The sequence below is a fragment of the Cellvibrio sp. 25HG11W-0 genome (assembly GCF_057815475.1).
Genome location: NZ_CM174230.1, coordinates 2191516 through 2249186, shown reverse-complemented (window position 1 = coordinate 2249186; position 57671 = coordinate 2191516). Strand labels below are relative to the sequence as shown.

General features: G+C 45.6%; 56 protein-coding genes (2 of these 56 only partly in view). 15 read left to right on the top strand and 41 right to left on the bottom strand.

Annotation, left to right across the window (positions count from 1 at the left end; genetic code table 11):
* Positions 1–255, bottom strand: partial view of a BolA family protein gene (locus AC0KUT_RS09395; RefSeq protein ID WP_488835385.1) — the 5' portion only. The gene continues 72 nt to the left of window position 1, outside the view; 255 of the gene's 327 nt are visible here — the first part of the coding sequence; its start codon is at positions 253–255; its stop codon lies off the left edge, out of view.
* A gap of 194 nt (positions 256–449) precedes the next feature.
* Here AC0KUT_RS09395 and AC0KUT_RS09390 point away from each other — a divergent pair, with 194 nt between their 5' ends.
* A complete protein-coding gene (locus tag AC0KUT_RS09390) occupies positions 450–647 on the top strand; it encodes a hypothetical protein (protein ID WP_488835383.1) in 198 nt (65 codons plus the stop codon).
* Positions 648–722: 75 nt separating this feature from the next.
* On the opposite strand, the gene AC0KUT_RS09385 is transcribed toward AC0KUT_RS09390, so the two are convergent.
* A complete protein-coding gene (locus AC0KUT_RS09385) occupies positions 723–1100 on the bottom strand; it encodes a diacylglycerol kinase (protein ID WP_488835382.1) in 378 nt (125 codons plus the stop codon).
* Positions 1101–1238: 138 nt separating this feature from the next.
* Here AC0KUT_RS09385 and AC0KUT_RS09380 point away from each other — a divergent pair, with 138 nt between their 5' ends.
* Complete coding sequence (locus AC0KUT_RS09380; RefSeq protein WP_488835381.1) at positions 1239–1778, top strand: phosphatase PAP2 family protein; 540 nt, start codon at positions 1239–1241, stop codon at positions 1776–1778.
* Between the two features lie 29 nt (positions 1779–1807).
* Entirely contained in the window at positions 1808–2881 is a 1074-nt protein-coding gene (locus AC0KUT_RS09375) for an MJ1255/VC2487 family glycosyltransferase (protein ID WP_488835380.1), read from the top strand.
* Positions 2882–2889: 8 nt separating this feature from the next.
* Here AC0KUT_RS09375 and arfB read toward each other — a convergent pair whose 3' ends face one another.
* The 5 genes from arfB to rpoE all read right to left on the bottom strand — a co-directional run bounded on the left by arfB (position 2890) and on the right by rpoE (position 6529).
* A complete protein-coding gene (arfB, locus tag AC0KUT_RS09370) occupies positions 2890–3306 on the bottom strand; it encodes an alternative ribosome rescue aminoacyl-tRNA hydrolase ArfB (protein ID WP_488835378.1) in 417 nt (138 codons plus the stop codon).
* Position 3307: 1 nt separating this feature from the next.
* Entirely contained in the window at positions 3308–3781 is a 474-nt protein-coding gene (locus AC0KUT_RS09365) for a SoxR reducing system RseC family protein (protein ID WP_488835376.1), read from the bottom strand.
* Between the two features lie 21 nt (positions 3782–3802).
* Positions 3803–4795 carry a MucB/RseB C-terminal domain-containing protein gene (locus tag AC0KUT_RS09360; RefSeq protein WP_488835375.1) on the bottom strand — a complete coding sequence of 331 codons (993 nt, stop codon included), beginning with the start codon at positions 4793–4795 and terminating at the stop codon, positions 3803–3805.
* Between the two features lie 170 nt (positions 4796–4965).
* Positions 4966–5667: a sigma-E factor negative regulatory protein gene (locus tag AC0KUT_RS09355; RefSeq protein ID WP_488835373.1), complete on the bottom strand. Its 702-nt coding sequence runs from the start codon at positions 5665–5667 to the stop codon at positions 4966–4968.
* 271 nt (positions 5668–5938) lie between these two features.
* The gene (gene rpoE, locus AC0KUT_RS09350) at positions 5939–6529 is read right to left on the bottom strand and encodes an RNA polymerase sigma factor RpoE (RefSeq protein WP_488835371.1); all 591 of its coding nucleotides are present in this window, start codon (positions 6527–6529) and stop codon (positions 5939–5941) included.
* 351 nt (positions 6530–6880) lie between these two features.
* Here rpoE and nadB point away from each other — a divergent pair, with 351 nt between their 5' ends.
* Positions 6881–8515: an L-aspartate oxidase gene (gene nadB, locus AC0KUT_RS09345; RefSeq protein WP_488835370.1), complete on the top strand. Its 1635-nt coding sequence runs from the start codon at positions 6881–6883 to the stop codon at positions 8513–8515.
* Between the two features lie 53 nt (positions 8516–8568).
* Here nadB and AC0KUT_RS09340 read toward each other — a convergent pair whose 3' ends face one another.
* Together AC0KUT_RS09340 and AC0KUT_RS09335 are read right to left on the bottom strand one after the other, a co-directional pair.
* Positions 8569–9165, bottom strand: a complete 597-nt coding sequence (locus tag AC0KUT_RS09340; protein ID WP_488835369.1) for a hypothetical protein — start codon at positions 9163–9165, stop codon at positions 8569–8571.
* Positions 9071–9337, bottom strand: coding sequence for an FAD assembly factor SdhE (locus tag AC0KUT_RS09335; protein WP_488835367.1), 267 nt, complete (start codon positions 9335–9337; stop codon positions 9071–9073). Before AC0KUT_RS09335 ends, AC0KUT_RS09340 begins: the two co-directional genes overlap by 95 nt.
* A gap of 323 nt (positions 9338–9660) precedes the next feature.
* On the opposite strand from AC0KUT_RS09335, the gene ygfZ reads away from it, so the two are divergent.
* Together ygfZ and AC0KUT_RS09325 are read left to right on the top strand one after the other, a co-directional pair.
* Positions 9661–10635, top strand: a complete 975-nt coding sequence (ygfZ, locus tag AC0KUT_RS09330) for a CAF17-like 4Fe-4S cluster assembly/insertion protein YgfZ (RefSeq protein WP_488835365.1) — start codon at positions 9661–9663, stop codon at positions 10633–10635.
* Between the two features lie 18 nt (positions 10636–10653).
* The gene (locus tag AC0KUT_RS09325) at positions 10654–11490 is read left to right on the top strand and encodes an HDOD domain-containing protein (protein ID WP_488835363.1); all 837 of its coding nucleotides are present in this window, start codon (positions 10654–10656) and stop codon (positions 11488–11490) included.
* Positions 11491–11573: 83 nt separating this feature from the next.
* Here the strand turns inward: AC0KUT_RS09325 and rpoS are convergent, their stop codons facing one another.
* The 26 genes from rpoS to sdhC form a co-directional block, all read right to left on the bottom strand.
* Positions 11574–12578, bottom strand: a complete 1005-nt coding sequence (gene rpoS, locus AC0KUT_RS09320; protein WP_488835361.1) for an RNA polymerase sigma factor RpoS — start codon at positions 12576–12578, stop codon at positions 11574–11576.
* A gap of 149 nt (positions 12579–12727) precedes the next feature.
* A complete protein-coding gene (locus AC0KUT_RS09315; protein WP_488835359.1) occupies positions 12728–13441 on the bottom strand; it encodes a peptidoglycan DD-metalloendopeptidase family protein in 714 nt (237 codons plus the stop codon).
* A gap of 338 nt (positions 13442–13779) precedes the next feature.
* The gene (locus tag AC0KUT_RS09310) at positions 13780–14454 is read right to left on the bottom strand and encodes a protein-L-isoaspartate(D-aspartate) O-methyltransferase (RefSeq protein WP_488835357.1); all 675 of its coding nucleotides are present in this window, start codon (positions 14452–14454) and stop codon (positions 13780–13782) included.
* A gap of 135 nt (positions 14455–14589) precedes the next feature.
* Complete coding sequence (gene truD, locus AC0KUT_RS09305) at positions 14590–15567, bottom strand: tRNA pseudouridine(13) synthase TruD (RefSeq protein WP_488835355.1); 978 nt, start codon at positions 15565–15567, stop codon at positions 14590–14592.
* A gap of 184 nt (positions 15568–15751) precedes the next feature.
* Positions 15752–16231, bottom strand: a complete 480-nt coding sequence (gene ispF / locus AC0KUT_RS09300) for a 2-C-methyl-D-erythritol 2,4-cyclodiphosphate synthase (RefSeq protein ID WP_488835353.1) — start codon at positions 16229–16231, stop codon at positions 15752–15754.
* The gene (gene ispD, locus AC0KUT_RS09295; protein WP_488835351.1) at positions 16232–16984 is read right to left on the bottom strand and encodes a 2-C-methyl-D-erythritol 4-phosphate cytidylyltransferase; all 753 of its coding nucleotides are present in this window, start codon (positions 16982–16984) and stop codon (positions 16232–16234) included.
* A gap of 58 nt (positions 16985–17042) precedes the next feature.
* A complete protein-coding gene (locus tag AC0KUT_RS09290) occupies positions 17043–17318 on the bottom strand; it encodes a septum formation initiator family protein (protein ID WP_488835349.1) in 276 nt (91 codons plus the stop codon).
* A 70-nt stretch (positions 17319–17388) separates the two neighbouring features.
* Positions 17389–18678 (bottom strand): phosphopyruvate hydratase, encoded by a 1290-nt coding sequence (eno, locus tag AC0KUT_RS09285; RefSeq protein ID WP_488835347.1) that lies wholly within the window; start codon positions 18676–18678, stop codon positions 17389–17391.
* Positions 18679–18805: 127 nt separating this feature from the next.
* On the bottom strand, positions 18806–19657 hold the full coding sequence (gene kdsA, locus AC0KUT_RS09280; RefSeq protein ID WP_488835345.1) for a 3-deoxy-8-phosphooctulonate synthase: 852 nt from the start codon (positions 19655–19657) through the stop codon (positions 18806–18808).
* A gap of 54 nt (positions 19658–19711) precedes the next feature.
* Positions 19712–21331: a CTP synthase gene (gene pyrG, locus AC0KUT_RS09275; protein WP_488835343.1), complete on the bottom strand. Its 1620-nt coding sequence runs from the start codon at positions 21329–21331 to the stop codon at positions 19712–19714.
* A 375-nt stretch (positions 21332–21706) separates the two neighbouring features.
* Positions 21707–22171: a regulatory protein RecX gene (locus AC0KUT_RS09270; RefSeq protein WP_488835341.1), complete on the bottom strand. Its 465-nt coding sequence runs from the start codon at positions 22169–22171 to the stop codon at positions 21707–21709.
* Between the two features lie 106 nt (positions 22172–22277).
* A complete protein-coding gene (locus AC0KUT_RS09265) occupies positions 22278–22826 on the bottom strand; it encodes a DUF4136 domain-containing protein (protein ID WP_488835339.1) in 549 nt (182 codons plus the stop codon).
* A 236-nt stretch (positions 22827–23062) separates the two neighbouring features.
* Positions 23063–24112, bottom strand: coding sequence for a recombinase RecA (recA, locus tag AC0KUT_RS09260; RefSeq protein WP_488835338.1), 1050 nt, complete (start codon positions 24110–24112; stop codon positions 23063–23065).
* 292 nt (positions 24113–24404) lie between these two features.
* Positions 24405–24908 carry an RNA methyltransferase gene (locus AC0KUT_RS09255; RefSeq protein ID WP_488835337.1) on the bottom strand — a complete coding sequence of 168 codons (504 nt, stop codon included), beginning with the start codon at positions 24906–24908 and terminating at the stop codon, positions 24405–24407.
* A 9-nt stretch (positions 24909–24917) separates the two neighbouring features.
* Positions 24918–26132: a carboxynorspermidine decarboxylase gene (nspC, locus tag AC0KUT_RS09250; RefSeq protein ID WP_488835335.1), complete on the bottom strand. Its 1215-nt coding sequence runs from the start codon at positions 26130–26132 to the stop codon at positions 24918–24920.
* A gap of 79 nt (positions 26133–26211) precedes the next feature.
* On the bottom strand, positions 26212–27411 hold the full coding sequence (locus AC0KUT_RS09245; protein WP_488835334.1) for a saccharopine dehydrogenase family protein: 1200 nt from the start codon (positions 27409–27411) through the stop codon (positions 26212–26214).
* A gap of 82 nt (positions 27412–27493) precedes the next feature.
* On the bottom strand, positions 27494–29419 hold the full coding sequence (gene speA, locus AC0KUT_RS09240; RefSeq protein ID WP_488835332.1) for a biosynthetic arginine decarboxylase: 1926 nt from the start codon (positions 29417–29419) through the stop codon (positions 27494–27496).
* 290 nt (positions 29420–29709) lie between these two features.
* A complete protein-coding gene (sucD, locus tag AC0KUT_RS09235; RefSeq protein ID WP_488835330.1) occupies positions 29710–30582 on the bottom strand; it encodes a succinate--CoA ligase subunit alpha in 873 nt (290 codons plus the stop codon).
* A gap of 10 nt (positions 30583–30592) precedes the next feature.
* Positions 30593–31759, bottom strand: a complete 1167-nt coding sequence (gene sucC, locus AC0KUT_RS09230; RefSeq protein ID WP_488835328.1) for an ADP-forming succinate--CoA ligase subunit beta — start codon at positions 31757–31759, stop codon at positions 30593–30595.
* A gap of 120 nt (positions 31760–31879) precedes the next feature.
* Entirely contained in the window at positions 31880–33319 is a 1440-nt protein-coding gene (lpdA, locus tag AC0KUT_RS09225; protein ID WP_488835326.1) for a dihydrolipoyl dehydrogenase, read from the bottom strand.
* 104 nt (positions 33320–33423) lie between these two features.
* The gene (gene odhB, locus AC0KUT_RS09220; RefSeq protein ID WP_488835324.1) at positions 33424–34617 is read right to left on the bottom strand and encodes a 2-oxoglutarate dehydrogenase complex dihydrolipoyllysine-residue succinyltransferase; all 1194 of its coding nucleotides are present in this window, start codon (positions 34615–34617) and stop codon (positions 33424–33426) included.
* 52 nt (positions 34618–34669) lie between these two features.
* Positions 34670–37498 (bottom strand): 2-oxoglutarate dehydrogenase E1 component, encoded by a 2829-nt coding sequence (locus tag AC0KUT_RS09215; RefSeq protein ID WP_488835323.1) that lies wholly within the window; start codon positions 37496–37498, stop codon positions 34670–34672.
* A gap of 240 nt (positions 37499–37738) precedes the next feature.
* Positions 37739–38443 (bottom strand): succinate dehydrogenase iron-sulfur subunit, encoded by a 705-nt coding sequence (locus tag AC0KUT_RS09210; protein WP_488835322.1) that lies wholly within the window; start codon positions 38441–38443, stop codon positions 37739–37741.
* Positions 38444–38460: 17 nt separating this feature from the next.
* Positions 38461–40233 (bottom strand): succinate dehydrogenase flavoprotein subunit, encoded by a 1773-nt coding sequence (gene sdhA, locus AC0KUT_RS09205; RefSeq protein WP_488835321.1) that lies wholly within the window; start codon positions 40231–40233, stop codon positions 38461–38463.
* Positions 40233–40604 carry a succinate dehydrogenase, hydrophobic membrane anchor protein gene (sdhD, locus tag AC0KUT_RS09200; protein WP_488835319.1) on the bottom strand — a complete coding sequence of 124 codons (372 nt, stop codon included), beginning with the start codon at positions 40602–40604 and terminating at the stop codon, positions 40233–40235. Before sdhD ends, sdhA begins: the two co-directional genes overlap by 1 nt.
* On the bottom strand, positions 40598–40972 hold the full coding sequence (sdhC, locus tag AC0KUT_RS09195) for a succinate dehydrogenase, cytochrome b556 subunit (protein ID WP_488835317.1): 375 nt from the start codon (positions 40970–40972) through the stop codon (positions 40598–40600). Before sdhC ends, sdhD begins: the two co-directional genes overlap by 7 nt.
* Positions 40973–41608: 636 nt before the next feature.
* Between sdhC and gltA the strand changes: the two genes are divergently transcribed.
* Positions 41609–42889 (top strand): citrate synthase, encoded by a 1281-nt coding sequence (gltA, locus tag AC0KUT_RS09190; protein ID WP_488835316.1) that lies wholly within the window; start codon positions 41609–41611, stop codon positions 42887–42889.
* Positions 42890–43048: 159 nt separating this feature from the next.
* Here the strand turns inward: gltA and AC0KUT_RS09185 are convergent, their stop codons facing one another.
* On the bottom strand, positions 43049–44257 hold the full coding sequence (locus AC0KUT_RS09185) for an alginate export family protein (protein ID WP_488835314.1): 1209 nt from the start codon (positions 44255–44257) through the stop codon (positions 43049–43051).
* Positions 44258–44948: 691 nt separating this feature from the next.
* On the opposite strand from AC0KUT_RS09185, the gene AC0KUT_RS09180 reads away from it, so the two are divergent.
* Positions 44949–47405 carry a glycoside hydrolase family 94 protein gene (locus AC0KUT_RS09180; protein WP_488835313.1) on the top strand — a complete coding sequence of 819 codons (2457 nt, stop codon included), beginning with the start codon at positions 44949–44951 and terminating at the stop codon, positions 47403–47405.
* A gap of 257 nt (positions 47406–47662) precedes the next feature.
* Positions 47663–48658 (top strand): glucokinase, encoded by a 996-nt coding sequence (gene glk, locus AC0KUT_RS09175; RefSeq protein ID WP_488835311.1) that lies wholly within the window; start codon positions 47663–47665, stop codon positions 48656–48658.
* Positions 48659–48739: 81 nt separating this feature from the next.
* Here glk and AC0KUT_RS09170 read toward each other — a convergent pair whose 3' ends face one another.
* Complete coding sequence (locus AC0KUT_RS09170; protein ID WP_488835309.1) at positions 48740–49762, bottom strand: LacI family DNA-binding transcriptional regulator; 1023 nt, start codon at positions 49760–49762, stop codon at positions 48740–48742.
* Positions 49763–50121: 359 nt separating this feature from the next.
* Between AC0KUT_RS09170 and AC0KUT_RS09165 the strand changes: the two genes are divergently transcribed.
* Positions 50122–51468, top strand: a complete 1347-nt coding sequence (locus AC0KUT_RS09165) for an MFS transporter (protein ID WP_488835307.1) — start codon at positions 50122–50124, stop codon at positions 51466–51468.
* 329 nt (positions 51469–51797) lie between these two features.
* Here the strand turns inward: AC0KUT_RS09165 and rlmF are convergent, their stop codons facing one another.
* Positions 51798–52763, bottom strand: coding sequence for a 23S rRNA (adenine(1618)-N(6))-methyltransferase RlmF (gene rlmF, locus AC0KUT_RS09160; RefSeq protein ID WP_488835304.1), 966 nt, complete (start codon positions 52761–52763; stop codon positions 51798–51800).
* A 372-nt stretch (positions 52764–53135) separates the two neighbouring features.
* Between rlmF and AC0KUT_RS09155 the strand changes: the two genes are divergently transcribed.
* Positions 53136–53504 carry an HPF/RaiA family ribosome-associated protein gene (locus AC0KUT_RS09155; RefSeq protein ID WP_488835303.1) on the top strand — a complete coding sequence of 123 codons (369 nt, stop codon included), beginning with the start codon at positions 53136–53138 and terminating at the stop codon, positions 53502–53504.
* A 352-nt stretch (positions 53505–53856) separates the two neighbouring features.
* Complete coding sequence (locus AC0KUT_RS09150) at positions 53857–54021, top strand: hypothetical protein (protein ID WP_488835301.1); 165 nt, start codon at positions 53857–53859, stop codon at positions 54019–54021.
* A gap of 83 nt (positions 54022–54104) precedes the next feature.
* Here the strand turns inward: AC0KUT_RS09150 and moaE are convergent, their stop codons facing one another.
* The 3 genes from moaE to moaC are packed head-to-tail and all read right to left on the bottom strand — an operon-like array spanning position 54105 to position 55344.
* On the bottom strand, positions 54105–54572 hold the full coding sequence (gene moaE / locus AC0KUT_RS09145; RefSeq protein ID WP_488835300.1) for a molybdopterin synthase catalytic subunit MoaE: 468 nt from the start codon (positions 54570–54572) through the stop codon (positions 54105–54107).
* Positions 54573–54851, bottom strand: coding sequence for a MoaD/ThiS family protein (locus AC0KUT_RS09140; protein WP_488835298.1), 279 nt, complete (start codon positions 54849–54851; stop codon positions 54573–54575).
* Positions 54838–55344 carry a cyclic pyranopterin monophosphate synthase MoaC gene (gene moaC / locus AC0KUT_RS09135; protein WP_488835296.1) on the bottom strand — a complete coding sequence of 169 codons (507 nt, stop codon included), beginning with the start codon at positions 55342–55344 and terminating at the stop codon, positions 54838–54840. The genes AC0KUT_RS09140 and moaC overlap by 14 nt, the downstream gene beginning before the upstream one ends.
* A 145-nt stretch (positions 55345–55489) precedes the next feature.
* Here moaC and dusA point away from each other — a divergent pair, with 145 nt between their 5' ends.
* The 3 genes from dusA to AC0KUT_RS09120 all read left to right on the top strand — a co-directional run.
* Positions 55490–56512 carry a tRNA dihydrouridine(20/20a) synthase DusA gene (dusA, locus tag AC0KUT_RS09130; protein ID WP_488835295.1) on the top strand — a complete coding sequence of 341 codons (1023 nt, stop codon included), beginning with the start codon at positions 55490–55492 and terminating at the stop codon, positions 56510–56512.
* A gap of 156 nt (positions 56513–56668) precedes the next feature.
* On the top strand, positions 56669–57622 hold the full coding sequence (tal, locus tag AC0KUT_RS09125; RefSeq protein ID WP_488835293.1) for a transaldolase: 954 nt from the start codon (positions 56669–56671) through the stop codon (positions 57620–57622).
* Positions 57615–57671, top strand: partial view of a tellurite resistance TerB family protein gene (locus AC0KUT_RS09120; protein ID WP_488835291.1) — the start only. Its footprint extends 402 nt past the window's final position; the window shows 57 of its 459 coding nt (coding positions 1–57); it begins with the start codon at positions 57615–57617; its stop codon lies off the right edge, out of view. The genes tal and AC0KUT_RS09120 overlap by 8 nt, the downstream gene beginning before the upstream one ends.

The window sequence follows — 57671 nt, the reverse complement described above, 5'->3', positions numbered from 1 at the left end:
AGGGCTGAAGGTATGAAGAGCCAAGGCATGAACGCCTTGCTGCAATTCTTGCGCTAGGCAGCCATAAATAGCTTGATGGCGCTGAACTTGACGCTTGCCTTGAAATTGGGAAGACACCAAGGTGACCTTAAAGTGTGATTCGGAGCCTGGGGCAACAGAATGCATATGGCTCTCGTTCTGAACTTCTAAAAATAAGGGCTCAAAATCAATTTCCAACTTAGAAACTATGCGGTCTTTCACGTCATTCATGCTCATACTCAGTTACTTTTGCTATCTATTTGAGTGACCCAGCTGGCCGTAAACTTTTTTACAAAAAAATCAGGGGTATTTTAGCCCTAAAGATCTACACTGTGTTGATCTCGCGCAATCAAGGTGCGTTTTTATAGTATTGCACTCCATAAACACCCTTTAATCATAAAAATAATCTATTTCTTACAGAAGCTAAACCAATGAATGAACATAAGTTCTTTTTTGACCGACGCAAGGGGCAAGACCGTCGCCTTGACCGTGATCCATGCAAAAATATGCCACTGGATATCTATCACCGTAAGCGTCGTAAGTCTGTAGAGCGTCGATCAGTCGGGCGCGCTATAGAAGAAGATTATTTGGCGCAAATGAATCTGGCCCACTCCGATACTCAACATTAAAAGCTGGCAGCGCACCGAACTCTTTAGCGTTTGGTGCGCAGCAGTCTTCCTGCATAACCTCTAAATTGAATAAATCTATAAACCCACAAAACGGTTGTAGGCTACCAACCCCCAAACTACCGCAAGCAGAATCAAGCTCACAAATACCAATGCTGAGCCTATATCCTTAGCTCTTCCCGACAATTCATGCTTCTCGGAACCCGTACGATCCACCACAGCTTCTACCGAAGAGTTAGCTAACTCCGCCATCCACACCCAAAAAATACTTGCCAATAAAAGTATCAACTCAATATGAGTTTGCGCCAACCAAAAAGCTATAGGCATTAAAATCACACCCAACACCACTTCTTGGCGAAAAGCGGCCTCGTATTTCCAAGTGGCATGCAACCCTTTCATCGAATAGCCGAAGGCATCAATCACACGTGTCATGCCGGTCTTACCTGGTTTACTCATTCAAAGCTCCAAAGGTTAAGGCTGTAACCCCACGGTCACAAAGTATTCACAGAAGAGTCACAGTCCCGTGGGAGACTCATTAGGTGATGTTTTAGTTCGTTCAAGACAATTAACTTCATTCACTAAAGGCGGTGAATCATGAACACATTTTTACAAAGAGTCCATCACTTGGACACACTGGCATTCTTGTGGGTGCATGTGACAAAACGTTTTCAATATCGTAAATCGGTCAGATTTATTTCTCACACTGGTGATGGCCTAGTCTATTTATGCCTTGCTCTGATGCTGCTGGCATTCGAGCCTCGCGTTGGCGTAACATTTTTTTGGGCTGGTATTATCGCCTACAGTTTTGATGTCAGCCTCTATTTACTTTTAAAAAATCTCATAAAGCGTGATAGACCAGCCGCAAAATTAGATTGCTATCAAGCGTGGATTACCCCCTCAGATCAATTTAGTTTTCCATCTGGCCACACTGCGGCCGCATTTTTATTTGCCTGTTTAGTTGCAAATTTTTATCCAGCCTTTGCTGTTCCATGCTTTATTTGGGCGAGTGCCATAGGCGCTAGCCGTGTACTGCTTGGCGTGCACTACCCCACCGATTTAGTCGCTGGCGCCATACTTGGCAGCAGCTGCGCATTTCTGGGTGTTTACCTGCACTCGTTACTTGTAGGGCTGTAATAATTCTTCATATATCAGGCGGAAATTGCATGAAAATATTGTACGGAGTTCAAGGCACAGGAAATGGTCACATCACCCGCGCCCGCATTATGGCGAAAGCATTGGCTGATGTTGGTGTAGAAGTTGATTGGGTATTCTCCGGCAGAGAGCGCAAAGATTTTTTTGACATGGAAGCTTTTGGAGACTATCAAGTTTTTCGCGGCCTAACCTTCGCCACACAAAGCGGTAGAATTCTTTATTTGAAAACGGCACTGCAAGCGAATATAGGCCAACTCATTCAAGACACTAAAAAAGTTAACGTTGAAGGTTACGATTTTATTATTAATGATTTTGAACCTGTTTCAGCCTGGGCCGCCAAGCGTGCAGGGAAAAAGGTCATAGGCATCTCCCATCAAAATGCTTTTCTATACAACATACCCAAGAAAGGTGGCAATCCATTTGTCAGCTGGTTTATGCGCAATTTTGCACCTGTCAGCCAACCAATTGGTTTACATTGGCATCACTTCAATCAACCTATATTGCCCCCCTTGGTTGAGCCATCACACTATCCCAATACATCAACGCCAAGGCATTATGTGGTTTATTTACCCTTTGCGGGTCTCGATGACATAGTGCCGCAATTGCGTGCTTTTCCAGATTATGATTTCTATATTTATCAGCCTGTACCCAAAGCCTACGACGAAGGGCACATACATGTTCGCCCCTTTTCAAGAGAGGGGTTTCAACAAGATTTACATCGTTGTGAGGGCGTGATTTGCAGCGCAGGATTTGAATTACCAAGTGAAGCCATTCAATTGGGGAAAAAAATTCTAGTGCAACCTGTAGCGGGGCAAATGGAACAGAAATCCAATGCCCTTGCACTTGACCAATTAGGTTTTGGTTCAGTCGCGAGCGAATTGACAGAGGCAGCCATAGGTCGCTGGCTACCCTTGCGGGCGCCGCAACCACACCAATATCCCGATGTAGCAAAAGCACTTGTTGATTGGTTGCTTCATCATCGCGGTGAAAATATTGAGCACCTACAACGGCAGCTCTGGTCAGATTTAAAGAAAAAAGATATTAATACTGTTTCGGAAGAAGGGGGCTTAGCAAGGCAACCCTAGCGGGGAAGTTAGTCGAAGCTTGTAATCTTACGCCCAGCTTTAATACTACCGCGCTGTGTTTTGGCATTCATGCGCTTTTGTTTTGCAGAGTAGCTTGGCTTAGTCGCATGGCGCGGCTTCTCAATTTTCACGGCACCTAAAATGAGCTGCTGAAGTCGCGCCAAAGCATCATCGCGATTTTTTTCTTGGGTGCGATGACGTTGCGCCTTAATTATTAACACCCCCTGAGAGGATATACGGCTGTCATCTAATGCTAAAAGACGTGCCTTGCAAAAATCACTCAGTGAAGAATTAGGAATATCAAACCGCAAATGTATCGCACTAGACACCTTATTGACGTTTTGCCCACCAGCCCCCTGAGCCCTCATAGCTGTAAGCTCGATATCGCGCATGGGAATTACAATACTAGCATTCACGCGCAGCATATTAATATTGCTCAGCAGCTGTATAAAAATGTAATGGCTTACGCTCATCGACCAACACAGGCTGCAAACGACTATCGAAGCGAATTCGGTGAGAATACCAACGCACTATGAACCCACCTAAAAAAAGCCCTCCAAAAGCACTGAGTGTAGTAATACCTTCACTACCGTAGGCCCATTGTGCGATAGATGTCGCCACCATCATAACTACGAGAGGTAGAATATAAACAAGCATTGAGCCTTTAGCGACAACCTCTTCAGGAATACCAATCTGAATTTCTTCGCCTAATACATAAGACTGCGGGCTTCGCCCTTCGAGTAAAACCCACAGATACGCGGCGCTTCCACCCCATTTAGCCATAAGACTTTGACCGCAACCCTTTTCAGCTTTACAGCTTCCACAGGTAGAACGGCGGATGGTTTCCACCCAAACTCCTTCAGCTTCTATCGATACTATACGACCTGTTTCAATAATCATAAGCTATCTCGTGCTAACAAATTAATTGCCCACCAAATTTTGGGCAATTTTTTGTGCGGTGACTATGGGTATTTCTCCTACAACTGTCACTCTATAATTTTTATCGTGATATCTCAATGCATCCATAACGGCCAATGTGGCTCCGCGCTGCGCAACTCCCTGGGGGCTTGCCCCTTCAGCCTGTTGAATAAATACCGAAAATGTCGTTAAACCATCGGTATACATCAACATATCAATTTCTTGCCTAACGTGGCGCTGAGCTACAAATGCAAAGCCCGGCGGAACCCACTTTAACTGCCAGCCACTCGGCTCTTTAACTTCTGCCGGATTACACTCAGCCAACTGGGGGCTGGCTGCAATACTCAACTTGGCAGGAGGGAGAACTTTAAGCTGGCGCGGATCAGGGTTGAGATTAAGATCGATAAACTGATACCGTTCCAAAGGGCTTGCTGCCTCGTCCACCAACCAAGACTTAAGCACCAATCCAGTTTCATCATCAATACTTAAGAAATAGCTATAGCGAAATTGATCCAGCGGTAGCGCCAACAACACTGTCGCCATACGCCCAGCAATTCGCTCTGGACCACGGATTTCAAATTTATAAAACTTATCTAGCTGCGCTACATTTGCCCCTAGCTTACCCAACTTGCCTTGCAGCAATTCATCGCCCAAGGAGCTACAACCTAGTGCCTTACCCGTACGCAACACCTCGCGATCCAAACCATTAAGGTGCTGCAAGCGTTCGTACTCCACGCCGTTTTCCAGCCAATGAGTAACCTTAAAACTTTGCAAATTGGGGTTATCTTTATGCAGGTAAGTAAACACGCCTTGATAGTTAAAGCTATGCGAAGCCTCAGTCATTTTTTTAAGCAACATAGCTACCCGAATAGATTCTGTTGCATCCATTGCAGAGCCAGAGTCAACTTGTGGAATTTTAGCAGCGCCAGTCTCAGCTCCCACTGGAAGCACAAAAAATACTAAGGCGAAAATTGAAACAATAAAAAAGGTGCGCATGATAGGCTCTGTAATCGAGGGCAAAGAAAGTAGCATAGCAAGCCTACACTTGAGAGTAATCAACTTATGTACACCACTAGAAAAATAACAGGGTTATCGCGAGGAGAGTTACGCTTGAAACAAAAATCGCGCCATAGGGGCGCGACTTTTACTTAAAGAGAATCAACAAATCATTCTTCTTCAGTGAGTATTACCCGCGTATAAGGCAACATACCTTGACCACTATTTAAAGACGCATTATCCGAATGCTCTTCAATAAGCTGGTTTACATAGGCGCTAATATCTTCATTATATACAGGCGCAGTCGTCTGACGCGGCACAAACATTACACGACGATTCTCTTGTGGGCGAGCCTCATAACCACTCTCCATAGCAACAGTACGCGCCGACAGTGCTGGAGCATTCATACCGGAAGGTAAATTTGCTGCTTTATTTTCTGTATATTCTGCTTCAGGTGTAGCTTGCTGGGTATTGACCGCAACATTAGCAACGATTGGAACGCTTTCATATTGCTGCACACCTACAATCATGGCGCCAGCAACTGAAGCCGCGATAGCAACTCGACCTAAATGCTGCCACCAGGGCTGAGCAACAGATGATGTAGAAGAAGATGCGTTAGAATTCACATCACTGTAGGTTTCTTCATTTTCCAAAGCCGCGCTTATACCACCAGCAAAATTACGTGGAGCCAACACAGGCAAGTCGCCGCGCAGTGCCGCACTTGTTATTTGATAGCGAGACCAAGTAGCCTGTAACTCAGAATCATTCACGCTTGCTTTGAGCAAACGCTGCAACTCTAACTCAGACACTTGATTATCCATCAGTGCCGATAAAGACTCGCCAAGCGTGCTAACTGAAGTTTGCTCGGTCATGCGTAAAGTGCCTCTACTTTAAGAAAATTAATATGAATATACTTTGATTTAATCTACATACCAATCTAAACACCAAGCAAAACACCTATAAAACCTAAGTGGCACGGCACCTAAACCAGTCTCTAACTCTACATAGACCATACTTGGCTTATGCTTAAAACAAGAGTGCTTATGGGTTTTATGACTCAATGATTGGCGAATAGTTCAACAACTTAGAAAGAATTGTGCAAGTTTTTACCTCGCTCTGTGTCCTCGCCCCAACAACCAACGCTTAAATTTCACTCAGCAAGGGCTTAATACGTTTATCAATAGCCTCACGTGCTCGAAATATCCGCGAGCGCACGGTGCCTACTGGGCATTCCATAACCTCAGCTATTTCTTCATAACTTAATCCATCAATTTCCCGCAGCGTTACCGCCGTACGTAAATCATCTGGCAAGTCACGAAAGGCCAATTCGATAGTGTCCTGCAACTCATCGCGCAATAAATTGCGCTCTGGAGTGTTCATTTCATGCATAGCATCATTGCCCGCAAAAAACTCAGCATCATCCATATCAACATCACTCGCTGGAGGGCGACGATTGCGGGCAACTATGTGGTTTTTTGCCGTATTAATGGCAATACGATAAATCCAAGTATAAAAAGCACTATCTCCACGAAAGTTAGGCAACGCCCTATAGGCTTTGATAAAAGCCTCTTGAGCAACATCCTGAACTTCCGCATGATCACGGATAAAGCGACTAATCACCGCCATTACCTTGTGTTGGTATTTAATTACCAGCAAATCAAATGCGCGCTTATCGCCTTTTTGAACTCGCTCGACCAATTGTTGGTCAACATCGGGCGCTTGTTGCGCTGTCATTCTAAAACCCCCAAACCCCTCGGTATTTTCATGATCCAAGGTGGATTATTAACATTGGCAATTTGCCCAGACATTATCTTATTAGAACCAATCGCAATTGGATCAAAACACTATTAAAGCAAGCCGGCTTATAGACAGAAGTCGTATGGATAAGTTCAGCACGGCCGATTATACGGACAAATTCAACCAACACGTGGACCTAAATTAGCGCAGCAATCCAACTAAAGACGTAAAACAAACAACTGCTCATCCAAATTGCCTTATAACCGCGTATTTTGCCTCGCCTGATTATACAAGCTTGGTATACTGGCGCGAATTTCGCCTCGCAAGGCGCACACCGGATGTATAGGCATGAATCGACACTATCAATATGATGTTCTGGTCATTGGCTCTGGCGCCGCCGGATTGACCTTGGCATTGAGCTTAGCAGCGAAGGCCAGAATTGCAGTGCTCAGTAAAAATGCCGTCAACCTCGGCTCTACTTGGTTTGCTCAAGGTGGCATAGCTGCTGTTTTAGACGATCAGGATTCTATTGACGCTCATGTGACTGATACACTTATTGCCGGCGCAGGACTCTGCCACGAAGATGCCGTGCGCTTTACTGTAGAAAACAGTAAGTCAGCGATACAGTGGCTTATAGATCAAGGGGTCAACTTCACCAAAGAACCGGCAAACGGCGACTACCACCTCACCCAAGAAGGAGGCCATAGCCACAGGCGCATCATCCATAGCGCCGATGCCACAGGCCAAGCAGTTCACTCCACGCTTATTGATCAACTCCGCAACCAAAAGAACATTGATTTATTTGAGCATCACGTCGCGCTCAACCTCATCACACAGGCAGACTCAGATTCGCGTAAATTACGCTGCAGTGGTGCCTACGTACTCGATCACCACGCCGATGTGGTACAGCTATTCCAAGCTAAAGTGGTAGTGCTGGCAACAGGCGGCGCAAGTAAGGTTTACCTTTACAGCAGCAACCCTGATAGCGCCAGTGGCGATGGTATTGCTATGGCATGGCGCGCAGGCTGTCGTGTTGCCAATATGGAATTCAATCAATTTCATCCCACCTGTCTATTCCACCCCAAAGCGAAGAACTTTTTAATTACCGAAGCCTTACGCGGTGAAGGCGCCTACTTACGCCTACCTAACGGTGAACGTTTTATGCCGCGCTTTGATGAGCGCGCAGAACTCGCACCCAGAGATATAGTCGCACGCGCCATTGACCATGAAATTAAACGCCTAGGTTGCGATTGTGTTTACTTGGATATCACCCACAAATCCGCTGAATTCATTAACGAGCACTTTCCAACCGTAAAAGCCCGCTGCCTTGAATTCGGTATAGACATTACCCGCGAACCCATACCCGTCGTACCTGCCGCTCATTACACTTGCGGAGGCGTTGTGGTCAATAAAAATGGACAAACAGATCTTCAGCACCTCTATGCAATAGGCGAGACAACCTTCACCGGCCTTCATGGCGCCAATCGCATGGCAAGTAACTCTTTATTAGAATGTATTGTTTACGCCCAATCTGCCGCCATGCACATTCAAGCGCAACTGGGCAATATCCACACCCCCGACAAATCGCCAGAGTGGGACGATACGCGCGTTACAGACTCAGATGAAGATGTAGTAATTTCACATAACTGGGATGAGTTGCGTCGTTTTATGTGGGATTACGTTGGCATAGTACGCACACACAAACGGCTTGAGCGCGCAACGCATCGCATAAAACTCTTACAGAAAGAAATTGCGGAGTATTACAGCAACTATAAAGTCAGTAGCGACTTGATCGAACTGCGCAATCTTGCCACTGTCGCCGAACTAATTATTCGTTCAGCCCATGAGCGCAAAGAGAGCCGAGGCTTGCACTTTTCACTCGACTACCCGAAGAAATCCACGGTTGCACGCGACACCATTCTAGTTCCCACTAACTTTGCTGGGCAGGACGTTATTGTCAGCAAAGATAATATTCACGGATAGCATTATTATTAACACAATGTATGGTAAATAGGCCTTAAGCCCTGAATAGCATCTCAGGACTTAGCTTTTAAGCAGAGGCGCAACCAGGTTCGCAAACGCGCAAAATCTTCCGTTGCTATAGCGTCGCAGAAAATGACCAACAGCTCAGTTTTTTGAGTAGACGCATCTTTCATGGTCAAAATCACCACCCACGACCACATCAGGGCCTCGTTCAGGATCATTGCTCGCTCAACACTACTATGACCTAGCCACCAAGTTTGCTTCTGGAAAAATACATAAGATGAGGTATCTCGCACGCCTAAAAAGCGATGCCCAAAAAATAAAGCTAAGCACCAAGCAATCAAAACTAAAGACCACCATGCACTAGCCGCCACAAAAGGTAAGAGCGCCCATCCCCCCAACCCCATCATCAACAGCACCACTACCCACCGAATTCCCATCCACAAGGAAGATGGAACCAAATATATAACAGCTAAATCTGGCAGAGGTTTTTTAGCCAACACGGATGGCGGCTCAAATAGATCTAAAGCACCAAGCGTAGGCTCAACCACACCTTTAGTTGGACTTTTGCTCCGTTTGAGCCTGAATGCCGGTATTAGCACGAATAATCTCCACAATCCGTTGTATTTCAGGCTTTTCTGGCTCATCACGACGCATACACCACGCATATATGTCCTGATCCTGCTCTTCCAGTAAAGCCCAATAATCTTCTTTCGCTGCCTGCGCCAAACCCGGATAAACATTCTCCAGAAACGGCATTAAAATTAAATCTAACTCAAGCATTCCGCGGCGACTGCCCCACCATAACCTTTTTATATCCACAAAACTTACCGCCTATACACACATATTAATCGAAGCTTATTATAACTGAGCCAAGGGGAATCTTCTGCACTGAAACGCCACACCAGAATACAAGCCCGCATCAAATCCTCGTCCCTGCAGGATCACCTGAAAAAATTAACGCTAGCTGTTTAACCTATAACGGCAGATAACGACGTCAAACAATCAGTCGATAAAACTTGATCAAGGAAATACCCTAGTTATGGTGTAATAAATACGCTTATAGTAGCCGCCTGCGTTAGCGTGGAATAAAAGTCGTTAACATTAATCATGCAAACTTAAACTCTACACCTCTGGATATTGTCATGCCGCAGCAATCTATACCTCAGACAGCCCCCCAAATCACCACACAAATCGTCAAATTGCCCAATTACCAGCTTTTGCTCGTCGCAGGCCCTGATGCAGTAAAGTTCTTACAAGGACAAGTAACCTGTGACATCAACGAACTAAACAATCACACCAGTCGCTTAGGTGCACAATGCACACCCAAGGGAAGGGTCATTTTAAGCTTTAGAGCACTGCAAATTAGCCCCGAGCTAATAGCGCTGCGCATTCCACAGAGCATGATGGACTCGGCACTCGCTTCACTTGGGAAATATATTGTTTTTTCAAAAGCCAAATTGGAAATTGGATCAGATTTTCATCTATTTGGCATATCAGGCGCGGATGCCGCCAATGTGGCGCAAACTTTTTTTAAATCCATTCCAGCGCAGATTAATGAGTGGACAGAAGAAAATGGTTGCTACCTAATCAAACTAACGAATAATCGCTTTGAGTGCTGGATACACTCTACAGCCACCAGTTACTTCAACAGCCGCCTTAGTTCACAGCAATCATTAAAAGTAGAAGACCCAAATAAGTGGGCACTATTAGATATTGAAGCAGGCATTAGCGACATACACCCCTTAACTCGCGAATTATTTACACCTCAAGAATTAAATTATCAATTGATAAATGCCGTAAATTTTCGCAAAGGCTGCTACACGGGCCAGGAGATAGTGGCGCGCCTTCATTATCGAGGGAAACTAAAACGCCATTTATTTCGCTTTGAGGCACAAGGTGATGAACTTCCACTACTCGGCACTCCAATTCTTACCTCCAGCGGGCAAACATGTGGGCACATTACGCAAGCCGCTCTTTCTGCACCCAATAAATTTGAATTACTCGCATCCATGCAAGCAGAACATCAAAATGATGCATATTTTTCAACTCCAGGAGAAAAACTGAAACCACTAGGCCTACCCTATGCTATACCTAGTGCAGAAGAGATCTCCGATTAAACAGCATTAGGATTATCAATGACTGACATTGTTGAAAAAGTACGCCAAGACATTATTACTGCCATCAAGAATGATCAATTGGTTCTGCCGACACTTCCAGAAGTGGCTCTCAAAGTAAGAGAGGCGGCTGACAGCCCAGATGCAGACATTCAGACCTTGAGCGATGTAATAGGTAATGATGCGGCGCTGAGTGCGCGTATTATTCGCGTGGCCAATAGTCCATTATTGCGTGCAAGTCGCGCTATCGAAGATCTGCGTACTGCACTTATGCGCCTTGGCATTCAATACACGTGTAATATTGCGACCGGCCTCGCAATGGAGCAGATGTTTCAAGCAACCTCCGACCTAGTCGATATGCGCATGCGCGAAGTATGGAGTCGATCCAGTGAAGTTGCCGGCATTAGCCATGTGCTTTGTAAGCACTACACTAAGCTACGCCCCGATCAGGCCACATTAGCTGGCCTCGTACATAAAATTGGCGTACTACCCATCCTAACCTATGCAGAGGATCACCCTGCCCTACTTAAAGACAGCCTGACATTGGATACTGTTATAGATCAAATTCACGCCCCCATTGGAGACCTGATATTAAAAGCGTGGGGTTTCCCTGCAGAGCTATCCCATATACCGACCCAGTATCTAGATTTTGGGCGACAAATTCCAAAAGCTGATTACGGCGATATAGTCACTGTAGCCGTTCTACAAAGCTATCTTGGCTCAGACTCTCCATTAACTAAAATTGATTTTAGTAAGGTAACTGCTTTTGATCGACTCGGGCTGGATCACGACATGCAAGTGAGTGAGTCTGAAGACCTATCTGCAGATATGGAAGCAGCAATGGCCATGCTTGGATAGCGTATCCTCTTTTTCTCCACCCATTAAAAAAGCAGCCTCAGCTGCTTTTTTAATGGGTCACAAGTAAATCGGAGTAACTCACATCATGCGCCAAACAAAGCCTCACTATTCAGCCCTTGTTTTTCCATAATATCGCGCAAGCGCTTTAATGCTTCTACTTGTATTTGGCGCACTCTTTCACGCGTCAATCCAATCTCATGGCCCACTTCTTCAAGCGTACTCACCTCATAACCACGAAGACCAAAACGGCGCGCCAACACCTCACGCTGCTTCTCGGTTAGCTCTTCCAGCCAATGATCAAGACTTGAGGTCAGATCACTATCCTGCAACAAAGAAGCAGGATCTGACACATGAGTATCTGCAATAGTATCTACTATAGAGCGATCCGAGGATGACCCAATTGGCGCATCAATAGAAGTGACTCGCTCATTGAGCCTGAGCATTTTCTCGACATCTGCAACGGGCTTATCCAGTAAGCGCGCGATTTCTTCAGGTGAGGGCTCATGATCTAGCTTTTGAGAAAGCTCACGTGCAGCGCGCAAGTAAATATTTAATTCTTTCACTACATGTATCGGTAAGCGAATAGTGCGCGTCTGATTCATTATCGCACGCTCTATGGTTTGGCGAATCCACCAAGTCGCGTAAGTCGAAAAACGAAACCCACGCTCTGGGTCAAACTTTTCAACTGCGCGAATTAAACCCAGATTCCCCTCTTCGATCAAATCCAAGAGTGCCAAGCCACGATTAACATAACGGCGCGATATTTTTACCACCAAACGCAAATTACTCTCAATCATTCGCTTGCGAGCGGCCTCTTCACCTTTTAAAGCTTTACGGGCGAAATAAACCTCTTCCTCCGCACTTAATAAGGGTGAAAAACCAATTTCATTGAGATAAATCTGAGTTGCATCCAGAGCCTTATTAAATTTGTCGTCAACAAATCGCTCTCGTCCGCGAGTAACTGCCGCCTTCGGTGCTGGCTCGTCTTCCGCAAGCACCAAATCAGAATCATTATCTTGATCTTGCTCATTAGCCAAAAAGGCTTCATCGCGCTCAAATGTGGTTGAATCACTATTCTGTAAAGTCATGTTAGCTCCTTAATTCAATTCTTATTCACCAGCTGGCTTATTAGTTGTAATTTTTCCAAGCCGTACCAATCTGGAATCTTTTTTATGACACATAAATTCTATTTTCCACTCTAAGGCATCAAACACGTCTACTTCTTTTATCTGACGCCTCAACGACGAGGCAGAAATTTCAAAGGATCCACCGGCATTCCATCGCGACGTATTTCAAAATGCAGCTTAACTCTATCAGCGCCCGTAGAACCTATATCGGCAATGAGTTGCCCGACTTTAACTAAATCACCTTCTTTAACCCGCAAATTATTATTATGAGCATAAGCACTGAGGAACATTTCATTGTGCTTTATAATCAATAACTTCCCATAACCACGCAAACCACTACCAGCATAAACAACTTGTCCAGCTGCTGCCGCCACCACAGGCTCTCCCAATTTTCCGGCAATATCAATACCCTTGCTTAGCCCTCCGCTCCCTTGAAACTGCGATAAAAGTGCACCTTTTGCGGGCCACTGCCATTGAGGCGCACCAAAATAACGAGAATCAGATGTATTGGCATTAAATGTAGGCGTTTGATTTACTTTACGCCCATGAGCGTTTTTTTCTTGATTATTGATTTTTTGGGTGCCTGTAATCCTAGAGGAAGGTGGGGATATTTTAGGTGCATCATGTGAAGATCTATCGCTATTGCCGTTATCATCAACTCCGCGCAAATCAAGCCGAATAATTTGGCCTGGACGTATAATGTAAGGTGCAGATATACCGTTATATCGAGCTAAAACGTCATACTTTAATCCATACCGCCACGAGATTCCAAAAAGCGTATCTCCCGGCACAACAACGTAGCTTGCTGGCCGTTTAAGACTCAATCCATTGCTATCCTTAATGGGGGCAGGCCTGTGACTCGCGCAAGATAGCAGCAAAAAAAACGTGCTCAAAATAAGCAACAGTTTAAATGCATTTAACCGCGATAGAGGCGACACTTCCCGCATGTATTTACTCTAAGAGATTTGAGTTTGAAAGCCTGTGCTTATTCCATTTTGGAGCAAATATTAAAAATTAATGGCAAAACCATCTAATCCATTTATATGAAGTATCAAATTTCAACCAAAACACTGTATCGAACGGTAACTATTCACACAAAAGTAATAATCTTGGCTCCATTATGCAGCAACATTTTTAGCCAAAAAACATGTAAAACGATCGCTCATCGGGCAGTACCAGACAAAAATGGCACAAATTTAACTGGCTCAAGAATTTGCGTAATGAATTTAGCTTCTTCCTGCTCTCGCACAATTAAATGTAATTGCTGCTCTCTGCCACCAATAGGAATAACGAGCACTCCACCAGGCGCTAACTGTTTTAAAAGTTCATCAGGTACAGCTTGGGGCGCGGCTGTACTTAATATTGCATCATAAGGCCCCATTTCAGGCCAACCAAAACCACCATCAGCATGGCGAAAATGCACATTGCGCAACCCCAATTGACGTAGACGCTCACGCGCACGGTCTTGCAAAGGCTTAATTCGCTCAACGCTATAAACCTGTGGTACTAATTGGGCCAGAATTGTCGTTTGATAGCCCGAACCAGTACCAACTTCTAATACTTTTTGGATTTTATCGCCAACTGCACCCAGTAATATTTCAGTCATGCGCGCAACAATATAGGGCTGCGATAACGTTTGGCCGTGACCGATGGGTAAAGCAGTGTCTTCGTAGGCGCGATGCGCCAAAGCTTCATCCAAAAAAATATGACGTGGAGTGTTAAGCATCACGTCCAACACCTTCATATTCGTCACGCCTTGTTCACGCAATCGCTGGATTAGACGCTCACGGGTGCGCAGTGAAGTCATTCCCACACCCTGCAACAACAAATCAGTCATATTCAGCTTTCTCCGCACGTACTGATTAGGGCAACAGACGCTGATTTAGGTCCAGCCAAAAAACTAGCGACTATAACACAGCATCTACGTCCTCGCGCAGCACCTAAAACAGCAGCCACTAGAATCCAAGGTTAATCAAAGTGAACTTTCTGGCACCTTTAATTCAACCAGCTCTGCCAATACCGCTGTCGCGAACTCCCCAGCGCCCAAAGAAAAGCTAAGCTGTAAATCACCGTCCAACCAAAGAAACTTGGCGTCTTCAGGCATCAAACATAAAGGGCGGCGCTCTTGCAGCAAGCCAGCATGTTCCAATCCATTTGCCCAATCAGCAAAAGGAACCAAAGCCTCCTGCTCAATACAGAGCACATCAGATGAAGCCACACTACGCCCTCGCCCCCACAGTGGGCCACTAGGATTCCCCAAAGGCTCCCCTGCCAACATCAACTGCCAATTACTTTGCTTAATTCGCGCAGCCAATACTTGATTAAATAAATAAGAGCGTGCGGCCGAAAGAATTAACCCACGCTTCTGCTTATCTTTATAACGGCGCCCCTCAACCAAAAGCATCTGGGCCTCATGTAAATTATTGCCCTGCCGACCAAAACGTTGCTCACCAAAATAATTTGGGACGCCCACTGCAAACACCTGCTCGATTTTTTCATCGAGCGCTGCGCGCGCATTAGTTTGCAATTCACGCAGACGAATTACAAAATGATTAGCCCTATGCTGACCGCGACGCAGCTTTTGTTGATGGCGTGATACCTGCAGCACTGCAATTGTATCTGAGTTCAACTGAGCCCAATCAAGCCCCCCACCTTCTGGCAACTTAGGAAGATACACACTAAACCATTGCGTTGTAACGGCATGACGATCTTTACGCCCGCTATAACCTACATCATTAATTTTAACCTGCGCCAAGTCCGCAATTTTTCCAGCGACCCATGCTGTATTTTCGCCACGCTTACGCACATGCAAAAAAATATGCTCTCCACTACCAGAAGGCTCAAATCCCAAGTCCTCATCAACTTGAAAGTCCTCTGGTGTAGAGCGAAAGAAACCACTGGCGGTTAGGTCGCCATATGCACGCGGAAAATCTAAAGAAAACTCGAGCAAAATAAAATCCTAATAAAATAATATGTACCAACACTATCGTATTGGCACATCAATGAAATAAAAAGTTAGAAAAAATAACAGAACCACAAAAAGAAAACTCTAAGCCTGTGAGTTTGTGTTATCGCGGTATTTAGACGGAAGGAGATCAGCGCCACTATTACAAACTGAGTTATATATACACAGCTTAAACAGACTCGAGCAGCACCACAGCATAACAAGCTATACCCTCTTCCCGCCCAGCAAAACCCAAGCGCTCTGTAGTAGTAGCTTTAATATTAATAAGGGAAATATCACACTGCAAATCAGCAGCAATAGCGGCCACCATGTGCGGGATATAGTTGGCCATACGCGGTGCTTGAGCCACAATTGTCATATCGGCATTACCTAACTTCCAGCCCAATGTTGTGACTTTAGCCTTGACCATGCGCAAGAGGGCTCGACTATCAATATTGCGATACTGCATGTCAGTATCGGGAAAATGCTTGCCGATATCACCCAATCCTGCAGCCCCAAGAATAGCATCACATAGCGCATGCAACAGAACATCGCCATCTGAATGCGCCACCAATCCATGATGATGAGGAATTACCACGCCACCTATCACAATTTTATCGCCCACCCCAAAGGCATGAACGTCATAACCTTGACCTATACGTATCGTCATTTATTTTTTCTCCTCAACAGAATGAGCCTGCTGTTGCAATATAAAAGTCGCCATAGGCAAATCTTCTGGGCGAGTAATTTTAATATTATCGCTTCTTCCCGCAACCACCATAGGTTGGTGACCAAACATCTCTACTGCAGAAGACTCATCGGTTACAGCCATTTTATTTATCAATGCCTGCTCTAAAGTATTGCGCAATAAACCATAGCGGAACATTTGCGGCGTTTGCGCCTGCCACAACTTGCTGCGATCTGGTGTTGCCTCTATTTTTCCGAATTCGACTGACTTCAAGGTATCACTGACAGGCACAGCCAAAATCCCACCCACCGGATGATCATATAAGCTGTTCATCAACATTTTGATTGATTCTAAAGTCACGCAGGGACGCGCGGCATCATGCACTAACACCCAGTCATTCTTTGCTGCTGGCAAGGCTTTTAATCCATTAAGTACTGAGTCTGCTCGCTCAATACCGCCATCCACTCGCCTAACAGCTGGATGATTCGCTAAAGGTAGGCTTGACCAATACTCATCCGCCTTGTCGAGCACTAAATATAAAGCCTTAAAGCTTGGCAACTGCAAAAGGCGCTCAACACTATGTTCAAGCACAGTTTTACCCGCCAGGTGTAAATACTGCTTAGGGATGTCGGCCCCCATGCGCTTACCTATACCAGCGGCAGGAACAACCAACCAAAAAACAGGCAAGCCAGCATCAGGAGAAGAGGGATTGAAAAATACAGGGGGGGAATCCATAACCTAAACTCAGCTGATCCAATAACACAGGAACCGAGCAATAATTCGAAGGTTCTTATTATTCTTCATTTAATATCATGAAAAAGGTTTCATCTTTTTTGATCAAGCCTATGTCATTGCGTGCACGCTCTTCTATAGTATCCAAGCCAGTTTTTAGCTCTTCCACTTCCACATCGAGAATACGATTACGCTCACGCATGCGGTCATTATCAGCTTGTTGCACATTAATATTCCCTTCCAGCCGATGCGCATGCGCTAAGCTGCCTTCACCAATCCAAAGGCGGTATTGCAAAACCACCAAAAGAATTAAGAGAGTTCCTATCAACCATTTCATGATTTTTTGTCATCGCAAGGACTAAACAAACAACAAGAGCCCACAGGGCTCTTGTTGTCATAGACACCACTTAAGATTTGAACTCAGCACGACCTTTGTAAGGTGCTGCCGCACCCAACTCTGCTTCAATACGCAGTAACCGGTTATATTTAGATACACGGTCCGAACGACACAAAGAACCTGTTTTAATTTGGCCCGCTGAAGTAGCCACCGCCAAATCTGCAATAGTCGTATCTTCAGTTTCACCCGAACGATGAGAAATTACAGCGGTGTAGCCTGCATCTTGTGCCATTTTGATCGCATCAAGTGTTTCTGATAGGGAACCAATTTGGTTAAACTTAATTAAAATTGAGTTGGCAATTTTCTTATCAATACCCTCTTTCAAAATTTTGGTATTGGTTACAAACAAGTCATCGCCAACCAATTGAACCTTGTGACCAATCTTGGTGGTCAAATCAGCCCAACCAGCCCAATCACTTTCATCTTTACCGTCTTCAATAGAAATGATTGGGTATTTAGCTGCAAGATCTGCTAAATAATCTGAGAACTCATTGGTAGTGAATACACGCCCTTCGCCAGCCAAATCATATTTACCGTCTTTGTAAAATTCAGTTGCAGCACAATCCAGCGCGAGAGTGACATTGTCACCTAACTTATAGCCTGCTTTTTCTACCGCTGTAGAAATAACTTTCAAAGCATCTTCATTAGATGGCAAGTTTGGCGCAAAGCCACCCTCATCACCCACCGCAGTATTCAGGCCTTGATCGTGAAGAATTTTTTTCAAGGTATGGAATATTTCAGCTCCCATACGCAATGCTTCAGAAAAAGTTTTAGCGCCTACTGGCTGTACCATAAACTCTTGAATATCAACATTATTGTCTGCGTGCTCACCGCCATTGATAATATTCATCATAGGCACAGGCATAGAGTATTTACCAGGAGTACCATTCAAATCAGCAATATGCGCATAAAGTGGAACTTTTTTCGCTATCGCAGCAGCTTTAGCATTTGCCAAAGACACCGCGAGGATAGCGTTAGCACCCAACACCGCTTTATTTTCAGTGCCGTCAGCCTTGATCATGGCGTCATCTAGTGCGCGCTGATTCAATGAATCCATACCCACCACTAAGCTTTTAATTGTAGTGTTGATGTTGTTTACTGCCTTCAACACCCCCTTACCCAAGTAACGTGACTTATCGCCATCGCGCAACTCCAAAGCTTCACGCGAACCCGTTGAAGCGCCCGATGGAGCACAAGCAGAGCCCACGGCACCAGAATCCAAAATCACTTCTGCCATTACAGTAGGGTTGCCGCGACTATCCAATACTTCAAAGGCTTTAACATCAACAATCTTAGTCATGTGTTTACTCCAGATATTTAAAACAAATGTTTGATTACACGAATTTTTCAATTATGGTTTTGTTAGTGCGCAGCTAGGCACCCTAACAACTTCTTCGAATACTATTACAGGCTGAATGTCAGCAACTCTATTTAATATCTAACAGCGGAAAATTTTTAACCACATCATCAACAGCTTTCATTTGCAGTAAAAAGGGTTCCAGCATATCAAGCGGTAACGCACTAGGACCATCGCACTTAGCATTTTGCGGATCGGGATGCGCCTCTAAAAACAAACCTGCCAATCCTACCGCTATACCCGCGCGCGCCAATTCTGCCACTTGATGACGACGGCCACTCGATGCAGAACCTAACGGATCGCGACACTGTAGCGAATGAGTCACATCGAAAATTACTGGGGCATTACCGCTCACTTCACGCATAGTGCGAAAGCCAAGCATATCCACCACTAAATTGTCGTATCCGAAGTTAGTACCGCGATCACAGAGTATAATTTTTTCATTGCCGCACTCACCAAATTTTTCGACGATATTCTTCATTTGGCCGGGGCTTAAAAATTGCGGTTTTTTAATATTTATTACCGCACCTGTTTTCGCCATTGCCACCACCAAATCCGTTTGACGAGCCAAAAAGGCAGGCAATTGAATTACATCGCAAATTTCTGCGACAGGCTGACACTGAGCGATTTCATGCACATCAGTAATAATAGGCACATTAAAAGTTTGTTTGATTTCTTGAAAAATTTTCAAACCTTCATCCATGCCTGGACCACGATATGAGTGAATAGACGAGCGATTAGCCTTATCAAAAGAGGCTTTAAATACATAGGGAACGCCAAGCTTTTGCGTCACTTCCACATAAGCCTCTGCAACTTGCATCGCCATGTCGCGCGATTCAAGAACATTCATACCACCAAAGAGTACAAACGGTAGGGCGTTGCCCACTTGCAGAGAACCGACTTTTACAATTTCCTGAGACACAATGATTCCTTTAAGAAAATCGAGAGAGAGGTGACTTCACCCTCTCCCTCTCGATTATTTTTTATGGGCGAGAGCTGCGGCCACAAAGCTAGTAAACAGCGGATGACCATCGCGCGGTGTCGACGTAAATTCCGGGTGAAACTGGCAGGCCACAAACCAAGGATGGTCAGGAATTTCAACCATTTCTACTAAGGTATCATCGGCCGACCAGCCCCCGATGCGCAAACCCGCTTTCTGTAATTGATCCACATAATTATTGTTTACTTCATAACGATGGCGGTGACGCTCAACAATTACATCATCGCCGTAGATAGTGCGTGCATTACTTCCAGCGACTAGCCGACATTCCTGCGCGCCTAAGCGCATAGTTCCACCTAAATCTGAGGACTCATCACGCTTTTCCACTGCACCATCTGAGGAGATCCATTCAGTAATTAAACCAATAACGGGGTAGGAAGTATGCTTATCAAACTCAGTTGAGTTAGCACCTTTTAAGCCCAACACATTACGCGCGAACTCAATAACAACAGATTGCATACCCAAACAGATGCCCAAGTAAGGCACCTTGTTTTCACGGGCATACTGCACCGCCATCAACTTGCCTTCCACGCCGCGCTCACCAAACCCGCCAGGCACTAAAATCGCATCAGCATCAAGAAGAATGGCTACACCTTCTTGCTCAACGCGCTCTGCATCAATGTAATTAATTTTAACCTTGGTCTTGGTGTGAATGCCGGCATGACTCAATGCTTCAATTAAAGACTTATAAGCATCCAACAACTCCATGTATTTGCCAACCATGGAAATGGTGATTTCGTGTTCAGGATTTAGCTTACTCTCAACAACCCTGTCCCACTCACTCAAATCTGCCTCAGGGCACTCAAGACCCAGCAACTCAACCACGATTTGATCAAGCTTGTAGCTTTGCAAAAAGCGGGGAATAGAGTAAATGGTTTCAGCATCAGGCAGAGGTACAACGGCGCGCTCTGCTACGTTAGTAAACAAAGATATTTTACGGCGTGAGTCCTCATCGACTATACGCTCAGAACGGCACAACAAAATATCAGGCTGCAGACCTATAGAGCGCAACTCTTTCACAGAGTGCTGTGTAGGCTTAGTTTTGGTTTCACCTGCAGTTGCAATATAAGGAACCAAGGTCAAATGCATCAAAAGTGCACGCGAACCTAGCTCTACCTTCAATTGACGCACAGCTTCTAAAAATGGCTGGGACTCAATATCACCCACAGTGCCGCCAATCTCAACCAAGGCCACATCCACATCGCGACCACCTTCTAAAATTCGACGTTTAATTTCGTCTGTAATATGAGGAATAACTTGTACTGTGCCACCCAAGTAGTCCCCGCGGCGCTCTTTACGCAACACGGTTTCATAAACACGACCTGTCGTAAAATTATTACGGCGGGTCATTTTAGTGCGAATAAACCGCTCATAATGCCCAAGGTCTAAATCTGTCTCAGCGCCATCCTCAGTCACAAAAACTTCACCGTGCTGAAAAGGACTCATAGTGCCGGGATCGACATTAATATAGGGATCGAGCTTCATGATAGTGACTTTCAAGCCACGAGCTTCGAGGATAGCGGCCAAAGAAGCCGAAGCGATGCCTTTGCCTAAAGAGGAAACAACACCACCGGTAACGAAAATATAGCGCGTCATGTAAAACCTGATTAACTGTGAATAAGCGGAGCGGAATAATGAGATAAATGCCAGTAACAGGCGCTCATTGCGAGGCGTGGGATTTATCGTTCAGGACGGGGCGCCAGAGTAACAGAAAGCCCCTGACGGCTCAACGAAAAGCTGCCTCAGGCGACGCCTAAAACGAGGCAAACTACATAATCTATCCCCTTGAGAATACTGATTGAAGCTTCCAACCAATGAACCTACTAAGCAAATAGACAGACAAATACTCAATTTACAACAACTCTATGCCTACCAACTTTGGCTTCTTGACCCACCCACCCCCCTCTTTAGAGCCTAAAAAACATATGAACTATTTAAAATGGCATTAATACTCTATGAACATCAACCAAATCATAGAGCAGCTGAACTAAATAAAGTTTGGATATGAGGCAAAGCAAAACCCCTCCCCTGCAAAAAACGCATCTGCTTCGCCTTACTTTTGATATCCAGAGGAAACTCGCCACCAAAACGCTTAATACGCACCCTGCACGCTAGTTCCACCCAATAATAATCAGACTCATCAATTAAGCTAACTATTACATCTCCAGCCACACCTCTCTCGCTCAGCTCCATCTTAATGAGTGCTGAGCCCTTACCCTGACGTTGGCGCATGGCAATAAAGGCTTCAGCAAAGCGCATATCGCTTTGCAAACCTTGCTCCGTTAAGCGCGCTACAGCTTCTTCTATAAATTCAGACTGCCCGAACTTTTGCCTCAACTTAGTTCGCAACTCCAAGACTGAATGTTCGCGCATGGCAAGCATATTCATAGCAGCATAGCGAACATTGGCAATTGTTATAGTTGACTCAGATGACATACTACTTAAGCTATTATGAAAAAGACCGCAGAGCGGCCTTTTTAATGACTAACTGTTTTGGGGCCAAAAAGTGAATACTCCGACACCAAACCCTAAGACCCCTTAATCACTGCACTGGGGGGAACTGTGCTACGACTTCTGCGACAGCCCTGCTAAGCACTACACGCTGCTGCTGAGGGGACATACCCCGGCTCAAGCGTTTCTCTGACACACCGCGCCAAATTGGCTTATCTGTTTTGACGTCAACAATGTCTATGATCAAACTTCCTTGGCTATAAAGACGTAAACCCGTATTCGGGCCATGAAAAAAAGGCGATGGATAACGACGATAAAGCGGACTATAAAAACCAAATCCATAGAGCGCATCATAGCTCTGCGGATCAATTTTTTCCTCTACCACCACATGATAGCGAACCTCAAAATCGCCCCTATCTCCCTCTGCTCTTTTATACCGCTGCCCTAAATCAGCCTCTAATGCAGCATGAATATGACTGAGAGTAAAAGGTGATATGAGGATATTTTCTTTAATGTCCTGCTTAGCCTCCAACACACTAAATGATGTCAAACCTGCAAAACTATAATTTGCTTGATAGTCTGTCTCCACATAAGGTTCTGTGGTGCAACTGGCTAAGCCTAATAACATTACCAAGTACATGTATAATTTCAGTTTTTGTATTAGCAGCCCCATTGTCGCGCACTCCAAGTGTAAATTTCACTAGACGCGCAGCAGCCCAAAAATCACGCCACTCCAACGCCATATTTGCGAGGCAGCATAGCCAGCGCCTATAAGACTTGCAAGACAATCCATCAAAATGAACACACTAAAGAAATCAAAGTAACCAGACCCCATTAGCAAAAAGCCTCAGTATTATGAGGCTTTTAAAAAACTAATTACGATGACTCTTCTACCTCATCTGGCGCATCTACATCCCCAGGGCTCAGTGATAGGGCTGAAGTTGCCAATAATTCAGTGCGAACTCGCTGTTCAAGTTCTTGGGCAATAACAGGATTTTCCACAAGATACTTCATTACGTTGCTCTTGCCCTGTCCTATTTTATTACCTTGGTAGCTATACCACGCACCCGCTTTATCAACCATTCCTAGCTTCACGCCATAATCAACCACTTCACCCATGCGGTTAATACCGGCGCCATAAAGGATTTGGAATTCAGCCTGTTTGAAGGGAGGAGCAACCTTATTTTTAACAACCTTTACACGCGTTTCAGAGCCAACAACCTCCTCACCCTCCTTCACAGCTCCAATGCGACGAATATCCAAACGTACCGAGGCATAGAATTTAAGTGCATTACCACCTGTTGTAGTTTCAGGGTTACCAAACATAACACCAATTTTCATACGAATTTGGTTAATGAAAATCACCAAGCAATTAGCATTTTTGATATTACCCGTTATTTTACGTAAAGCTTGTGACATAAGGCGGGCCTGCAACCCCACATGATGATCACCCATCTCACCTTCAATTTCAGCGCGCGGCGTCAAAGCTGCAACAGAGTCAATTACCAGCACATCTACAGCCCCAGAACGAACCAACATGTCAGTCACTTCTAAAGCCTGTTCACCCGTATCAGGCTGAGAGATAATCAAGTCCTCAACTTTTACGCCTAACTTGGAGGCATATATAGGATCGAGCGCATGCTCGGCATCAATAAAAGCGCAGGTGCCACCTAAGCGTTGCGCTTCAGCAATAACCTGGAGAGTTAATGTAGTTTTACCCGAAGATTCTGGGCCGTAAATTTCTACAATCCGCCCGCGCGGTAAGCCGCCAATACCCAAGGCCACATCAAGCCCTAATGAACCCGTTGAAATGGCAGGAATCGCCACTTGCTCACGGTCGCCCATGCGCATCACGGTACCCTTACCAAATTGACGTTCGATTTGACTTAACGCCGCTAACAGCGCCTTCTCTTTGTTCGCATCCATTTGACACCTCAATATATTAATAAGTGGGTTGTTCAGCTGTCAGCTTATATGACTGACTTACCTAAGATTTATACCAATAGCTCTATACTCATTTCCGTCTTGCGTCATACCCAGTGAATACAAGTGCCGCAGCGGATAACCGAAGCATACACACATAAACCTGTATGTGCAAACAGTGTAGCTATTTATACAGTAGTTTATGATATTGGACCATCCGACCACCACCCTAAAACACGACCCAATCAAATCGCCAACTAGCAAATCAACTACAAGCCAATCACCTAAGGGGCTCCTATAACCTAGTCTTATTATTGGTATCACGATTTGCCGCTATGGGGCGCGCCGCAATCACCGCTCTATCCTCCTTACTTAGACGATCATATAACACTACATTTACTGTAGCCGCCAAATTCATACAGCCTATAGTGGGGATATAAACGACGTGCGCGCAGTGACTGAGCAACTCCTTTTTAATAGAACCATCCTCTGGGCCAAAAATATAATAGGCATTATCTGGATGAACAAAATCCATTAGCGGCGTTGCGCCCTCAATGAGCTCTATGGCGACCAGAGTTGTACCTTCAGGCCGCGCCGCTAAAAAATCATCCACGGCGACGAGAGGCACGCGTTCATGCGCATTCTTGGTGTCCGTAAAAAATTTACGGGCACGGGTATAACGCTCACCGCTGTAAAACACTTTGGTTGCTTCGTAGCAGCCAGCAGCGCGCAACACCATGCCCACATTCTCAGGACTTTTAGGATTTACGAGGCCGATGTATACGGCGGAGGTTTTCATAACATTTACTCAGGATAATCGTTGTTTAAAATCTTCATAACCAAATTGACGCACAAGTTGCAGCTCATTGTTGCGCGAATCCCAAATAGCGATTGCCGGTAAATTTATCCCGTTGAAGGTTGTGGTTTTTACCATGGTGTAATGCGCCATGTCATCAAATATAAGTCGCTGACCAAGCGCCAGCGGCTCAGCAAAACTATAATCGCCGATAACATCTCCCGCCAAACAGGTCATGCCGCCCAATCGATAAGTGTGCGCTAATTCATTAGGCATGGCGGCATCTAAAACATCAGCGCGGTAAGGCATCTCCAGTACATCAGGCATATGGCACGTTGCGGAGGTATCCAAAATAGCTTGCGCCATAGAATTCCAGGTAATATCCAAAACTTCAGCTATCAACACGCCACTGCGAATCGCAACAGCCTCACCCGGCTCCATATAAACTTGCAGCTTGTGGCGCGCCTGAAAGGCTTTCAATACGCCGATGAGTTCATCCACTTGATAATCATTGCGGCTGATATGGTGACCACCACCAAAGTTAATCCATTCAAGACACTTAAAATAAGTGCCGAATTTTTCCTCTACCGCTTCAAGCGTGCGCAATAGTGGCGGTAAATCCTGCTGGCAAAGCGTATGAAAGTGCAGACCACTTATACCATCTAATAACGCGGGATCGTTTTTTAAAGTTTGTTGAAATACAGCGCAAGGAACGCCCATGCGCGAACAAGGTGCGCAGGGATCATAGAGCGGAACATCACCTTCGGAATGTTCCGGATTAATGCGAATACCGAATTGCAATTCTGGGCGCCGCTGTTTAGCCGTTAAGGCTAAGGCTTTAAATCGTGACCACTGCGAAAATGAATTAAACACCACATGATCGGCCACCTTTAAAATTTCAATTAAATCCGATTCCTTATAGGCAGCCGAATAACAGTGGACTTCTCCTCGACCTCGCGCCCTACTCTCTTCATCAGAAAACTCTTCGCGCCCCAAGCGCGCCTCATGCAGCCCACTCGCACAGGTGCCGCTGAGATACTGCTTAAACAGCGGCGCCAAACTCCAGCAAGAGAATGCCTTAAGGGCACCTAATATTTTCGCCCCGCTCTCGCGCTGCACCCTATGCAAAATTTTTAAATTAGCTTCAACGACTGCGCGATCAATCACAAAGCAGGGTGAGGGTACACGCGAGGTGTCGAATTTCGTAAAGGTATTAAATTGAGGCATAGGCAGATATCATAGATAAAGAAAAAATAATATATCGCACTTTGAATGCAGGCACACTGCGTAAGACTAAAGAGTTAAATTAATCTTGCATAACTGCTGAATCTACCTCAACCACCTGCCAAGGTAGACCGTATTGATTCAAATCGGCCATAAAAGGATCTGGGTCGAACTGCTCCATATTCCAAACACCGGGCACTCTCCATTTCCCTTCCAATATCATCTTGGCACCAATCATGGCAGGTACACCAGTCGTGTAAGAGATAGCCTGGGATTTCACTTCGCGATAACACTCTTGGTGATCGCAGATGTTATAGACAAACATTGTTTTTTGTTGGCCATCTTTTATGCCAGTGACCAAACAGCCAATACAAGTCTTACCCTTGGTAAGAGGTCCTAAGCTGGCAGGGTCAGGTAGTAGCGCCTTTAAAAACTGCAAAGGCACAATTTTTCTCCCTTCAAACATAATAGGGTCAATGCCGGTCATACCCACATTACCCAACACTTCCAAATGCTTTAAATAATTATCGGAAAAGGTCATCCAAAAGCGAGCACGCTTTATTTCAGGAAAATGTTTAACGATAGATTCCAGCTCTTCGTGATACATCATGTAAATATTTTTGGGGCCAATTTCTGCAGGAAAATCAAACGATTGTTTGACGCTAAGAGGCGCTGTTTCTACCCATCCACCATTTTCCCAGTAGCGACCATTGGCCGTCACTTCGCGAATATTAATTTCAGGATTGAAATTAGTCGCAAAGGGCAAACCGTGATCACCAGCATTGCAGTCGATAATATCCAAGGCATGAATCTCATCGAAGTAGTGTTTCTTTAAATAGGCAGTGTACACATTCGTGACACCTGGATCGAAGCCAGAGCCTAACAGTGCCGTCAAGCCCGCCGCTTTAAATTTATCTTGATAAGCCCACTGCCAGGAATATTCAAATTTGGCCGTATCGAGCGGCTCATAGTTTGCCGTATCAAGATAATCCACACCTGCCGCCAGGCAGGCATCCATGATGTGCAAGTCCTGATAGGGTAATGCTACATTCAACACCAAATCGGGTTTTTCTGCGTTAATTAATGCCGTCAATTCGAGTACATTATCCGCATCAACCTGCGCCGTTTTAATGGGCCGGCTCAACTGTGCAGCTATAGCTTTACACTTAGATTCCGTGCGACTGGCCAAGACGATTTCTGTAAAAACATCAGGCAGCTGCGCACACTTATGCACCACCACACCACTCACACCACCCGCGCCAATAATTAAGACTTTTGCCATATTTCAATTCTCACACCCGACATAACTGCCAGCGCATAGCGCAAGCAGCTAAAAATTAAATAACTTGATATCAAAAAAATGGCTACTTCTCAAAATAAGTATACCCACGTAAACCTTCAGAGTAGGCAGTTAACATCTGCTGGCGATCTGCAATTGTAATGACATTATCACGCACTGCCCGCTCCGCCGTTTGCCGAAACTGCTGATATAAAGCAGCTGGATCATACTCCACATAACTTAGTACATCAGCAATACTATCGCCGTGAATTTCATGCACAAAATCGATACTCGCATCAGAATTTATACGCACACTTGCCACATTAGTATCACCGAATAAATTATGTAGATCACCCAGCGTCTCTTGATAAGCGCCCACCAAGAAAACACCCAAATAATACTCCTCGCCCACTTTGATAGGGTGCAAAGGCAAGGTTGTAGTTTCACCTTCAGGCGTAGAAAATTTTTGCAGCTTCCCATCACAATCACAAGTAAGATCAGCAATAATTGCTTGGCGGCCAGGGTGCTCATTTAAGCGATGAACTGGCATAACAGGAAATACTTGGCCAATAGCCCAAGCATCGGGCAAAGACTGAAACACACTAAAGTTGCCGTAATAAATATCAGCAAGCTGCTGTGTTAAGGTTTCCAGCTCAGCAGGAATACGTTTCATTTGTGGCAGCAGGGCTGCAATTTTTTGCAGCCCAGCCAAATACAAATTTTCACCCAAGGCACGATGACGCAAGCTAATATCGCCCGCATGAAAATGATCGCGAATTTTATCGCGATAATAGATCACGTCATTATAAGACTCTTGCAAATCTTTAAGTGTTATAGCATTAAGCGTATGCCATAGATTCTCAATCATCTCATGACTATCCTGCGGTAATTCCGCTGGTAGAGCCGTAGGCTCAAAGTGAGTCACATCAAGAATATTAAACAATAAAATAGAAGTGTGTGCGACCGTAGCGCGACCCGATTCAGTTACAATTGTGGGATGAGGGATCTTATGTGCATCCAGCGACTCCTGTATAGCTTCAACAACATCTGTGCAATATTCCTGTACTGAATAGTTACGACTGTGGCCACTAGTACTGCAAGTACCATCATAATCAATTGCCAAGCCACCACCTAAATCAATATGACCGAGGGGTGCACCTTCACTAACCAACTCTATATAGTAACGACATGCTTCCAAAACCCCAGCGCGAATACTGCGAATATTGGGTATTTGTGAACCGAGATGGAAATGTAACAACTGAAAACAATGTAATAGATTTTCAGTGCGTAAAGTATCAACCAGGGTAACCAACTCATTCGTATTTAACCCGAAGAGACTTCGATCACCGCTATCTTCACTCCAATGCCCCTCTACCTTAGTAGAAAGTTTCAAGCGAACACCTATAAGTGGCTCAACACCCAACTCGCGACTACGCGCGATCACCAGTGGGATTTCTGTTAATGTTTCTAGCACAAAAAAACATTTGAATCCAAGCTTGCGCGCCTGCAAGCCTAAATCAATAAATTCTGCATCTTTATAACCATTGCAAATAATTAAACTTTCGCGATCTTGCAATGTAGCCAAGGCGATCATCAATTCAGCTTTACTACCCGCTTCAAGCCCATGATGATAGCGCTCGCCAAAACGTGCGATTTCAGCTATCACATGGCTCTGCTGATTTACTTTAATAGGGAAAGCGCCACGATAATGACCTTGATAGCCACTCGCTGCTATAGCTTGAGCAAAAGAATCATTGAGTATACTAATGCGGCTATCAACAAGATTTTCTAAGCGTAGTAGAACTGGCATTTGTAAGCCGCGCTGCTGTAAACCGTCGATAATAGATGGAAGCGAAACGGATACATCACCATCAACAGTAGGTGCATTTACGATCACCTGACCCTGATCATTAACACCAAAATAACCATTACTCCACTCATCAATACCATAAAGCTCAGCAGACTGGCGTGAATTCCATGGGGTAATTTTTTCAGTTGTATTCAATACCATATCCTCTCAATCCTCACGAAGCACACATGAGTTTGAATAACCTAAATCTACAGCGAATTTAACTGCAGGAAGAGACATTCCTACCTAAACAGAAAATGAAACCTAATTGTCCACGTTTAGAATGAAAAATAAAGTATCGCGGCCATATCTTTTAAATTTTTATGTATAAATACCTAATAAAATTCAGAAATTAACTTCAGACAACCCAGATGGATTTTTCGTCAAATAATATCAATAAAAAAAGGCGACTCGAAAGCCGCCTTTTTCGAAAACTCACCCGCAGTAATAACTTACCAGCCAGTGATTTCTTTCAATGCTTTACCGATATCGGCCAAGCTTTCAACAGTTTTTACACCTGCGTCTTGCAATGCAGCAAATTTTTCAGCAGCAGTACCTTTGCCGCCAGAAATAATTGCACCAGCGTGACCCATGCGCTTACCAGCAGGTGCAGTTACACCGGCAATGTAAGATACAACAGGCTTAGTCACGTGAGCTTTAATGTAAGCAGCCGCCTCTTCTTCCGCAGAACCACCAATTTCACCAATCATAACGATTGCTTCAGTTTGTGGATCAGCTTGGAACAACTTCAAAATGTCGATGAAGTTAGAACCGGGAATTGGGTCACCACCAATACCTACGCAAGTAGATTGGCCGAACCCGTAATCGGTCGTTTGCTTAACAGCTTCATAAGTCAAAGTACCTGAACGCGATACGATACCCACTTTTCCTGGCTTGTGAATGTGACCAGGCATGATGCCGATTTTACATTCGCCGGGAGTGATAACGCCTGGGCAGTTAGGGCCAATTAACACTACGCCCAACTCATCACACTTCACTTTTGCGTCAAGCATATCGAGAGTTGGGATGCCTTCAGTAATACAAACGATCAACTTGATGCCGCCGTTAGCTGCTTCAAGAATAGAGTCTTTACAAAAAGGAGCTGGAACATAGATTACTGATGCATCTGCACCCGTCGCCGCTACCGCTTCAGCAACAGTGTTAAACACTGGCAGACCAAGATGAGTTTGACCACCCTTGCCCGGTGTTACACCGCCAACCATTTTTGTGCCGTAGGCAATTGCTTGTTCGGAGTGGAAAGTACCCTGCGAACCGGTAAAACCCTGACAAATTACTTTAGTGTCTTTATTAATTAAAACGCTCATGTCTGTCCCCTTATGCGTTTGCAGCGGCTGCAACAACTTTCTGGGCAGCGCCCGTCAAGTCGGTATCAGCGATGATGTTTAGGCCACTTTCAGTCAGTACTTTCGCACCGATTTCAGCGTTGTTGCCTTGCAAACGTACAACTACAGGAACTTTAACGCCGACTTCTTTCACAGCGCCAATTACACCTTCAGCAATCATGTCACAGCGTACAATACCGCCGAAAATGTTGATGAATACCGCTTTAACAGCATCGTCAGACAAAATGATTTTGAATGCTTCAACAACGCGCTCTTTGGTTGCACCACCGCCTACATCGAGGAAGTTGGCGGGTTGGCCGCCATGCAGCTTAACGATGTCCATGGTGCCCATCGCCAAACCAGCGCCGTTAACCATACAACCGATATCGCCACCAAGAGCAACATAATTCAACTCCCAAGCCGCAGCGTGAGCTTCACGCGCATCTTCTTGCGTTGGGTCTTGCATAGCCTTCAATTCTGGATGACGGTACAAAGCATTTCCGTCAATCACAAGCTTGGCATCCAAGCAGTGCAGGTCGCCTGCTGGAGTAATAACCAATGGATTAACTTCCAGCAAAGCCAAATCTTTTTCTTTAAACAGCAGCGCGAGGCCCAAGAAAATTTTCACGAATTGATTGATTTGCTTGCCTTCCAAGCCCAATTTGAAAGCCAAATCGCGACCTTGATAAGGCTGTGCGCCAACCAGTGGATCTACTGCAACTTTCAAGATTTTTTCGGGCGTGTCGTGTGCAACTTTCTCGATCTCAACACCACCTTCGGTAGATGCCATGAACACGATGCGACGGCTTGAACGATCAACTACTGCGCCCAAATAAAGTTCTTGCGCGATATCAGTACAAGGTTCAACCAAAATGCGGCTTACCGGTTGGCCCTTTTCGTCGGTTTGGTAAGTTACCAAGTTTTTGCCCAACCATTTGTCGGCAAAAGCGGCGATTTCTTCTTTGGTTCTAACAAGCTTCACGCCGCCCGCTTTACCGCGGCCACCGGCGTGTACTTGAGCCTTAACGACGAACATATCGCCGCCGATTTGATCAGCAGCGGCAACAGCTTCTTCAACAGTCGCAGCAGCAATGCCTTTAGATACAGGCAAACCATATTGGGCAAACAACTGCTTACCCTGATATTCGTGCAAATTCATTGTGTATATCCATTTGACGAAGTTGGTCACGCTTTTCAGTAGTCATGCCAACTGGGGTTATCGATGGCGACCTGACCTTGTGAGTCAGGCGCCGCCTAAGGTGAGGACTCTGTGGTCTTCTTAGCGCTTCTTCTTATTGGCAATGTGAATGGCGTGGCCATGCACAGCCAAAGCTGCTTCGTGAATTGTTTCAGACAAGGTTGGATGACCGAACACCATCATGCCTAAATCTTCCGCACTGGAACCAAATTCCATTGCGATAGCGACTTGCTGCACTAAGTCTGCAGCACTTGGGCCCACAATATGGCAACCCAAAATACGATCCGTCTCAGCGTGAGCAATGATTTTTACCAAACCTTGCGTTTCATTGGCAGCCATAGCGCGGCCAGATGCAGCAAAGGGGAAGGTACCAATGTTGTAGGGCTCGCCTGACGCTTTAATTTGCTCTTCGGTTTTACCCACAGAAGCCACTTCAGGGTGAGTGTAAATAACGTTGGGAATAATGTCGTAATTCATTTGGGTTTTTTGGCCAGCAATACGCTCAGCAACCATTACACCCTCTTCTGAACCCTTGTGCGCCAACATAGGGCCGCGCACTACGTCGCCGATTGCCCAAACGCCTGGAGCGTTAGTTGCACAATATTCATTAACAAAAATGAAACCGCGCTCATCGAGATTAACACCACTATCAGCAGCCAACAGGCTCTCAGTGTAGGGACGACGGCCAACACAAACGATCAACTTATCAAACGTTTCTTGCTGCTCTTTGCCGTCTTTATCCAAATAAGTCACGGTCACTTCTTTGCCGTTAACTTTAGAGCCAGTTACGCGCGAGCTGGTGCGAATATCTAAGCCTTGCTTAACAAGAATCTTCTGTGTCTCTTTGGCTATTTGTTGATCCATAATTGCCAAGAAGCTATCAAGGGCTTCAAGTACAACCACTTTAGAACCGCAACGATTCCAAACAGAGCCTAATTCCAAACCAATTACACCAGCGCCAATAACACCGAGACGTTTCGGCACTTCAGCGAACTCTAATGCACCAGTCGAATTCACGATAATATCGTTATCAACAGGCGCAGGTGGAATATTAATAGGGCTAGAACCTGAAGCAAGAATGACGTTCTCTGCTTCATATACAGTTACTTTGCCGTCAAAGTCAGTCACTTCAACTTTTTTGCCCGCTAACAATTTACCCGTACCAAACAGGCTGGTAACGCCGTTAGCTTTAAACAAGCCAGCGATACCGCCAGTCAAGTTTTTGATGATTTGGTTTTTACGTCCAATCATCGAAGCAACATTAAGTTCTACGCCCGCAGTAGTAATACCGTGAACGCCCAAATCATCTTTAGCTTCATGGTATTTATAAGAGCTGTCCAAGAGTGCTTTTGATGGAATGCAGCCCACGTTCAAGCAAGTACCGCCGTTAACGCCCTTGCCTTCGTCGTTGCGCCACTTTTCAACACAGGCGGTTTTTAAGCCTAACTGTGCCGCACGAATAGCCGCCACATAACCAGCAGGGCCAGAACCTATGACTACCACATCAAATTTTTCAGACATAACTGAGTTCCCAATTTATTTGCTTTCGGCTACTGCCTTTTGAGCAATAACCCTTTACGTAAAAAAACGCTCTCAGTTTGCTGAGAGCGTTTCAAGTTTAAGCCTTAGAGTTCCAACAATATACGCGCTGGATCTTCCAACATGTCTTTAATCGCAACTAGGAACTGTACAGCGTCTTTACCATCCAACAAACGGTGGTCGTAAGACAATGCCAAATACATCATAGGCAGAATTTCTACCTTGCCATTCACCGCCATTGGACGCTCTTGAATTTTGTGCATACCAAGAATTGCAGCTTGTGGTAGGTTCAAAATCGGCGTTGACAAGAGCGAACCGAAAGTGCCGCCATTGGTGATAGTGAAAGTACCACCCGTCATTTCTTCAATTCCTAACTTACCGTCGCGCGCGCGCGCGCCGAAGTCACGAATGGTATTTTCGATAGTGGCCAGACTCATATTTTCAGCATTGCGCAAAACCGGTACTACCAAGCCTTTTTCAGTAGATACCGCGACACCAATATCCTGATAAGCATGATAGACAATGTCGTTATTGTCGATAGACGAGTTAACCGCTGGGAAACGGCGTAGAGCTTCGGCCGCAGCTTTTACAAAAAAGCTCATAAAGCCCAAGCGTGAACCGCTGTGAGATTTTTCAAATTGATCTTTATACTTTGCACGCAGCGCCATGATAGCTGCCATGTTCACTTCGTTAAAGGTAGTTAGCATTGCTGTGGTGTTAGATGCTTCAAGCAAACGCTCAGCAATACGCTTACGCAAGCGAGTCATGGGAACGCGTTTTTCTACGCGATCACCCGTTGCAGCCAAGGCAGCTACGGGAGCTGGTGCAGATACAGGCGCAGCAGAAGGAACTGCTTTCACATGGTTCGCCACGTCTTCTTTGGTGACACGACCATCTTTGCCAGAGCCCACCAAGTTGGCCGTATTAATATTATTTTCATCAGCCATTTTACGCGCAGCAGGGTTTACTAGTTTTTCTGCTGAAGCTGGCGCGCTAGCAGTTGGGGCAAATGCAGGTGCAGCGGCTGGCGCACTCGTAACGGCACCCTCTACAAAGCGAGCAATTACTTCATTACTCAAAATAGTCTCGCCTTCGCCCTTGATGATTTCAGCAATACTGCCATCGGCTGGCGCAACAACTTCCAAAACAACTTTATCAGTTTCAATATCAACGATTAATTCGTCACGTTTAACCGCTTCGCCCGGCTTCTTGTGCCAAGTCGCAATGGTGCCGTCAGCAACTGATTCGGGGAATGTTGGGGCTTTAATTTCAATACTCATTCTTTCCTTCTCTCTATAATCGCTATGATTCGTTGGATAAGCTCACCGAGCATTAAACACTCAATGCCTGATTAACAAAACGGTTTTGTTCTTCTAAGTGCGCAGACATATAGCCACCAGCAGGAGCTGCTGAGGGATCGCGACCAACATAATCCAAGTACAAATTAGGATAGAGGTCATGCACTATACGGCGCATATGGTGCTGACTGCTATACCAAGCGCCTTGGTTCATAGGCTCTTCTTGGCACCAAAAAATATCATTGATATGACCATAAGGGGCCAATGCTACTTTCAATTCTTCTTCTGGGAAAGGATATAGCTGCTCCACACGAATCAAGGCAACATCATCTTGATTGCGCGCAATGCGCTCCTCTAGCAAGGTGTAATAAACCTTACCGCTGCACAGAATTACGCGCTTAACCTTGGCAGCAGTAACGCTGTCATCAGCAATTACATTTTGGAATTGGCCATTAGCCAACTCTTCCAAAGTAGAAGTGGCTAACTTATGGCGCAACAAGGACTTGGGGCTCATCACAACCAACGGACGACGCAAAGGACGAATTGCCTGACGACGCAACATATGGAACACCTGAGCAGGTGTAGTCGGAACACAGACTTGAATGTTGTGCTCTGCACACAACTGCATAAAACGCTCAAGACGCGCAGATGAGTGCTCAGGCCCCTGCCCTTCATAGCCATGGGGCAACAACATAGTCAAACCGCAGAGGCGTCCCCACTTATGCTCACCGCTGGTAATGAACTGATCTATGACCACCTGAGCACCATTGGCGAAATCACCAAACTGCGCTTCCCAGATTACTATACCGGTTGGTGCCGTGGTGGCATAACCATACTCAAAGGCCAATACCGCCTCTTCAGATAAGTAAGAGTCAAAAAGCTCAAAGGTAGGTTGATCTGGGCTCATATTCGCCAAAGGCACATAAGCCGAACCATCTTTTTGGCTATGAACTACAGCGTGACGATGAGAGAAGGTGCCACGACCCACGTCTTGACCGGTCATACGCACAGGATAACCCTGCTGAATGATGGTAGCGTAGGCCAGCGTTTCTGCCATACCCCAGTTTAACGCCAAAGCGCCGGCAGCCATTTTACGACGATCTTCGTAAATTTTTTCTACTTGCTTCTGAACGACGATGCCATCAGGAATCTCACACATCTTATTTGCAATAACCTGCAAACCTTTTATGTCATAACCAGTATTTCCAGGTGTTTCCCAATCATGGCCGATATAAGGCGTCCAATCTACAAACAAAGACCGATCTGGCTCACTGACTAAACCACTGGCCACATGCTCTCCACGATCTAGCGCAGCACGATAAGTAGTGGTCATCTCATCCGCAGTTGCCTGACTTAGCACACCCTCGGCAACGAGTTGATCTGCATAAAGAGTGCGCGTAGTTTTTAAACTACGAATAACTTGGTACATGAGCGGCTGAGTTGCAGAGGGTTCATCTGTTTCATTGTGACCACGACGACGGTAGCAAACCAAATCAATCACTACATCTTTCTTAAATTCGTAGCGGTAATCTACGGCCAATTGCGCTACAAACAATACTGCTTCAGGGTCATCGCCATTAACATGCAAAATCGGTGTCTCGATCATCTTAGCGACGTCGGTACAGTACTCAGTCGAACGCGCATCTTCACGCTTGTTAGTGGTAAAACCCACTTGGTTATTGATAACGATATGCAGAGTTCCACCAGTACCATAAGCGCGCGTTTGAGACATTTGAAAAGTCTCCATCACTACGCCCTGACCAGCGAAAGCTGCATCGCCATGGACAACTATAGGTACTACCTTACCGCCGGTTTTATCGTTGCGACGATCTTGACGAGCACGCACTGAACCCTCAACCACAGGCGACACAATTTCCAGATGCGAAGGGTTAAACGCCATCGCCATATGTAATTCGCCGCCGGGCGTCATCAGATTTGACGAAAAACCAGAGTGATATTTAACATCGCCAGAAGTATTCAGCGAGCGCTTGCCGTCAAACTCAGCAAACAACTCAGCAGGACTCTTACCAAATACGTTAATCAGTGTATTTAAACGACCGCGATGGGCCATACCCAACACGATTTCTTTCGCGCCATAGGTGCCAGACCGCTTTACCAAGGTATCGACAAGAGGAATAAAGCTCTCGCCACCTTCTAAGCCAAAACGTTTGGTACCAGGATATTTACTATCCAAATGACGCTCAAGGCCTTCCGCAGCTGTCAAGCGTTCAAGCAAAGCCAAACGCTGCTCTTTACTGAACTCAGGGTTAGAGCGCACACTTTCAAGACGCTGCTGTAGCCATTGTTTTTCCGCCAAGGGAGTAATGTGCATAATCTCTGCACCCACATGACCGCAATAGGTTTTTTCCAAGGCTTCAATAATTTCACGCAGACTGGCTGCTTCTTTGCCAATAAACAAATTACCCGTACTAAACACAGTATCTAAATCAGCAGGGGTTAAACCGTGAAAACCGAGTTCTAAATCAGGGACTGGATCGCGCTGCATAATCCCAAGAGGATCAAGCTGCGCTTTTTGATGACCGCGAAAACGGTAGGAGCTGATTAATTGCAATACTTTGATTTGCTTTTGTTCATGCTCACTATTAACACCCGATCCAGCAGCCACGACAGTGCGTACACGGCTTTTACCGAGCTGTTCAAATTGCGCACGAATAACCGAATGAGGGGTATCTTGTGTGACCACACCGTTAACGCGTGGCAGCTGATCAAAATAATTGCGCCACTCTTCAGGAACGGCATTAGGATTATGTAAATACGTGTCGTAGAGCTCTTCGACATAAGCAGCATTTCCGCCAGATATGTGCGATGTGCTCCAAAATTGCTCCATAATGCTTTCTTGCATTCCACTCACCTTAATCATTGAAGATCCCAAAGCGCCGGCTCTGAACCGAGGTCATCACCCAGATTTCTTCTGCTATCACTAGCTATTAGCTACATATAACGTCTCTAACTTGTGGGAAAAGACGCCGCTTTTAAGCCCCCTGCAAGGAACCTGCAGAGAACAGTATTTAACACTTGAATCTATTAATACAACCGTCGAAACAAAAGGTTTCACTTAGTACAGATACAGAAAAGCGCCACCTTAGGTAGCGCTCTGTAACAGCATATTCCGTATATGACCAATGGCTCTGGTTGGATTCAAACCTTTGGGACAAACAGCTACACAGTTTTGAATGCCATGACAGCGGAATACACTGAATGGATCATCTAGATTGGATAAGCGCTTTTCAGTCGCCAAATCTCGGCTGTCAGCCAAAAATCTATAAGCCTGTAACAGCCCTGCAGGGCCGATAAACTTATCAGGATTCCACCAAAATGATGGGCAACTGGTAGAACAACAAGCACAGAGTATACACTCGTAAAGACCATCAAGTTTGGCGCGATCCTCTGGGGATTGCAAACGCTCAATCGCGGGTGCAGGTGTATCGTTCTGCAAATAGGGCTCGATCTTTTTATATTGATCGTAGAATTGGGTCATATCTACCACCAAATCGCGCACCACCGGCAAGCCAGGTAAAGGGCGCAATATCAAGGTATTATTCTTAACGCATTCCGATAGCGGCTTAATACAAGCCAAACCATTTTTACCGTTAATATTCATGCCGTCAGAGCCACAGACACCCTCACGACAAGAGCGACGATAAGCAAGACCCTCGTCTTGAGCCTTAAGCAGCTCCAAGACATCCAACACCATCAAGTCTTTACCCTGAGTATCTAACTCATAAGTTTTCATATAGGGCGCATTATCGACGTCTGGGTTATAGCGATACACTTGAACTTTTAACATTCTGTCTCAACTCCCGCTTAATAAACGCGTTTTTTAGGTTGGAAGGCTTCCATAGTACGCGGCTTAAAGTTAACACCACGCTTACCCACTCGCTTTTCAGCAGGGAAGTAAATTGAGTGACACAACCAATTAGTGTCATCGCGATCTTGGAAATCATCGCGCGCATGAGCGCCTCGCGATTCCTTACGCTCTTCCGCAGCAATTGCTGTCGCCTCTGCCACTTCCAACAAATTTTGCAGTTCTAAAGCTTCAATACGAGCAGTGTTAAATGCATTACTTTTATCGGTAATAGATACATTTTCAATGCGTTTACGCAGTGCAGCCAATTCCGCAATACCTTTTTGCATGAACTCGCCCTTGCGAAACACGCCAAAATAGTTCTGCATAATAGTTTGCAGCTCTTTGCGTAAAACAGAGGCACTTTCACCGGTATTGGTGCTATTAATCTTATTCAGTCGCACCATGGCAGCATCAATATCAGATTGAGTTGCATCTGTACGATCAATACCTTCACGCAAAGCCTTCTCAATGTAAAGACCTGCCGCACGACCAAACACCACCAAGTCTAGAAGTGAATTTCCACCCAAACGATTGGCACCATGTACGGACACACAAGCCACTTCACCACAAGCAAATAAACCATCGATTACGACATCATTACCATCAGCATCGACTGTTAACGCTTGACCATTTACGTTGGTAGGAACGCCACCCATCATGTAATGGCATGTTGGCACTACAGGTACCGGTGCATACACGGGGTCAACATGAGCGAACGTCCGAGACAATTCACAAATGCCAGGCAACTTACTTTCCAGCACCTCTTCACCCAAATGATCAAGTTTAAGCAACACGTGATCGCCATTAGGGCCGCAACCGCGTCCCTCAAGAATTTCCATAACCATCGAGCGAGCCACTACATCGCGACCAGCCAAATCTTTCGCATTAGGAGCATAGCGCTCCATAAAACGTTCACCATCTTTATTAATGAGGTAACCACCTTCACCGCGACAACCTTCTGTCACTAACACACCAGCACCTGCGATACCAGTCGGGTGGAACTGCCACATCTCAATATCTTGCACAGGGAAGCCTGCACGCAAGGCCATGCCAATACCGTCACCGGTGTTGATATGCGCATTGGTAGTTGATGCGTATATACGACCCGCTCCGCCTGTGGCCAACACTGTTGCTTTAGCTTTAATGTAGACGGTTTCGCCATCTTCGATATTAATAGCAATAACACCCACAACAGCGCCGTCTTCATTTTTAACTAAATCAACAGCAAACCATTCATTTAGAAATACAGTTTTACTTTTGAGATTGCCCTGATAAAGGGTGTGTAATAACGCATGACCAGTCCGATCTGCTGCTGCGCAAGTACGCGCTGCCTGTGTTGGGTTATCAGGGCCTTTAGATTGCCCGCCAAATGGACGCTGATAAATACGCCCTTCTTCAGTACGAGAAAATGGTAGACCCATATGTTCCAGCTCAAAGACAGCCTCTGGGCCGACTGAACACATATATTCGATAGCATCTTGGTCGCCGATATAATCGGAACCCTTGATGGTGTCATACATGTGCCAGCGCCAATCATCGTTGGGATCATCACTGGCAATCGCACAGGTGATGCCACCTTGCGCAGACACGGTATGAGAGCGAGTGGGGAATACTTTTGTAATTACCGCTGTCTTGTAACCCGATGATGCCAATTGTAGCGCAGCGCGCATGCCTGCACCGCCACCGCCGATGACAATACCATCAAAAGAAATCGTGCGAAGATTAGCCATTAGTTAATACCCCAAATTACTTGAATACCCCAAACCAAATAGGTCACGGCAACGCCACCTAAAAGCATCTGCGCGAACACACGCAAAACAGTTGCTTTAGGCCCCATCATCCGAGTGGTTAGATAATCAGTTAGCACAGCCCATAAACCAATCCATGCATGGGAAACAAAAGACAGCAAGGTTACCAAGCTGAATACGCGCATCCACAATTGGCCAAACAAAGCCTGCCATTGCGCGAAGGTTAAATCGGGATTAACAGCCAAATAAACCACTAAAAAAATCGTGTAGGCAGCCATAATAGTACCGCCCACACGTTGAATCAGCCAATCATATAGACCGCTGCGACCAAAACTTGTGATTGAAGTTACCATACCCAAACTCCTGCCAACACCATCAAAATTATTGCGATCACTAACACCAGTTTGGCACCAAGCTGACCACCTTCTAGCGATTCACCCACACCAAAATCCATTATCAAATGACGAATACCCGCCACCATGTGATACGCCAAACCTGCCAGCACAGACCACAAAATAAATTGACACATTGGACCAGAGCTCAGGTCACGGACAGACGTAAAGCCTTCCTCTGAGCTGAGGCTTAAATCGAGCATCCACAAAAGAACGGCGACACCTGCGAACAAAAACACGCCAGAGGCGCGATGTAGAATAGATACGTAAGCGGTGATTGGAAGTTTGATAGTTGCAATATCGAGATTGACAGGTCTTTTTTTGTTCACGTTTTATCACCTTTATTGCCCATCGCGGGCAGGTTATGAGAATAGGTGTTTACTTCACGCCATAGAAAATGACACTAAATAGGACACATCCTGCAAGTCGCGCCGCATTATAGAGACTGCCCTCAAGAAACACAAACAAAAAGCCACCCCGAAACACGCAACAGATCGCCACCTGGGCACATCAAATTTATTTAACGATTTATTTACGCAACACCCTGATTTAATTGAAAGAATTCAAAAATAAACGCCCCCGAAAAGTGCACCACAACGCAGACAGCTCCATATGAGTGCAGACACAAGCAAGCAAACCAAGAACGAAGCCAGCAAACACAAAAGCACCATCCTGATCATGTAAAAAGTTTGCCAAAAACAACAATAAGCAACGCCAAAAACTTTCGCCTTCGCAGTTAAGTTGTCTATAATGCCGCTCGCACTGGGTAACTCTTTTTTTGGTTTATCAAAATAAAGCACCCACCTTAATAAAAACTATTTCATACAGTCACACCATATACATACAAGCACAGCATATATAAGCTACACCCCATACTAGCGTGACCCCATTTATATCAGTTGAGCAAAGCGAACCCTGCTTCACTCAAGCATTATTAGTCCTATAAGCAAGCACAGGAGTCAGTAATGACTGACAAGAAAGCACACCTTAAGATTGATGGCATAGACACAACGATTGACTTACCTATTTATAGTAGCAGCGTTGGACCAGACGTTATAGACGTCACCAGCATCACCAAGAACGGCTTCTTTACTTACGACCCAGGTTTCATGTCCACCGCCGCGTGCGAATCAAAGATTACGTTTATTGATGGCGGCAAAGGCGTTTTACTGCATCGCGGCTATCCTATAGAACAACTTGCAGTCTCTTCTGATCACATGGAAACCTGCTACCTCCTCCTAAACGGCGAAATACCAACCCCAGCACAAAAAGAAGCATTTACCGCTGCGGTTAAAAAGCACTCTGCCGTAGACCCAAGCATCGCAGCACTCATCAAAACCTTTAAGCGCGACGCACACCCCATGGCCATTATGTGCAGCGCAACTGCCGCCTTGGCAGCTGTTTACAACAACGAAATAGACATCACCAAACCAGAAAGCCGCGAATTGACCGCCCATCGCCTTATAGGCCAAATCACCACGCTGGCCGGCATGGTTTATAAGCACGGCAAGGGCGAAGAGTTTATCGCACCCAATGAAGCCTTAAGCTACGCCGAAAACTATTTGCACATGACCTTCGGTACTGCAGGTCAACCACCCAAGGTTAGCAAAACAATTGCCGCCGCCATGGATCGCATTTTTATTCTCCATGCAGATCACGAACAAAACGCCTCAACATCTACCGTGCGCCTTTCAGGCTCTTCAGGCACCAATCCTTTTGCAGCCATAGCCGCGGGCATATCCACCTTATGGGGCCCCGCTCACGGCGGAGCCAATGAAGCCGTGCTGAAAATGCTCGAGGAGATTGGCAGCGTAGACAATATCGACAAGTTTGTTGCTAAAGCAAAAGACAAAGCCGACCCATTCCGCCTCATGGGTTTCGGACATCGCGTCTATAAAAACTTTGACCCACGCGCCAAAGTTATGAAGCAAACTTGTGACGAAGTGCTTTCTGAACTTGGCCTAGAAAATGATCCACTCTTAGCAATTGCCAAACGCCTAGAGAAAATCGCACTGGAAGACGAATACTTCATCTCCAAAAAGCTCTACCCAAATGTAGACTTCTACTCTGGCATCATCATGAAAGCCATAGGTATACCCGCCGAAATGTTTACAGTGATTTTCACTACTGGCCGCGCAGTTGGCTGGTACGCACACTGGGATGAAATGGTAAGTGAATCTTATAAAATTGGACGCCCGCGCCAACTTTATACAGGTAGCGTAAAACGTGATTACCCACAAAAATAATCTGTGAGCAGTCATCAAATAATAAAGGCCGCTTTTGCGGCCTTTATTATTTGATGTGTGATTTTTCTGATAACAAACCCTGCTCCCATAAAAAAAAAAGGCCTCAGCATTAAATACCGAGACCTTTACCTAAACTTTAAAACTTACACACTACAAGCCTTAGAAATTCCAATCCGCCATCAACCAAAACTTAGTGGTATCTGAACCAAAAGTATCTTTAGAATAGGTGGCATACTTAGCGGTATAGGCTACGGCACCAAACTTTTTACCAAGGCTAATGTCGTACTCAGTACCATAATCCAACCCACCTACATCAGACTTTAGGTCATGATAACTTAGCAACAACTGCGCGCCTGCCACCGCAGTACCCACATTCAAATAAACATCTTTAACACCCTTAGCGGGAGTCGTTAAAAATCTATCCGTCCAACCTTGGAAGGCATGCAATGTAGCCAGCGATGTCGTAAATGCTGCCTTACCATCATCAGAGCCAAGCACCTCATAACCTAAAGTAACTGCAAAGCGCGAAATATTGGCAGTCACTTCAGCCAAGATGTAATCAGTTGAATAGCTCATGGGATTTTTTGCAGCATCTGATTGTTTTGCATATTCCAAGTTGTAAGTAAAACTATCACTTACACTACCCTGCCAGCGCACACCATAGGTATCACTCGATAAAGCTGCGAGGGTTTTATTGTCCAGCAAATAAGCATACCCAATTAACTTACCCGCACTAAACCCTGTGTAACTCGCATTTAACAGATGACTATCTTGGTTGTGGTCACCTGCGGCCGCACCAGTAGTGACATTAGCCTCACCAAAAATACGGTTGGCATTGGCTACATAGGCATAAAAGAAATTGGTGTAACGTAAGCTTTTATTACTAATTGAAACTGCATCATAAGTTTGCTCGTTCTGACGCCACCCCACATTGCCAACGAAGCGCGCATTATCCAAAATAATACGCTGACGACCATATTTAACTTGATTATTAAATGTAGTGTAAGAAATGAAAGCCTGATTAACCTCAGTCCCCTCTGGATCAATGATCGCAGCGGTATTACCGAAAGTCCCATTACCGTAATTGTAATCAACCTTGTTATCCAATTCAGTCACATCATCAAATTCAGCCGTTAAACCAAAACCATTCCAAGCACCAGATTGATAAGATATACGCGAGCGCAATGTAAGCGCATCAGAATCCTCAAGCCCATCCCAGCTCACATCTTCATAGCGTGTACGAAAATTGACTTTTACACTACTTCCCTGCTGCAGAGATTCTGTAAATGTTTTTTCGGCGAAACTTGGGGCAGCTACTACAAGTGAACTTATTGCTGCAGCCAGAAGATGAATCGCGTGTTTTTTCATAGAGCTTTCTCCAAAGTATTTGTAATATAGGTATGGGTCATCAGCGCTCATTGCGTAAATTTTTATTAGAAATTTACAAAGCTTTTTTGTGCAAAAAAATAAATTTACTTTTATTGCACTATTGTGGCGTGACTGATTTTTACTTGAGCAAGGGCTATGCCAACAAAACCCCCAAGAACAAACAAACCTTACAACTCTTTTAATATCAAGGAGATAGAAAAAATTCAAAAAACAAACCTGAAATTTACTCGCTTTTTTATACGCACTTTAATGGTGATAGTTAATTTTGGCGCGCGCCAACTTCTAACAAATAAAATAATCACATGCACCACAAAAATACTTTTATTTGCACGCTTGAAAAATAAGGCGCACCTTATTAACGCAGACACCAATCTAAAGTACCGACGCAACCATACCAACCGCTCAGTCTCAGTTAATTTTTTTACAAAACGCAATTTTGATCGAGCCCTCTCATAATTTCTTCACTACCCTTTCAACCCATTCGAACCCGCACGCGCGTTGACTTCCACCCTCTCCCCCACTAAGATAACGGCCCCTAAAGTACCCCCCGATTGCCCACTTAGCGGCCAAAATAACGGCAGCCATAAAAAAAATAGGGTAATTCTGCGCCTGCCCAGAGTATCCGGCGCAACCACAACGACAACTACCCTTCACAGGAGCACAAAAGCACATGGCGACTAATCCTTACGGCCATTTTGACGATGCCAACCGCGAGTATGTTATTACCCGTCCCGACACCCCTCTTCCCTGGCTTAATTATTTAGGCTCGGATGAGTTTTTTGGTCTCTGCACCAACACTGCGGGTGGCTATACCTTTTGGAAGGACGCCAAGCTGCGCCGTTTGACCCGCTATCGCTACAACAACGTGCCCTATGACTTGGGTGGCCGCTATCTCTACGTAAATGACGGTGGCGATGTTTGGAACCCGGGCTGGAAGCCAGTAAAAGCAGAAGTGGATCACTACGAGTGCCGTCACGGTTTAGGCTACAGCCGCATTGCCAGTGAAAAAAATGGCCTGAAAGTAGAAAGCCTGTTTTTTGTGCCCAACAAAGAAAACTTGGAATTATGGCAAGTAAAAGTTACCAATAACTCCAAGGTGAAGAAGTCCGTCAAACTCTACTCCTATCAAGAGTTTTGCTTCTTTGAAGCATTAAATGATATGACCAACTATCAACGCACCTTCTCTATTGGAGAAGTTGAAGTTGAAGGTAGCGCGATTTATCACAAGACCGAATACCGCGAGCGCCGCAATCACTACACCATGTTTGCCTGTACTCGCCCTATTTCTGGTTTTGACACCAGCCGCGATCAATTCGTAGGCATCCATGAAGGCCTGCACGAAGCGCGCGTTCCTTTCGCAGGTAAAGCGAGCAACTCCAAGGCGTTCGGCTGGAACCCTATCGGCAGTCACGAAGTCACCTTGGAATTGGAACCCGGTCAAACTGAAGAGTTTGCCTATATCCTCGCCTACGTTGAGCAAGGCGATAAGCCAAAGTTCTCCAGCAAAGGCGTAATCAACAAAGAAGTTGGCCAAGCTATTTTGGATAAATACTCCAAGCCGGGCGCGGTTGCTGCAGCATTGAAAGTTATGAACGATTCCTGGGCGGGTATGCTCGGCAAATTCCAAGCAAAATGCCCCGACCCACATGCAAGCCGTATGTTGAATACTTGGAATCAGTACCAATGCATGGGCACCTTCAACATGTCGCGCTCTGCGTCTATGTATGAAACAGGCATCGGCCGCGGCATGGGTTTCCGTGATTCCAACCAAGATTTGTTGGGTTTTGTGCACTTAGTGCCAAGCCGTGCGCGCGAGCGTGTGCTGGACATTGCTGCAACACAATTGGAAGACGGCACTTGTTATCACCAATACCAACCGCTGACCAAAAAAGGTAACAGCGAAGTGGGCGGCGATTTCTATGACGATCACTTGTGGCTAATCCTCTCCACCACCGCTTACATCAAAGAGACTGGCGACTACTCCATCCTCGATGAAAAAATCGGTTATGCCGAGAAGGAATACACCAACGCTGCAGACAAAGAAACTTTGTTGCACCACTTGGAAACCAGCATTCGCTACACCATGACCAAACGCGGCCCACACGGCCTGCCATTGATTGGTCACGCTGACTGGAACGACTGCTTGAACCTTAACTGTTTCAGTACCGAACCCAACGAGAGCTTCCAATTGGCAGGCGACGTTGAAGGCAGTAAAGCCGAGTCGGTAATGATCGCTGGCTTGTTCCTTTACGCCAGCCGCGAAATGGCAGCACTTTACAGCGCCCAAGGCAAAACTGCTGACGCAGCGCGCATGGATGCAGACTACAAAACCATGCTCGATATCGTGGAAACTCAAGCATGGGATGGCGATTGGTACACTCGCGCCTTCGATGCGGAAGGTCGCCCAGTAGGCTCGCACACCAATGAAGAAGGTAAAATCTTCATTGAAAGCCAAGGCTGGTGTGTCCTCGGCGGCGCAGGTCAAGACAATGGCCGCGCACGCAAAGCAATGGAAGCGGTAGATAAACACCTCTTCACCAAAAACGGTGCGGTCTTGCAACAACCGGCTTACTCTGAATACCAGAAAGAATTAGGCGAAGTAACTTCCTATCCGCCTGGCGTGAAAGAAAACGCCGGTATTTTCTGCCATAACAATACCTGGATCAATCTGGGTTGGTGTGTACTGGGCGAAGGCGAAAAAGCACTTGAGTACTATCTGTCAATTTGCCCTTCGGCCAAAGAAGATCAAATTGATACCTACCGCGCCGAGCCTTATGTGTACGCACAGATGATCGCAGGTAAAGATGCCTCTTGCTTCGGAGAAGCCAAAAACTCTTGGCTAACCGGTACCGCTGCGTGGACCTTTGTGAGTGTGAGCCAAGGCCTGCTGGGTGTACAACCAGACTACAATGGCCTACGTTTAGATCCCTGTATTCCTAAAGCATGGCCAGGCTTCAGCGTTAGCCGTGAATTCCGCGGTTCACGTTATGAAATCGAAGTGAAAAACCCCAACGGCGTCTGTAAAGGCGTTGCCAAGTTGATTGTTGATGGCAAAGAAGTGGCAGGCAATGTGGTGCCCGTTGCTCCTGCGGGATCAACTGTTAATGTTGTGGTAGAACTGGGTTAATCCTGTTCAATAAAAAAGGCGGGGCTTGCCCCGCCTTTTTTATTGCTTCACTTCTAACTCAAGCTCGTACATGTTGAATGCGCTGCTCAATATGTCACTGTACTAGCCGAAACACATAAAACATGACTATAGTAGCGTCGATGCTTATTTAGAGCGCATCAAGCAGCTAGCACTTAAAACTCGCTGCCACACGATGGAATTCAATTAAAAACTGATCGCTAGAATCACTTCAAACAACGACAACATTGAGGAACCCCATGAGCTTATTACTGGTTGCCGATATAGGTGGAACAAACGGACGCTTTGGCCTAGTGGAATTTGATGCACACACTGCACGCACCAGCGGCCAAATAAATTACACCGCTGAGCGCCAAACCACTTTACGCTGTGGCGAATATCCCGATATGGCTGCAATGGTAAGGGCAAGTTGCAAAGAGTTTGGGGTAGACATGCCCGAGTTCGCCTGCTTCGCTATTGCTGGCCCCATCGAAAACGGCCAAGCAGCTATGACCAACCTTAATTGGAAGTTTTCCATTGACGCACTACGCGATCAACTAGGCATGAAAACTCTGCATGTAATTAATGACTTCGCCGCGCTCGCTTATGCCGTGCCTTACTTGCAAGACAACGAACTCACCAGCCTTTACACATCCAAATCCAATCCAGATGCACCTATCTGTGTCATGGGGCCCGGTACCGGCTTTGGCATGGCGGTCTTAGTGCCCAACAACGGCCAATGGAAAATCATTCCCACCGAAGGTGGTCACACCAGTTTTGCTCCCACCAATGAAAAAGAATTAGCTATTAAAGCCTTTTTATTGAAAGAACAAAATCATGTTTCCGTCGAAAACATTCTCTCCGGTGGCGGCTTGGTTAACCTTTATCGTGCCCTCGCTCACGAAGCAGGTATTACTGCTCAAGCATATTCACCCGCAGATGTAAGCATTAAAGGATTAGCCAACGAAGATCCAATTTGCCGCGAAGCTGTGCTCACCTTCTGCGATGTACTCGGTGAAGTCGCTGGTGATAAAGCACTCTCTCTCGGCGCACGCGGCGGCGTGGTGATTGGCGGTGGTATCACCCCAAAACTCCTCGACTTATTGCCTGAATCGCACTTCCTAGAGCGCTATAAAAACAAAGGCCCCATGGTGGGTTATGTGAGCGACATTTCAATTAAATTGATCATCAATGATAAAGCAGCACTCGTTGGCTCAGCCGCATGGTTGATTAACAATACTCCTGCACTCGCTTAATTATTTGTCCAGCTCTACGCTCATAAAAAATGCACCCTAGAGTGCATTTTTTATGAGTCATTAAACAACATCTAATTATAGTTACAACACCAATGGCGCAGCACCTGTTGAGTTGCGCTCAATAATGAGCGAGCTAAGGCTCGCGGTAGGCAGCACCAACTCCCCCCCTTTTATTTTTTTCAATAACAACTCCGTTGCATTTTTTGCCATCGCCCTAATGGGCTGCCGCACGGTTGTTAGTGTTGGCCAAATTTGATGAGCCACAGGCGTATCATCATAGCCCGCCACCGAAAGCTCTTGCGGAATTCCAATACCCAGCTGATGCGCCACCATGATTACCCCTGCCGCCATCTCATCATTCGCCGCAAAAATAGCTGTAGGCCGCTGCGTCTGCAATAACAACCTACGCGCGCATTGCTCTCCCGACTCAAAGGAGTTATCACCCTGCTGAACCCATTCCGACTTCAACACCAACTGATGCTCAAGCAGTGCGCTTTTATAACCTTCAAACCTTAATCCTATAGCGCGATGATCTGGATGCCCACAAATAAAACCAATGCGTTTATGACCCATAGCAATCAATTGACTGGTCATCATATGAGATGCGTCACGATCATTGGTTTCAACATAAGGAGACAACTGCTTCTCTTCCGTTGGCGCAACACGCACAAAAGGAATTGCCAAGCGCTTAAGCTCTTTGATAAGCGTGAGATTATCCGAAAGTGGCGGCGTTAAAATGACACCATCCACACGCTTCTCCAAGATCAACTCCGAGACCTCCGGCATTAATTTTGGATCGCGATTTGAAGCGGGATGCACTAGTAATTCATACCCCTGAGGACGACAAATCTCTAACACCCCCTCTTGAATATCCAACACATAATGAGCACTGGGGTCAGCGTAAATTAAGCCCAATACAAAGGACCGATTACCCGCCAAACTGCGCGCAGATAAGTTAGGGCGATACTGCAAGGCACTGATGGCAACTTCTACTTTAGCGCGCGTTGCTGGGCGCACATTTGGTTCACGATTAACGACCCGCGACACAGTTTTTATAGAGACGCCCGCCAAAGCGGCCACATCATCGATTGTAGTACTGGCCATTAAGTTTCCTATGAGCTCTTCTTGTTTTTGTCAGTTATTTTAAAACTTAAACAATATATTGTTGCGCGGATCCAATCATGAAACGTAGCAACCGCATTAAAAATAGTGCACTCGACGCTGTTACCCAGCGAAAACCAATACTTAAAGCTAATAAACATAATATGTCAACAAGACTATTAGCCGGATCACTATAGGATACAGCCAAAATATCCGAAATGAGCAATTATGGGATCTACAAAGCATGTGACAGCCAATAGACCATGCCTTATAGTACGGCGCCAGCATTGGCAAGACACACTAATACACGACGACAAAATATAACCTAAAAACAAAACCCAACTTAATAACAGGGGAACCAGATGCAATCTTCTTCACAGTACCGCCCAGCGTTTATCGCGGTAACCACCTTATTTTTCGCATGGGGCTTTATCACCTCCTTAATCGACCCATTAGTTGCATCCGTTAAAGGTATTTTTAGCCTTAGCGATGTAGAAGCCCAACTCAGCGCCTCGGCGTTTTTTATTGCCTACGGCATTATGAGCTTTCCTGCTGCAGTTGTACTCTCGCGCCGCAAATCAGTCCCCACCATTTTAATTGCTCTCGGCATGATGATCGCAGGCTGCCTATTGATGTTAGTGGCCGCCAATATAGAAATTTATGCATTAGTCCTGCTGGGCCTATTTGTACTTGCAGGCGGTATTACTATGCTGCAAGTAGCGGCCAACCCTCTTGCCGCCGCCTTAGGCGCCCCTGAAGGCAGTCACTTTCGACTCACCCTAAGCCAAGCTTTCAACAGTTTTGGTACTTTTTTGGGCCCATTAATTGGTGCCAGCCTATTCTTAAAGGGCTTAGAAGTAAAAGACGGTGCGCTTGTGACTGAAGCCGTGCGTGCTGATGCCCTTGCAGGCATTGATCGTGCCTACTTTTGGCTGGCAGGTATGATTGCCATGCTCGTGGTTTTCTTTTATGTGAGTCGCAATATAGTGACGAATGCCGCACCAGTCTCCTCTGATGAAACTGCACGCCGCGGCATAATCACTATGTTTATGGATGCAGTGCAATCCAAATGGTCACTGCTGGGCGGTCTAGCAATATTCCTTTATGTCGGTGCGGAAGTTGCCATAGGTACACAAATGGCACTCTTCCTCAATGCAGATAGCATTTGGGGCAATTCTGATGCAGCATTTAGCTTTCCATTAATTAGCTGGCTAGTTCCCTCCGATGGGGTTATCGGTATTTCATTGCAAGAAGCTGGCGCTATTACTGCAATTTACTGGGGTGGCGCTATGGTAGGCCGCTTGATTGGTTCAGTACTGCTTGCGCGCTTCAATGCGGCAAAACTTTTAGGCTTGTTTACCTTCATTGCCGCGGCCATGTGCGCTTACGTCATGCTGGTGGGCGGTGTTAGCGCAGGCTTTGTTGCCTTAGCAATTGGACTATTCAACTCCATCATGTTCCCGGTAATTTTTACCCTGACACTAGAGCGTTCAACCGCCAGCCGCGAAGCGACCTCAGGTTTCCTGTGCACCGCCATTATCGGTGGCGCATTTATTCCACTGTTAGTAGGTGCGGTATCTGGTCACTCTAGCTATGCGATCGCATTTATAGTGCCCGCAATTTGTTATGGATTGCTGTCAATCTTCGCGTTTAGTGCAAATAAAGCCAGAGCAGCCAATCAAGTTGAAGCTGGCTTGGTGGCTCACTAAGTTTAAAGTGACCGTTAAGATCATTACATTTCTACAAAAGCAGCACGAAACAACAGCGCCTCATCCCCCTTCAGTCATTTACATGATTAATAGGTATGAGGCGCTGTTGTTTTAACCGATGACAAGGCTCTACTTAATTCTCAACAAATACACTCTTCAGTTATCTCTATGCCTTAGTGTCTTAAAATTGCACGATCACCCAAACCTGCTGGACACAGTCTATGATGCTGCAGCAGTTTCTTTTGGTGTGGCTGCCCATCGTTAAAATGGCATTCGAAGAATTAATAAATCTAAAACCAACCCATTCAAGATGTGAATACCGACGGAAACTAGTGATAAGTCCACGCCAGTACGCGTGTTATCTTGCTGCCCTGTCTCATTTCAATTTCTCGAACATCGATTGCAGCAAGTTTGCGCAAGAGTTTTTTGGCAGGCTGAAGATTATCATTTTTAGAGACAAGCGTTGTAAACCAGCGGCACTGACTTGAAAACATACGACTCTCTTTAATCATTGCTCTTAAAAATTTTCGCTCTCCACCCCTACACCACAACTCTGCTTTTTGGCCACCAAAATTCAAAGCGGATGATGCAGAAGAAGAGGAATTGTGCGCGAGACTTAAGGCTGAATTGTTTGAAGCCAAATTATCCCGCTTTTTTTGATTTCCTTTTAGCGCCTCTTCTAACGACGTGTGAAAGGGCGGATTACATACGCTAACATCAAATTTCTCATTCGCCTGAATAATGCCGTTAAAAATATGCGCTTTCTCAGGCTGAAGACGTAAATCTATACCATTTTTTAAGCTCGGATTTTTAGCAATAATTGTCGCCACATTGACCAGTGCTTGCGGGTCGATATCACTGGCAACGCAATCCCACCCATAAACTTTACAAGCGAGCAGGCTATAGATTCCGTTAGCACCGGTACCTATATCAAGTAGCTTAACTGAACTGACAGGACCAGGCGTTTGCTCCCCCGCCATCAAAAGATCAGCAACATAATGAAGGTAATCGGCCCTGCCCGGTATTGGCGGACAAAGATAGCCCTCTGGAATAGACCAATCATCAATACCGTAAACATACTTAAGCAGCGCAGTATTTAGGGCCACTACGGCATTTGAATCTGCAAAATCAATTGATATGTTGCCGTGAATATTCTTTGCCACAAATTTTTTGAGCGGAGGATAGCATTCAGCTAATGCTGAAAAATCATACCCTTGCCTATGTAAATTTTTGGGGTGTAAGTTTTTTTTCAGGCCTTGTTTTATCGGTGCTTTATCGCTCTTTTGTGTAGTCACGGGTTATTACGATGCTCTCGAAAAAAGGTAGTTATAAGTTAGCTATTAGGTGTCAGCATGAGTATACCCTGCTGGATAAAAATGACGGAACTTATCATCACACAGCACTACGGACTATAACAAAAGGCAGCAAATGGTTTACTGAACTAGCTTACAGAGAAGATTGCAGGCTATTTGCTAGGTTAACTCAGCAACTACGCTGCAAGGCTAGCGCGATCGGATCGAGCATGTCATGCAACAAGTACATTATTATTTTAATAGGTTGTGTTACTGTTCAAGCTCGCTCAGTGCAATGAAGAACGGAGCGAATAAAAATTGCACACAAACTAATTTACATTTGTTTTATTCATACCGGAATTACAGGAAGACACTATGAAGATCCAAATTAATACTGATGCCAATATCCATGGCACTGAAGCACTAGCCGCTCAAATTAGCGCCTCAGTCGAGCAAGCATTAGAGCGTTTTAAAGAACAGATCACCCGAGTGGAAGTTCATTTAAGTGACGAAAGTCACGGCAAAAGCGGCCAGCATGACCATCGTTGTATGCTGGAAGCCCGCCTTGAAGGCCGGCAACCAGTGGCGGTAACAAACCATGCCACTACGCTCGATCAAGCAGTAGATGGCGCGACTCAGAAGCTGGAGCACCTACTAGAGAAAACACTTGGCCGCTTGCACGACCGCCGCGAGAAGGCCTCTCACCTGCCGCTGCCCGAAGAGACAGAACCAGTACAAGAATAATGGTCACAACCACCAACACGTTACTTCGCGAAAAAGCGCCGCAATAAAAATTAGACGCTAATCCGTAATTATTGGGGGCAACCTATTGATTGCCCCCAATTACAGTAAAACAAAAATCCCCCTACCATCACAACATCTGCCAAAAAAATACCTTCGCTATAAGTGTCATTCGTCACTCACCCGTTACAAGAAAAGTGTGCTCATCTAATCTACTGGTATTAGACGTATAGGCAGTCAACTTATTAATTTTCACTCGCGGAGCTATTTACTCACGGAAAATGGCTTCCTCAGCATCTGCAAACTGCAAATATAAGTAGGCGGTAAGTTAATAAACACAGAATCTACTAATTAGTTGCAATACCAAGAAGCTGGTAGCTATAAGAGCTCTATTGACATTAAAAGTGCAGGTAAACAGAGCGCATATTTTACGACACCTAAAGATGCAATCAACACAATAACGAAAGGGCCAAGTCTTCATGTGGTGGTAGAAGTCGCGGACATGGGACACCCGCGTTAACTCGCTATCAACGGGTGAATTGTCGACATCGAATAAAAAACTCTAAAAGTGATTTTTATAAAGACTGATATAAAGACAATTAACTACCAACGCTCTGCCGCTTTTTGATCTTTATTTAGTGACTCAAGCCATACTGAATCACCCGCCACCGTTAATTCTTTCTTCCAAAACGGTGCGCGGGTTTTCAAATAATCCATTAAAAATTCACATGCTTCAAATGCATCTAAGCGATGAGCACTACTAACACCCACATAGACAATCTGATCACCCAAAGTCAAATCACCTACGCGATGAACTATGCGCGCAGCATGTAGATCCCAGCGCTGCCTTGCCTCTTCAATTATTTGCAACAATGCCTTTTCCGTCATTCCGGGATAATGCTCTAAACGCAAACCAACAACTTCTCGCTCTAGATTCATATCGCGTACGAGCCCCACAAAAAATACTGCCGCACCTGCTGCTGTATCTTTTTCTGCTCCTACACCAAGTAATTTTTCATATTCATCTGCAATTGAGAAATCTTGAGCTTGTACTGCCACAGAAAAATTCATCTACCCCCCCGTCACAGGTGGGAAAAAACCCACTTCAGCACCCGCCGGCACAAGGCTGTGCGACTTAGCATAGTCGTGATTAATAGATGCCAACAGTTGCGTAGCTTGAAGTACAGCTTGCCATTCGGGATGCAGCAATACGATACGCTGTTTTAGTGCTGCAATAGATTCATCTGCAATAAACGGCAGATCTATAGCATCAGTGTGCAATTGTTCGCGTAACTGCGCAAAAAATAAAACTTTAATCATAAGTACTGTATTTGAATTAATTATTTGCATCTTCATGAACCTTAGGCATTCCGCGCTCATAATGCCCGCGCCTGCCACCTGACTTCTCGAGCAGATATATCTGCTCAATAACCATGCCCATATCGATCGCTTTGCACATATCGTAAATAGTCAAAGCTGTAATCGTCGCCGCTGTGAGGGCCTCCATTTCAACGCCCGTTTGACCGCTGAGTTTGCAAAAGCTGGTAATTTCTACTGCGGAATTTTTCTCATCCACAACAAAATCTACCGCAACCTTACTAAGCGCCAAGGGATGACACAGTGGAATCAAATCAGAACATTTTTTTGCGGCTTGAATTCCCGCTATGCGCGCGACTGCAAGCACATCGCCCTTTTTTAAACTATTAGCCTGAATCTGGCGTAAAGTCTCGGCTTGCATCACAACGCGCGCAAAGGCACGCGCTTCACGCACGGTGACCGGCTTATCAGAAACATCTACCATGCTGGCACTGCCAGCCGAATCTATGTGGGTTAAAACAGACATTCACTCACTCGCATCATTAAATTTGGGCCACAATTAAACTGGGATATCATGCATCACAATGCAAATAAGGCTATCATAAACCACCTTCTGAGGTTTACCCGCTAAATTTCAGCTTTTCCACTTTTTGAAAAATTATCTGCGATTAATGACTGCCTCACCAATTACCAAACACTTCACCAGCCACCGTTTTTGTCTAGCCCCCATGATGGAATGGTCAACCTCTGACTGTCGCACATTCTGGCGCTTACTCACCAAAGACGCACTTCTATACACCGAAATGGTGACAACGGGTGCCTTGTTAAATGGCGATAAAGCGCGCTTTTTAGACTTTAACGCGGCCGAACAACCGCTGGCACTGCAATTAGGCGGCAGCAACCCTAAGGCCTTAGCTGAGTGCGCGCGCATTGCTGAAGGCTGGGGCTATGCAGAGGTAAATCTGAATTGCGGCTGCCCGAGTGATCGTGTGCAAAATAATATGATAGGTGCATGCCTTATGGCTGAGCCGCAATTAGTCGCTGACTGTATTGCGGAGATGCAAGCTGCCGTTAAAATTCCTGTTACGGTCAAACACCGAATTGGTATAGACGATATGGATGACTACGCAGGGCTAGAGCAGTTTGTGCGCACTATTGCGGAAACTGGCTGTCAGACCTTTATAGTTCATGCGCGTAAAGCTTGGCTTAAAGGCTTAAGCCCCAAAGAAAATCGCGAAGTGCCGCCACTTCAATACGATAAAGTCATGCAATTAAAACAGGACTTCCCCCATCTCAACATTGTGATCAATGGCGGAATTACTAATTTAGCGCAAACAAAAAGCCTGCTCGAATCTCTTGATGGCGTAATGATAGGTCGCGAAGCCTACTCTAACCCCTATATGCTGGCGGATGTAGATCAAGAGCTATTCGGCAGCAAGCGCCCTATTGCAAGCCGGGAAGAGGTAATGGAAGGATTTGTTGCATATTGCTCAGATCAGCTGGCAAAGGGCACGCGCCTAAATCATTTAACCCGTCATATTCTGGGACTTTATCAAGGATTACCTGGCGCACGTCAGTTTCGTCGCCTCATCAGCGAAGAAGCGCATAAACCCGGCGCAGGAATTGAATTGCTCAAGCGCGCAATTCTCATGCTAAATAGGCTAAAATCACCCACTGTAACTAACTCTCGATGACATAAGGCAAAAGCCACATAATAAGTCTGCACTTTTAGTCAAAGTAGCACTAAGAACAGGTCAAACTGTAAAAGCGGCTACCCACTAAAAGTCAAAAAGACTATAATTGACAAAACCACCCACTGCTTGAATTGAATATCAAATAGGAAATTTATAGTGACCACTAAACTCGAACAGCTAAAGCAATTTACCGATGTAGTAGCCGACACAGGCGATATTGAAGCCATTCGCCTCTACAAGCCCATGGATGCCACCACCAATCCATCTCTGGTATACAAAGCTGCACAAATGCCGCAATACCAAGACTTGGTGACTGCCTCTATAAATGCAACCAAGCACATTACCAACAGCGCCGAGCAACTGAGCAGCGCCTGCGACAACTTGGCAGTAGGCATTGGCTTGGAAATTTTGAAGCTGGTTCCTGGCCGGATATCAACTGAAGTAGATGCCCGTTTGTCATTCGACACCAAGGCAAGCATTGACAAAGCACATCAGTTGATTGATTTGTATGCCAAGGGCGGTGCCGACAAGTCACGCGTATTGATCAAACTGGCCTCAACATGGGAAGGTATTCGCGCTGCCGAAGTACTTGAAAAAGAAGGTATTAACTGCAACCTAACCTTGCTGTTTGGCTTTAATCAAGCTGCTGCCTGTGCTGATGCTGGTGCATTTTTGATTTCTCCTTTTGTTGGCCGTATTCTGGATTGGTACAAAGCCAATACCGACAAAAAGGAATACACCGCCGAAGAAGATCCAGGTGTAATTTCTGTACGCCACATCTACAACTACTACAAGCAAAACGGCTATAACACTGTCGTTATGGGTGCAAGTTTCCGCAACCTTGGCGAAATTGAAGCATTGGCTGGCTGTGATCGCCTGACCATTAGCCCACAACTGCTGCAAGAGCTGGATCAAGACCAAGGTAAATTAGAGCGTGTTTTATCGCCGACAAAAGCTGGTGAAACCATTGCTAAGCTGATTGATACTGAGGCGAGCTTCCGCTTTGGCATGAATCAAGATGCTATGGCAACTGACAAGTTAGGCGAAGGTATTCGCGGTTTCGTGAAAGACCAAATCAACCTAGAGAACTTGCTAAAAGCTCGTGCTTAATCGTCTTTCGCGCTTTATCGAACGTCATCTGCAGCCTGCAGATGACGTT

Coding starts and splice junctions, on each gene's coding strand:
- eno (WP_488835347.1), bottom strand. CDS start 18,678: ATGACTAAGATTGTTGATGTTAAAGCCTTTGAAGTATTGGATAGTCGC.
- AC0KUT_RS09165 (WP_488835307.1), top strand. CDS start 50,122: ATGCAATCTTCTTCACAGTACCGCCCAGCGTTTATCGCGGTAACCACC.
- AC0KUT_RS09155 (WP_488835303.1), top strand. CDS start 53,136: ATGAAGATCCAAATTAATACTGATGCCAATATCCATGGCACTGAAGCA.
- AC0KUT_RS09210 (WP_488835322.1), bottom strand. CDS start 38,443: ATGTTAAAAGTTCAAGTGTATCGCTATAACCCAGACGTCGATAATGCG.
- glk (WP_488835311.1), top strand. CDS start 47,663: ATGAGCTTATTACTGGTTGCCGATATAGGTGGAACAAACGGACGCTTT.
- gltA (WP_488835316.1), top strand. CDS start 41,609: ATGACTGACAAGAAAGCACACCTTAAGATTGATGGCATAGACACAACG.
- AC0KUT_RS09385 (WP_488835382.1), bottom strand. CDS start 1,100: ATGAGTAAACCAGGTAAGACCGGCATGACACGTGTGATTGATGCCTTC.
- AC0KUT_RS09290 (WP_488835349.1), bottom strand. CDS start 17,318: ATGAAATGGTTGATAGGAACTCTCTTAATTCTTTTGGTGGTTTTGCAA.
- AC0KUT_RS09355 (WP_488835373.1), bottom strand. CDS start 5,667: ATGACCGAGCAAACTTCAGTTAGCACGCTTGGCGAGTCTTTATCGGCA.
- AC0KUT_RS09325 (WP_488835363.1), top strand. CDS start 10,654: ATGACTGACATTGTTGAAAAAGTACGCCAAGACATTATTACTGCCATC.
- pyrG (WP_488835343.1), bottom strand. CDS start 21,331: ATGACGCGCTATATTTTCGTTACCGGTGGTGTTGTTTCCTCTTTAGGC.
- rpoS (WP_488835361.1), bottom strand. CDS start 12,578: ATGACTTTACAGAATAGTGATTCAACCACATTTGAGCGCGATGAAGCC.
- arfB (WP_488835378.1), bottom strand. CDS start 3,306: ATGCTGCGCGTGAATGCTAGTATTGTAATTCCCATGCGCGATATCGAG.
- sdhA (WP_488835321.1), bottom strand. CDS start 40,233: ATGGCTAATCTTCGCACGATTTCTTTTGATGGTATTGTCATCGGCGGT.
- ygfZ (WP_488835365.1), top strand. CDS start 9,661: ATGCCGCAGCAATCTATACCTCAGACAGCCCCCCAAATCACCACACAA.
- AC0KUT_RS09360 (WP_488835375.1), bottom strand. CDS start 4,795: ATGCGCACCTTTTTTATTGTTTCAATTTTCGCCTTAGTATTTTTTGTG.
- lpdA (WP_488835326.1), bottom strand. CDS start 33,319: ATGTCTGAAAAATTTGATGTGGTAGTCATAGGTTCTGGCCCTGCTGGT.
- AC0KUT_RS09310 (WP_488835357.1), bottom strand. CDS start 14,454: ATGACTGATTTGTTGTTGCAGGGTGTGGGAATGACTTCACTGCGCACC.
- ispF (WP_488835353.1), bottom strand. CDS start 16,231: ATGACGATACGTATAGGTCAAGGTTATGACGTTCATGCCTTTGGGGTG.
- ispD (WP_488835351.1), bottom strand. CDS start 16,984: ATGGATTCCCCCCCTGTATTTTTCAATCCCTCTTCTCCTGATGCTGGC.
- AC0KUT_RS09245 (WP_488835334.1), bottom strand. CDS start 27,411: ATGGCAAAAGTCTTAATTATTGGCGCGGGTGGTGTGAGTGGTGTGGTG.
- AC0KUT_RS09390 (WP_488835383.1), top strand. CDS start 450: ATGAATGAACATAAGTTCTTTTTTGACCGACGCAAGGGGCAAGACCGT.
- AC0KUT_RS09185 (WP_488835314.1), bottom strand. CDS start 44,257: ATGAAAAAACACGCGATTCATCTTCTGGCTGCAGCAATAAGTTCACTT.
- nspC (WP_488835335.1), bottom strand. CDS start 26,132: ATGCCTCAATTTAATACCTTTACGAAATTCGACACCTCGCGTGTACCC.
- nadB (WP_488835370.1), top strand. CDS start 6,881: ATGAATCGACACTATCAATATGATGTTCTGGTCATTGGCTCTGGCGCC.
- AC0KUT_RS09375 (WP_488835380.1), top strand. CDS start 1,808: ATGAAAATATTGTACGGAGTTCAAGGCACAGGAAATGGTCACATCACC.
- AC0KUT_RS09270 (WP_488835341.1), bottom strand. CDS start 22,171: ATGTCATCTGAGTCAACTATAACAATTGCCAATGTTCGCTATGCTGCT.
- AC0KUT_RS09255 (WP_488835337.1), bottom strand. CDS start 24,908: ATGAAAACCTCCGCCGTATACATCGGCCTCGTAAATCCTAAAAGTCCT.
- AC0KUT_RS09380 (WP_488835381.1), top strand. CDS start 1,239: ATGAACACATTTTTACAAAGAGTCCATCACTTGGACACACTGGCATTC.
- AC0KUT_RS09365 (WP_488835376.1), bottom strand. CDS start 3,781: ATGATTATTGAAACAGGTCGTATAGTATCGATAGAAGCTGAAGGAGTT.
- odhB (WP_488835324.1), bottom strand. CDS start 34,617: ATGAGTATTGAAATTAAAGCCCCAACATTCCCCGAATCAGTTGCTGAC.
- AC0KUT_RS09180 (WP_488835313.1), top strand. CDS start 44,949: ATGGCGACTAATCCTTACGGCCATTTTGACGATGCCAACCGCGAGTAT.
- moaE (WP_488835300.1), bottom strand. CDS start 54,572: ATGAATTTTTCTGTGGCAGTACAAGCTCAAGATTTCTCAATTGCAGAT.
- recA (WP_488835338.1), bottom strand. CDS start 24,112: ATGGATGCGAACAAAGAGAAGGCGCTGTTAGCGGCGTTAAGTCAAATC.
- AC0KUT_RS09170 (WP_488835309.1), bottom strand. CDS start 49,762: ATGGCCAGTACTACAATCGATGATGTGGCCGCTTTGGCGGGCGTCTCT.
- speA (WP_488835332.1), bottom strand. CDS start 29,419: ATGGTATTGAATACAACTGAAAAAATTACCCCATGGAATTCACGCCAG.
- dusA (WP_488835295.1), top strand. CDS start 55,490: ATGACTGCCTCACCAATTACCAAACACTTCACCAGCCACCGTTTTTGT.
- sucD (WP_488835330.1), bottom strand. CDS start 30,582: ATGAGCGTTTTAATTAATAAAGACACTAAAGTAATTTGTCAGGGTTTT.
- AC0KUT_RS09265 (WP_488835339.1), bottom strand. CDS start 22,826: ATGTACTTGGTAATGTTATTAGGCTTAGCCAGTTGCACCACAGAACCT.
- AC0KUT_RS09140 (WP_488835298.1), bottom strand. CDS start 54,851: ATGCAAATAATTAATTCAAATACAGTACTTATGATTAAAGTTTTATTT.
- AC0KUT_RS09215 (WP_488835323.1), bottom strand. CDS start 37,498: ATGCAAGAAAGCATTATGGAGCAATTTTGGAGCACATCGCACATATCT.
- rpoE (WP_488835371.1), bottom strand. CDS start 6,529: ATGACAGCGCAACAAGCGCCCGATGTTGACCAACAATTGGTCGAGCGA.
- sdhD (WP_488835319.1), bottom strand. CDS start 40,604: ATGGTAACTTCAATCACAAGTTTTGGTCGCAGCGGTCTATATGATTGG.
- sucC (WP_488835328.1), bottom strand. CDS start 31,759: ATGAATTTGCACGAATATCAGGGTAAGCAGTTGTTTGCCCAATATGGT.
- moaC (WP_488835296.1), bottom strand. CDS start 55,344: ATGTCTGTTTTAACCCACATAGATTCGGCTGGCAGTGCCAGCATGGTA.